The organism is Enterobacter sp. IF2SW-B1, assembly GCF_001743375.1.
Taxonomy (GTDB): Bacteria; Pseudomonadota; Gammaproteobacteria; order Enterobacterales; family Enterobacteriaceae; genus Enterobacter; species Enterobacter bugandensis.
This window is the reverse complement of sequence record NZ_MJAA01000007.1, coordinates 1-57671: the sequence shown is the minus strand read 5'-3', so window position 1 is coordinate 57671 and position 57671 is coordinate 1. Positions and strand designations below refer to the sequence as shown.

The 57671-nt window shown below is 55.7% G+C and carries 50 protein-coding genes, 5 tRNA genes and 1 pseudogene (1 of these 56 running past the window's edge); 28 read left to right on the top strand and 28 right to left on the bottom strand.

The window, feature by feature from the left end; translation table 11 throughout:
* A protein-coding gene (locus tag A6013_RS14940) for an MFS transporter (protein WP_069733338.1) crosses the window boundary here: on the bottom strand, nucleotides 1–774 show its 5' portion. 627 nt of this gene lie to the left of the window's left edge; only the first 774 of its 1401 coding nucleotides appear in the window; it begins with the start codon at nucleotides 772–774; its stop codon lies beyond the left edge, outside the window.
* 225 nt (nucleotides 775–999) lie between these two features.
* Between A6013_RS14940 and A6013_RS14935 the strand changes: the two genes are divergently transcribed.
* Entirely contained in the window at nucleotides 1000–1818 is an 819-nt protein-coding gene (locus A6013_RS14935) for an AraC family transcriptional regulator (protein ID WP_045260037.1), read from the top strand.
* Here A6013_RS14935 and araD read toward each other — a convergent pair whose 3' ends face one another.
* From araD to yiaK, 8 genes are all read right to left on the bottom strand, one after another.
* Complete coding sequence (araD, locus tag A6013_RS14930; RefSeq protein WP_041911632.1) at nucleotides 1819–2514, bottom strand: L-ribulose-5-phosphate 4-epimerase; 696 nt, start codon at nucleotides 2512–2514, stop codon at nucleotides 1819–1821.
* Nucleotides 2508–3368: an L-ribulose-5-phosphate 3-epimerase gene (locus A6013_RS14925; protein ID WP_045260035.1), complete on the bottom strand. Its 861-nt coding sequence runs from the start codon at nucleotides 3366–3368 to the stop codon at nucleotides 2508–2510. The genes araD and A6013_RS14925 overlap by 7 nt, the downstream gene beginning before the upstream one ends.
* A gap of 2 nt (nucleotides 3369–3370) precedes the next feature.
* Entirely contained in the window at nucleotides 3371–4024 is a 654-nt protein-coding gene (gene ulaD / locus A6013_RS14920; protein WP_069733337.1) for a 3-keto-L-gulonate-6-phosphate decarboxylase UlaD, read from the bottom strand.
* Nucleotides 4021–5526: an FGGY-family carbohydrate kinase gene (locus A6013_RS14915; RefSeq protein ID WP_069733412.1), complete on the bottom strand. Its 1506-nt coding sequence runs from the start codon at nucleotides 5524–5526 to the stop codon at nucleotides 4021–4023. The genes ulaD and A6013_RS14915 overlap by 4 nt, the downstream gene beginning before the upstream one ends.
* Nucleotides 5527–5602: 76 nt before the next feature.
* Nucleotides 5603–6922 carry an MFS transporter gene (locus tag A6013_RS14910; RefSeq protein WP_041911629.1) on the bottom strand — a complete coding sequence of 440 codons (1320 nt, stop codon included), beginning with the start codon at nucleotides 6920–6922 and terminating at the stop codon, nucleotides 5603–5605.
* 42 nt (nucleotides 6923–6964) lie between these two features.
* A complete protein-coding gene (locus A6013_RS14905) occupies nucleotides 6965–7891 on the bottom strand; it encodes a DUF4862 family protein (RefSeq protein ID WP_069733336.1) in 927 nt (308 codons plus the stop codon).
* A gap of 26 nt (nucleotides 7892–7917) precedes the next feature.
* Nucleotides 7918–8385, bottom strand: a complete 468-nt coding sequence (locus A6013_RS14900; RefSeq protein WP_045630272.1) for a YhcH/YjgK/YiaL family protein — start codon at nucleotides 8383–8385, stop codon at nucleotides 7918–7920.
* 10 nt (nucleotides 8386–8395) lie between these two features.
* Complete coding sequence (gene yiaK, locus A6013_RS14895; RefSeq protein ID WP_041911626.1) at nucleotides 8396–9394, bottom strand: 3-dehydro-L-gulonate 2-dehydrogenase; 999 nt, start codon at nucleotides 9392–9394, stop codon at nucleotides 8396–8398.
* 224 nt (nucleotides 9395–9618) lie between these two features.
* On the opposite strand from yiaK, the gene yiaJ reads away from it, so the two are divergent.
* Nucleotides 9619–10437 carry an IclR family transcriptional regulator YiaJ gene (yiaJ, locus tag A6013_RS14890; RefSeq protein WP_041911625.1) on the top strand — a complete coding sequence of 273 codons (819 nt, stop codon included), beginning with the start codon at nucleotides 9619–9621 and terminating at the stop codon, nucleotides 10435–10437.
* Between the two features lie 4 nt (nucleotides 10438–10441).
* Here the strand turns inward: yiaJ and avtA are convergent, their stop codons facing one another.
* Nucleotides 10442–11698 (bottom strand): valine--pyruvate transaminase, encoded by a 1257-nt coding sequence (avtA, locus tag A6013_RS14885; RefSeq protein WP_045260029.1) that lies wholly within the window; start codon nucleotides 11696–11698, stop codon nucleotides 10442–10444.
* A gap of 199 nt (nucleotides 11699–11897) precedes the next feature.
* Entirely contained in the window at nucleotides 11898–13928 is a 2031-nt protein-coding gene (locus A6013_RS14880) for an alpha-amylase (RefSeq protein WP_069733335.1), read from the bottom strand.
* Between the two features lie 314 nt (nucleotides 13929–14242).
* On the opposite strand from A6013_RS14880, the gene A6013_RS14875 reads away from it, so the two are divergent.
* The gene (locus A6013_RS14875; protein ID WP_045630274.1) at nucleotides 14243–15067 is read left to right on the top strand and encodes a protein bax; all 825 of its coding nucleotides are present in this window, start codon (nucleotides 14243–14245) and stop codon (nucleotides 15065–15067) included.
* A 38-nt stretch (nucleotides 15068–15105) separates the two neighbouring features.
* On the opposite strand, the gene xylR is transcribed toward A6013_RS14875, so the two are convergent.
* The 4 genes from xylR to xylF form a co-directional block, all read right to left on the bottom strand.
* Nucleotides 15106–16284: a D-xylose utilization transcriptional activator XylR gene (xylR, locus tag A6013_RS14870; protein ID WP_069733334.1), complete on the bottom strand. Its 1179-nt coding sequence runs from the start codon at nucleotides 16282–16284 to the stop codon at nucleotides 15106–15108.
* A 33-nt stretch (nucleotides 16285–16317) separates the two neighbouring features.
* A complete protein-coding gene (gene xylH / locus A6013_RS14865; RefSeq protein ID WP_041911621.1) occupies nucleotides 16318–17499 on the bottom strand; it encodes a xylose ABC transporter permease XylH in 1182 nt (393 codons plus the stop codon).
* The gene (locus A6013_RS14860; RefSeq protein WP_041911620.1) at nucleotides 17477–19018 is read right to left on the bottom strand and encodes a xylose ABC transporter ATP-binding protein; all 1542 of its coding nucleotides are present in this window, start codon (nucleotides 19016–19018) and stop codon (nucleotides 17477–17479) included. The genes xylH and A6013_RS14860 overlap by 23 nt, the downstream gene beginning before the upstream one ends.
* Nucleotides 19019–19090: 72 nt before the next feature.
* Nucleotides 19091–20083 (bottom strand): D-xylose ABC transporter substrate-binding protein, encoded by a 993-nt coding sequence (xylF, locus tag A6013_RS14855; protein ID WP_041911619.1) that lies wholly within the window; start codon nucleotides 20081–20083, stop codon nucleotides 19091–19093.
* 371 nt (nucleotides 20084–20454) lie between these two features.
* Between xylF and xylA the strand changes: the two genes are divergently transcribed.
* The 4 genes from xylA (at nucleotide 20455) to A6013_RS14835 (ending at nucleotide 24856) form a co-directional block, all read left to right on the top strand.
* On the top strand, nucleotides 20455–21777 hold the full coding sequence (gene xylA, locus A6013_RS14850) for a xylose isomerase (protein ID WP_102863636.1): 1323 nt from the start codon (nucleotides 20455–20457) through the stop codon (nucleotides 21775–21777).
* A 61-nt stretch (nucleotides 21778–21838) separates the two neighbouring features.
* Nucleotides 21839–23293: a xylulokinase gene (gene xylB / locus A6013_RS14845; RefSeq protein ID WP_069733332.1), complete on the top strand. Its 1455-nt coding sequence runs from the start codon at nucleotides 21839–21841 to the stop codon at nucleotides 23291–23293.
* A gap of 103 nt (nucleotides 23294–23396) precedes the next feature.
* Nucleotides 23397–23936, top strand: coding sequence for an isochorismatase family protein (locus A6013_RS14840; RefSeq protein WP_069733331.1), 540 nt, complete (start codon nucleotides 23397–23399; stop codon nucleotides 23934–23936).
* Nucleotides 23936–24856, top strand: a complete 921-nt coding sequence (locus A6013_RS14835; protein WP_069733330.1) for a GlxA family transcriptional regulator — start codon at nucleotides 23936–23938, stop codon at nucleotides 24854–24856. The genes A6013_RS14840 and A6013_RS14835 overlap by 1 nt, the downstream gene beginning before the upstream one ends.
* Here A6013_RS14835 and A6013_RS14830 read toward each other — a convergent pair.
* On the bottom strand, nucleotides 24849–25844 hold the full coding sequence (locus A6013_RS14830) for an acyltransferase (protein WP_069733329.1): 996 nt from the start codon (nucleotides 25842–25844) through the stop codon (nucleotides 24849–24851). The genes A6013_RS14835 and A6013_RS14830 overlap by 8 nt on opposite strands.
* A gap of 182 nt (nucleotides 25845–26026) precedes the next feature.
* Between A6013_RS14830 and A6013_RS14825 the strand changes: the two genes are divergently transcribed.
* From A6013_RS14825 to glyS, 3 genes are all read left to right on the top strand, one after another.
* Entirely contained in the window at nucleotides 26027–26332 is a 306-nt protein-coding gene (locus tag A6013_RS14825) for a YsaB family lipoprotein (protein ID WP_028015074.1), read from the top strand.
* Between the two features lie 160 nt (nucleotides 26333–26492).
* A complete protein-coding gene (glyQ, locus tag A6013_RS14820; protein ID WP_069733328.1) occupies nucleotides 26493–27404 on the top strand; it encodes a glycine--tRNA ligase subunit alpha in 912 nt (303 codons plus the stop codon).
* Nucleotides 27405–27413: 9 nt separating this feature from the next.
* The gene (gene glyS, locus A6013_RS14815) at nucleotides 27414–29483 is read left to right on the top strand and encodes a glycine--tRNA ligase subunit beta (RefSeq protein ID WP_028015075.1); all 2070 of its coding nucleotides are present in this window, start codon (nucleotides 27414–27416) and stop codon (nucleotides 29481–29483) included.
* A 93-nt stretch (nucleotides 29484–29576) separates the two neighbouring features.
* Here the strand turns inward: glyS and A6013_RS14810 are convergent, their stop codons facing one another.
* Both A6013_RS14810 and A6013_RS27780 read right to left on the bottom strand, forming a co-directional pair.
* Entirely contained in the window at nucleotides 29577–29954 is a 378-nt protein-coding gene (locus A6013_RS14810) for a hypothetical protein (RefSeq protein WP_302622502.1), read from the bottom strand.
* Nucleotides 29915–30094 (bottom strand): annotated as a pseudogene (locus tag A6013_RS27780) (hypothetical protein); the annotation flags it as partial. The gene A6013_RS14810 and the pseudogene A6013_RS27780, both read right to left, overlap by 40 nt.
* An 840-nt stretch (nucleotides 30095–30934) precedes the next feature.
* Between A6013_RS27780 and A6013_RS14805 the strand changes: the two are divergent.
* Nucleotides 30935–32554, top strand: coding sequence for an ABC-F family ATP-binding cassette domain-containing protein (locus tag A6013_RS14805; protein ID WP_069733326.1), 1620 nt, complete (start codon nucleotides 30935–30937; stop codon nucleotides 32552–32554).
* A gap of 38 nt (nucleotides 32555–32592) precedes the next feature.
* Here the strand turns inward: A6013_RS14805 and A6013_RS14800 are convergent, their stop codons facing one another.
* Nucleotides 32593–32880 (bottom strand): HTH-type transcriptional regulator, encoded by a 288-nt coding sequence (locus A6013_RS14800; RefSeq protein ID WP_028015078.1) that lies wholly within the window; start codon nucleotides 32878–32880, stop codon nucleotides 32593–32595.
* 331 nt (nucleotides 32881–33211) lie between these two features.
* Here A6013_RS14800 and A6013_RS14795 point away from each other — a divergent pair, with 331 nt between their 5' ends.
* Nucleotides 33212–33922 carry a DUF3053 domain-containing protein gene (locus A6013_RS14795; protein WP_028015079.1) on the top strand — a complete coding sequence of 237 codons (711 nt, stop codon included), beginning with the start codon at nucleotides 33212–33214 and terminating at the stop codon, nucleotides 33920–33922.
* A 246-nt stretch (nucleotides 33923–34168) separates the two neighbouring features.
* Nucleotides 34169–34381: an RNA chaperone/antiterminator CspA gene (gene cspA / locus A6013_RS14790; protein ID WP_003860775.1), complete on the top strand. Its 213-nt coding sequence runs from the start codon at nucleotides 34169–34171 to the stop codon at nucleotides 34379–34381.
* A 58-nt stretch (nucleotides 34382–34439) separates the two neighbouring features.
* Here cspA and ghrB read toward each other — a convergent pair whose 3' ends face one another.
* The 6 genes from ghrB to A6013_RS14760 all read right to left on the bottom strand — a co-directional run bounded on the left by ghrB (nucleotide 34440) and on the right by A6013_RS14760 (nucleotide 40427).
* Complete coding sequence (gene ghrB / locus A6013_RS14785) at nucleotides 34440–35414, bottom strand: glyoxylate/hydroxypyruvate reductase GhrB (RefSeq protein ID WP_063155179.1); 975 nt, start codon at nucleotides 35412–35414, stop codon at nucleotides 34440–34442.
* A gap of 26 nt (nucleotides 35415–35440) precedes the next feature.
* Entirely contained in the window at nucleotides 35441–36721 is a 1281-nt protein-coding gene (locus tag A6013_RS14780; protein ID WP_028015081.1) for an MFS transporter, read from the bottom strand.
* 117 nt (nucleotides 36722–36838) lie between these two features.
* Nucleotides 36839–37777, bottom strand: a complete 939-nt coding sequence (locus A6013_RS14775) for a sugar kinase (protein WP_028015082.1) — start codon at nucleotides 37775–37777, stop codon at nucleotides 36839–36841.
* A 3-nt stretch (nucleotides 37778–37780) separates the two neighbouring features.
* Nucleotides 37781–38530 carry a sugar phosphate isomerase/epimerase gene (locus A6013_RS14770; RefSeq protein ID WP_063943234.1) on the bottom strand — a complete coding sequence of 250 codons (750 nt, stop codon included), beginning with the start codon at nucleotides 38528–38530 and terminating at the stop codon, nucleotides 37781–37783.
* A 103-nt stretch (nucleotides 38531–38633) separates the two neighbouring features.
* A complete protein-coding gene (locus tag A6013_RS14765; RefSeq protein ID WP_028015084.1) occupies nucleotides 38634–39650 on the bottom strand; it encodes a LacI family DNA-binding transcriptional regulator in 1017 nt (338 codons plus the stop codon).
* A 114-nt stretch (nucleotides 39651–39764) separates the two neighbouring features.
* On the bottom strand, nucleotides 39765–40427 hold the full coding sequence (locus A6013_RS14760) for an OmpA family lipoprotein (protein WP_008502762.1): 663 nt from the start codon (nucleotides 40425–40427) through the stop codon (nucleotides 39765–39767).
* Between the two features lie 211 nt (nucleotides 40428–40638).
* Here A6013_RS14760 and A6013_RS14755 point away from each other — a divergent pair, with 211 nt between their 5' ends.
* Nucleotides 40639–42918 (top strand): molybdopterin guanine dinucleotide-containing S/N-oxide reductase, encoded by a 2280-nt coding sequence (locus tag A6013_RS14755; protein ID WP_069733411.1) that lies wholly within the window; start codon nucleotides 40639–40641, stop codon nucleotides 42916–42918.
* Here A6013_RS14755 and A6013_RS14750 read toward each other — a convergent pair.
* Entirely contained in the window at nucleotides 42881–43327 is a 447-nt protein-coding gene (locus A6013_RS14750; RefSeq protein ID WP_028015086.1) for an N-acetyltransferase, read from the bottom strand. The two genes, A6013_RS14755 and A6013_RS14750, sit on opposite strands and share 38 nt — an antisense overlap.
* Nucleotides 43305–43886, bottom strand: a complete 582-nt coding sequence (tag, locus tag A6013_RS14745) for a DNA-3-methyladenine glycosylase I (RefSeq protein WP_028015087.1) — start codon at nucleotides 43884–43886, stop codon at nucleotides 43305–43307. The genes A6013_RS14750 and tag overlap by 23 nt, the downstream gene beginning before the upstream one ends.
* A 160-nt stretch (nucleotides 43887–44046) precedes the next feature.
* Here tag and A6013_RS14740 point away from each other — a divergent pair, with 160 nt between their 5' ends.
* The 9 genes from A6013_RS14740 to dppF all read left to right on the top strand — a co-directional run bounded on the left by A6013_RS14740 (nucleotide 44047) and on the right by dppF (nucleotide 54470).
* The gene (locus A6013_RS14740; protein WP_069733325.1) at nucleotides 44047–44589 is read left to right on the top strand and encodes a lipase; all 543 of its coding nucleotides are present in this window, start codon (nucleotides 44047–44049) and stop codon (nucleotides 44587–44589) included.
* Between the two features lie 236 nt (nucleotides 44590–44825).
* Nucleotides 44826–46028, top strand: coding sequence for an MFS transporter (locus A6013_RS14735; RefSeq protein ID WP_041911599.1), 1203 nt, complete (start codon nucleotides 44826–44828; stop codon nucleotides 46026–46028).
* A gap of 238 nt (nucleotides 46029–46266) precedes the next feature.
* Nucleotides 46267–47961: a kdo(2)-lipid A phosphoethanolamine 7''-transferase gene (gene eptB / locus A6013_RS14730; RefSeq protein ID WP_028015090.1), complete on the top strand. Its 1695-nt coding sequence runs from the start codon at nucleotides 46267–46269 to the stop codon at nucleotides 47959–47961.
* A gap of 91 nt (nucleotides 47962–48052) precedes the next feature.
* Nucleotides 48053–48129 (top strand) — tRNA-Pro (locus tag A6013_RS14725).
* 620 nt (nucleotides 48130–48749) lie between these two features.
* Nucleotides 48750–50357, top strand: coding sequence for a dipeptide ABC transporter periplasmic-binding protein DppA (gene dppA / locus A6013_RS14720; RefSeq protein WP_028015091.1), 1608 nt, complete (start codon nucleotides 48750–48752; stop codon nucleotides 50355–50357).
* Nucleotides 50358–50534: 177 nt separating this feature from the next.
* Nucleotides 50535–51554: a dipeptide ABC transporter permease DppB gene (gene dppB, locus A6013_RS14715; protein ID WP_028015092.1), complete on the top strand. Its 1020-nt coding sequence runs from the start codon at nucleotides 50535–50537 to the stop codon at nucleotides 51552–51554.
* Between the two features lie 9 nt (nucleotides 51555–51563).
* Nucleotides 51564–52466: a dipeptide ABC transporter permease DppC gene (gene dppC / locus A6013_RS14710; RefSeq protein ID WP_028015093.1), complete on the top strand. Its 903-nt coding sequence runs from the start codon at nucleotides 51564–51566 to the stop codon at nucleotides 52464–52466.
* 10 nt (nucleotides 52467–52476) lie between these two features.
* Nucleotides 52477–53460: a dipeptide ABC transporter ATP-binding protein gene (dppD, locus tag A6013_RS14705; RefSeq protein ID WP_069733324.1), complete on the top strand. Its 984-nt coding sequence runs from the start codon at nucleotides 52477–52479 to the stop codon at nucleotides 53458–53460.
* A complete protein-coding gene (dppF, locus tag A6013_RS14700) occupies nucleotides 53457–54470 on the top strand; it encodes a dipeptide ABC transporter ATP-binding subunit DppF (protein ID WP_028015094.1) in 1014 nt (337 codons plus the stop codon). The genes dppD and dppF overlap by 4 nt, the downstream gene beginning before the upstream one ends.
* 44 nt (nucleotides 54471–54514) lie before the next feature.
* Here the strand turns inward: dppF and coaA are convergent, their stop codons facing one another.
* Complete coding sequence (gene coaA, locus A6013_RS14695; protein WP_032644951.1) at nucleotides 54515–55465, bottom strand: type I pantothenate kinase; 951 nt, start codon at nucleotides 55463–55465, stop codon at nucleotides 54515–54517.
* A 317-nt stretch (nucleotides 55466–55782) separates the two neighbouring features.
* Between coaA and A6013_RS14690 the strand changes: the two genes are divergently transcribed.
* The 5 genes from A6013_RS14690 to tuf all read left to right on the top strand — a co-directional run.
* Nucleotides 55783–55858: transfer RNA gene (locus A6013_RS14690), tRNA-Thr, on the top strand.
* A gap of 8 nt (nucleotides 55859–55866) precedes the next feature.
* Nucleotides 55867–55951, top strand: a tRNA-Tyr gene (locus tag A6013_RS14685).
* 117 nt (nucleotides 55952–56068) lie between these two features.
* A tRNA-Gly gene (locus A6013_RS14680) sits at nucleotides 56069–56143 on the top strand.
* 6 nt (nucleotides 56144–56149) lie between these two features.
* Nucleotides 56150–56225, top strand: a tRNA-Thr gene (locus A6013_RS14675).
* Between the two features lie 118 nt (nucleotides 56226–56343).
* Nucleotides 56344–57671: elongation factor Tu (tuf, locus tag A6013_RS14670; RefSeq protein WP_083275084.1), on the top strand; the 1328-nt coding region annotated here is incomplete at its 3' end.

The following is a 57671-nucleotide window of genomic DNA, read 5'->3' as shown; positions in this document are numbered from 1 at the left end:
GACGTTGATCAGCAGAAACGACATCAACAACATCAGCAGCAACTGATCGTTTTTACGCAGGCCCGCCAGGTGCTCGCGCAGGGTGAATTTGCCCATCAGCGCCAGCGGAACGCGTTCGCGAACCCAGAAGAAGCAGCACAAGAACATCACCACGGCGATAGCGCACAGCACGCCAACGCCCAGTTGATAACCCTTCGCGGTATCGCCCTGACCCAGCTCCGCTACCAGCCACGGCAGGCCAACGGAGACCAGAAAGCCCGCCACGCCGCACAGCACAAAGCGCCAGGACTGGCAGGCGATCACCTCGTTGTGGCGGGTGGTCATGGTGTTAATCAGCGCGCAGTAGGGCACGTTGATGGCGGTATAGCCCACGGATAACAGCAAATAGGTGCCGAACGCCCAGGCGATTTTCACGCCCATGCTGGCTTCCGGAACGGTGAAGGTCATTACGCCGATAATGCCTATCGGGACGGCGACCCACAGCTGCCAGGGACGAAATCGGCCCCAGCGGCTCTGCGTGCGGTCAGCAATGACGCCCATCACCGGATCGGAAATGGCGTCAAACACGCGAAGGGCAATAAACAGCGTGCCCACCAGCGCAGGGGTGAGACCAAATACATCGGTATAGAAAAAGGTCAGAAAGTTCATGATCAGGCAGGTAATCACCGTGCCGCCCGCATCGCCCAGGCCGTAGCCCATTTTCTCGCGGACGGACAGCCGGTCATCGACTTTCTGTTTTGCAGCGTCTGCGTCTGTAATCGGTGTGGAAGTCATGAAGTAACTCCTCGGAGATCGAATTTATTATCGTATTTATGCTGGGTACCTCTTTATTCTGCATCGAACGGAAAGGCCAACAAGGGAAGGGAAAAGTATAAAAAGGTGACGATTCCGACCTGATGATAAAAATGTGATTCCGATCGGACAGATATTTTAATATTGATTAATAATCAACAGGTAAGTCGAATATTAACGACAATAAAAGCGGAATGGTGAATATCCATGCTCGAATTATCCATAGCGCTTCCGGTTAAGGTTCAAAATGGCGGGCTATTTATCTCCCGCGGAGTGGGCCGCCACCCTGCGCGAAAATTAACATCGTGGGAGATTATTTTTGTCGAAAAAGGGACTTTAACGATCCAGGAAGAAAATCATGTTTTTGATGTTAATGCGGGAGAGAGTTTATTGCTCTGGCCGCAGCGTCGGCATGTGGGCGTGGAGGATTTCCCGGCGGACCTGCGCTTTTACTGGCTGCATTTTGAGGTGGAGCCGCAAGATCCAACGTTACCCAACGCTGCTCCTCTGGCAATAGAACAACACTGCCGCGTAAGGGATGCGGAATATGTGATTGCGCTCTTTCGTCAATTTCTCAGCGAGCAGGAGAAATTACGGCGAAGCCTGGCGCTGGAGATGATTTTATTATTGATTTTACAGCAGGTGTCAAACTCTTCAGGATATGAAGACAGCGCAGATCAGGCCGGCGCGGCGATGGCATGGAAGGCAAAACAGCTTATTCGCACGCAGTTTCATTTACCGATATCCACCTCGCAGCTGGCAAAAGCGTTGCACTGTAATGCAGATTATCTCGGGCGCGTCTTTCGCCGGACTTTCCATTTAACCCTGACGGAGGCGATACATCGCCAGCGCGTCAGGGCGGCGGAAAAACTCCTGCTCAACGACGCTGCGTCATTAACCGAGGTCGCAGCGCGCTGCGGCTTTAACGACGTGGGATATTTTCGACAGATATTTTCGAAGCATACCGGGTTAACCCCCGCCGTCTGGAAACGGCGGTACTGTAAGGAGCATATTAATTCCGGTTGATTACTGCCCGTAATAGGCGTTCGCCCCGTGCTTGCGCAGATAATGCTTGTCCAGCAGCGCCTGCTGCATAGCCGGTAATTGTGGTGCGAGCTGGCGTGAGAACAGGCCCATATAGGCGCACTCTTCCAGCACGACGGCATTGTGGACCGCATCGGCAGCGTCTTTGCCCCAGGCGAACGGGCCGTGGGAGTGAACCAGTACCGCCGGGACCTGCATTGGGCTGAGATCGCGCTCCTCGAAGGTTTTAATGATCACTTCGCCCGTCTGGTATTCGTATTCCCCGGCAATTTCTGCCGTGGTCATCAGCCGCGTGCAGGGGATCGCTCCGTAGAAATAGTCTGCGTGTGTCGTGCCCCAGGCGGGTAAATCCTGTCCCGCCTGCGACCAGATGGTGGCGTGGCGGGAATGGGTATGTACGATGCCGCCAATCTCCGGATAACGGCGATACAGTGCCAGATGGGTTGGTGTGTCAGAGGAGGGTTTTTTACTGCCTTCGACCACCAGGCCGGTGGCAATGTTCACCACCACCATATCCTCCGCCGTCATCACGTCGTACTCCACGCCGGACGGCTTGATCACCATCATGCCGCTTTCGCGATCTATTGCGCTGACGTTGCCCCAGGTAAAGGTCACCAGCTGGTGGGCTGGCAGCGCCAGGTTTGCCGCCAGTACCTCGGTTTTCAGTTGTTCTAACATGTCATGCCTCCTTCCTGCATACGGGCTTCAATCCAGCGGCGTGCCTGGATAATCTCCAGCACCGGCTCTTTGGCTTTTTCGGTCCACATTTCAATCAGAAACGCGCCACGATAGTTCAGCTTATTCAGCGTGTTAAACACGCCGACAAAATCGACGCAGCCATCGCCAAACGGTACATCGCGGAACTGTCCGGGGCTTTGCGCGGTAACGGGTTGGGTATCTTTCAGGTGAATAGCCGCAATGCGGTCAATGCCCAGCGTCAGCTCGGCAGTAACGTCGTTACCCCACGCGCTCAGGTTGCCAACGTCCGGGTAAACGCTGAACCACGGCGAGGCAAGCATGCTGTCCCACTTTTTCCACTTGCTGATGGAATTCATAAATGCGGTATCCATGATCTCGACCGCCAGCATCACCTGTGCGGCGGCGGCCTGCTCAACGGCCCATGCCAGTCCTTCGGCAAAACGTTGTTGAGTACCTTCATCGTGCTCTTCGTAATAGACGTCATAACCCGCAAGCTGAATGGTGCGAATACCTAAGTCGCGTGCCAGCCTGATGGCTTTGGTCATGATCTCACGGGCGCGCTGGCGCACCGTTTCGTCGCGGCTGCCGAACGGGAAGCGACGGTGGGCAGACAAGCACATAGAAGGGATAGAGACCCCGGTTTCCAGCATCGCTTCAACCAGAGAGGCGCGCTGCGTGGTACTCCACTCAAGGCGAGATAAACGCTCGTCGGTTTCATCAACCGACATCTCAACGAAATCGAATCCGCAGCTCTTCGCCAGGACCAGGCGTTCCGGCCAGGAGAGATCTTTCGGCAGCGCTTTTTCATAAATACCTAACGGATGCTGACGCATGGTTACGCTCCCCAGATATCGCGGATTTGCGAATGGAATGCCTGTGCCACCTGTGGCGGGTTATCCGCGCCCGCCAGCGCGCGCCCGGCGATAAACGCTTTGACGTTGATTCGCTTAAACAGGGGGAGATCGGCAGGCGTGATGCCGCCGGTAATCGAAAGCTGTAAACCGATATCTGAGAGGGCTTTCATTCTGGCGAGATCCGTCTCACCCCACTGCTGACCGCTGGCCTGCGCGTCTCTTCCCCGGTGGTATATCGCCTGTTTTACGCCGATACGTTGCCATGCGCGCGCGTCGTCCAGCGTCCAGTTACCAAAGAGCTCTATCTGGATTTCTCCTCCGCAGCGCAGTGCCACCTCGTGGCCTCGCTCAACGGTCGCCAGCGGAGCGGCGCAGATAATGGTCATCCAGTTCGCGCCCGCGCCAAACGCCTGTTCTGCCAGCGTCTCGCCGGCATCGGCCACTTTCCAGTCCGCCACAATAATTTTCTCCGGGCACTGTTTGCGCAGCGCGCGGACGGCGCTTAGTCCTTCGGTCAGACATAAAAGGGTACCGGCTTCGACGATATCGACGTGATCCACAAGCAGGGCAACATCGCGCTGCGCGGCCTGAAGTGAGGTGTGATCGAGCGCCAGCTGCAGTAATGGTCGGCTCATAGGTCGTGCTCCTTAACCTGGGCGTGATAGCCCTGTAATGCTGAAATCAGTAACTGATAGCGGTGATATTTGCGTTGATAGGCCGCATGGGCGTTCATGTCGGGTTCAATCACCCGGATGTCATGTTTAAGGGCGCGTTGCGCCGTGTGGAAATCGGGATAGATGCCTGTACCGACCAGTGCGGCCAGCGCGGCACCGGAACAGCCAGTCTCTTCTACTTGGGGTAATTGAATTGTCAGACCGCTGACGTCCGCAAGCATCTGCATCCACACGTCCGAATGGGCCGGGCCACCCGTGACGCGCAGTGCCTGCACCTCGGTAAAGCGCTCAAGCATGCGGTTAAGATGGGTCATGTGGCTGAATACCACGCCTTCGTAAACCGCCTGCAGCAGGTGCGCGCGGGTGTGTAGCGTCTGCATGCCGTAGAAACCGCTGGTCATCTCCAGACCCGCGTTGCTGCCGTAGAGGAATGGCAGGAAAATCAGATCGCTTCCGGCTTTTGGCAGACCGGCGACGGCATGGTTGATTTCATCGAATGACATATCGCCCCACTGCGCGGTGAGCCACTCAAGATTGCCGGAGGAAGTCGGGCTGGCTTCGTGAACGATGTACTGCTGCGGATGAACGTAGCGGCCATAGACGTAGGGGAACGGCTCGCTGTCGCGGATGCCATGCGCAATCCCGCTGGTGACGGCCCAGGTGCCCATTACGGCATTCAACGCGTGTTCGTCGTGTAGCCCGGCACAGATCGCGGTGGAAACCACGTCAAACAGTCCACCAACGACGGGCGTACCCGCCGCGAGACCGGTCAGTGCGGCTGCCTGAGCGGTGATTTCCCCGCAAATTTCTGCTGAACCGACAATCGGCGGCAGGGCGCCGTCAATTTCGCTGATACCGAGCCAGCGTGTGAGCTGTGGGTCGTACTGGCCGGTATTCATATTGTAGAGATTGGACTCCGAAATGTTGCTCTCTTCGCAGGCTTTGGTGCCGGTGAGGCACCAGCGAAGATAATCGTGCGCCATCATCACGCAGCCAATTTTCTCGAAGCGCTGAGGCTCATTCTCTTTTACCCAGCGCAGAAGCGAGGCCGGATGCCCGGTCCACAGCGTCTGGCGCGTATGCGGATAGAGTTTTTCTGGAATGCCGTCCTGCTGCCAGCGTTGCACAATCTCCAGCGCCCGGCGGTCAGAAGAGAGCATGGCGTTGCCCAGGGGCCGATCCTGTTTATCGAGTAGAAACAGTCCTTTGCCCTGAGCAGAAATGCCGACGCCTTTGATCTGCTCTCCGTCTATGCCTGAACGTTTGAGCAGCGTGGCGACGGTAGCGTGGCAGTGCTGCCAGAGCTGGTGCATATCCCGCTCCGCATAGCCTGCGCGTGGGCTGAGCGTGGCCACTGAGCGACGTTCGATACACATTTCCTTTCCCTGGCGGTTGTATAACCCGGCTTTCAGATAAGTACCGCCACAATCGATACCCAGCCAGAAGGGCTCTTTTTCACTCATCTTCATCTCACTTATTCGCCGGGTGGCGCTTCGCTTACCCGGCCTACGGTTCGGTTTAGTGGGTTGGGTGAGGGCATCAGGCCGCACGCTTATGCGGATTCACCGTGGGATTGGGTTCTGCTCCGGCATCACATTTCGCTGGTAACAGCAGTGCCAGCAGCGCAGCCAGTGCCAGAGAAATCGCCAGGCAGTAAACTCCCGCATCTTTGCTGTACAGCGTTATCAGTACGCCTACCGCATAAGGGCCGCAGAATCCGCCTAGGTTACCAAGCGCATTGATCACACCGCGCGCACCGCCTGCCATTTCGGCGCTAAACAGACGTGCAGGAATCGTCCAGAACACCCCAGCGGCGGACTGCAGGAAGAATCCGCAGCCGACCAACGCGGCATAGGCCAGCCAGGTGTTTGCCTTCAGCGCCACGGAGAGGAACATGCAAAGTGCGAAGCCAATCAGCGGCAGGGAGACAAACAGCTTGCGCTTGCCGGTGCGGTCAGAAAGCGTAGAGAACAGGAACATCCCCGCAATGGCACCGATGTAAGGCAGAATGGCGAGCACCCCGACCTGGCCGATGCTGGTGTGCGTCAGCTCTTTCAGGATGGTGGGCAGCCAAAGGGTATAACCGTAAATCCCGGTCTGGTAGAAGAAGTTCAGGGCGATTAATTGCCACATGGTTTTATCGGAAAGCACGGCGCTCAATGAGGCATTTTTCACCTCTTTTCCGGCGATGGCCTGCTGTTCAGCGGCCAGCGTTTGTACCAGATAGTTTTTCTCGGCCTCTGAGATCCAGCGTGCTTCCTGCGGACGGTCGTAAACGGTGAACGCCCACAGCACCAGCACCACTATGGACATCAAACCTTCAATGATAAAAAGCCAGCGCCAGTCGAGCGCGGTAATAATCCAGCCAGAAAGTGGCGCGGTGATGATCCCGGCAATCGGCACGAACATGATCACAATCGCGTTGGCGCGGCCACGTTCGGCATCCGGAAACCAGTTGCTTATCATCGTTAACACAACGGGCAGCATCCCGCCTTCCGCCACGCCGAGTAAGAAGCGCAGCACCAGCAACTGATACTGGTTGGTGACAATGCCGGTCAGGACTGAGATGACTGCCCAGGCGACCAGGGACCAACCGATAAACTTCTTGCCGCTACCATGAACAGCAATCTTGCCGCCCGGAACCTGCAGGAACAGATAGCCGATAAAGAAGATCCCGCCTGCCAGACCTGCCATGGTGGCGGAAATACCCAGTTCTTCATCCATACCTCCGGGCATCGCAAAGGCGATATTTACGCGGTCCATGTAAGAAATAATGCAGGCGATAAGAATAGGTGGAATAATTCTTAGCCAGCGCTGGCGCGGAATATCCGCATGTAGAGCATTCGTTGAAATATTCATAGTTAATGTCTCTGTGAATGTAATCGGAATATGTTTTTATTTTTATTGTGTCGCTTTATTCATAGCGCTAATGCCGTCACGCAAAATGGCGATGCGATGGCTGACATCAGCATTAGCATTTATTTCCAGTAATTTAATACCGGAGAATTTCAATGTTGCGGCGCTCGCCGCAGTAAAGAGTGATGTAGCCTGTTCAGTCGTCATTAAACTGTCGGCACAGAACGAAGAAAACGGCGCGTGCAGATCCTGCCACTCGCCATATTCGCCGCGTGTGGTGGTGCCAGAGAACATCAGCGCGCCCAATTTTCCGGCTTTACATGCGGCCTGAACGTGTTCAAGCGGAACGGTGGAATTACGGCCTTCAATGGCCGACCGTGCCCAGTTGATGCAGACGCTGATGTCGGTTCCGTTTACCACCTCCAGCACCTGTTCTAAGGGTAAAAAACCTTTACGCGGTGCAGGTCCGGTCATGGCATCGCAGTGTTCCAGCACCAGATCGCAGGACCAGTTCCAGCTCACAATTTCGCAGATTGAGCGGGAGAATGCCTCGGTGGCCTGTTCGACGGATGCGTTCCCGGCCTGCGGCGCCGCCTGCATCTCCAGGGCTATGACTTTTCCCGGAAAACGCACATTTACAGCGTCAATTTTCTGGTGCAGATGCCGGTAAAATTCAACGCATGCTTTACGTTGTTCTTCGTCTGCTGATGCCAGACCAAATGCGCCGTTCGTGCCACGACGGCGCATGGTTTCCATCACCGCCGTGACCACGATTTGCCACTCGTCCGGCGTATGACGGAACAGCCACTCGTCACCGAAAGGATGAAGGTTTTCCAGGCAAGGTTGTTCCAGCCCGCGTATGTACGGTGTGTCGGAAAGTTCCCGCCAGAAGGATTGTTCTTCTTGTTCCCCTTTCTGGTGAAACGAGGGTGCGCAGGGGTACGCACCAATAATAAAACCGGTGTTGGTCATTTCGCGTTCCTGTATTCGTCAGAAAATTACAATAATTCGCTGATTGCCACTTTCACCACAATTTTACGAATTACCGTTTCCTTGTTTTTAATACAGGCAGGACGATGAACATCCTGCGGGAAAAATATGGCATAACTGCCAGGTACCATTTCTATAAACGACTCATTTTCGCTGTCGTGATAAAAAATAATATCTCGCTGTTCCAGTAATGATTCACTTATTTTGTTATTGCCAGTATCAATAGCGATACCGATTTTCTCTTCACCCCAGGCCAGAAACTGAATATCCAGATAGCGGCGGTGCACTTCAGGACGGTTTTCGTGTTGTTCCTTTGTGGTGAGGTCGAGCACCTGGGCAAAAATAGTGCGGCCTTCAATTTCCACCACGCCTGGCTCCAGGGTGGTGAAATCCGTGGTGCGCAGAAAATGAAGCGCTTTTTCAATCGCCAGCGGCAGGCGACACGGATTGGGCTGCGAAATATGTCCGAATATCATCATCCCCTCCTTACAGAGACTGGATTTTCGCCCATACGCTGTCGTCAATGGTTATGCCGTTGCGACGGTTCTCTTCTTGCAGACGCGTGAATTCATGTCCCGGCAAACGAACGGCAACATTTTCATCAGCGCGTTCGGCGGTAGTGATGAAGTCCATGATGCGTTGCAGTTTGGCATCGCGGGTTGGCCCGTCGATCAGGCGATCCACTTCAATAGCGATAAAGATCTGCGATACGCCATATTCGTCGCTGTTGTCCTGGGTCACTTCTGCGACGGAAGAGCCGTTAGAGAGCAGGGTAGCGATCATGTCGAGCACGATGGATAAGCCTGAACCTTTCCAGTAGCCCATCGGCAGAATACGGCGGTTTTTCTCAATCACGCCAGGCTCTCGGGTGAGATTGCCCTCGTCGTCAAAGCCGCCATCTACAGGCAACTCGCGCCCGGCCAGGCGGTTCACTTCCAGCATGCCGTAGGAGAACATCGACATCGACATGTCGACCATGGTGATGGGATTCGACGGGATAGCGACGATCAGCGGGTTTGTGCCGATGCAGCATTCTTTTGATCCCCACGCAGGCATTACTGCAATGGAGTTGGTCCAGCAAATTCCAATGTAACCTTTCTCAGCCGCCTGCCAGCCGTAACTGCCGCCGCGCATCCAGTGGTTGGCGTTACGCAGCGCCACCAGGCCGATACCGTGGTCGGATGCCAGTTCGGTGGCGCGATCCATCATCTTTTTCGCTGTCAGGTTGCCGATGGAGCGTCGGGCATCCCACTGTTCGATGGCACCCAATGAGGTCACCCGTTGTGGCTGGGCGTCAGGGATGATGTCGCCCGCATCCAGTTGCTGAATAAAACGCGGGAAGCGGTTTACGCCATGCGAGTAGACACCGGACTCGGTGGTGCGGGCAAACATCTCTGCGCAGGCATCGGCAGTCTCCACTTTTATGCCGCGATCGAGCAGAACCCGATTGAACGCCGCTTTCAACTCTTCGAAGGTCACTTTCATCCCTGTTCTCCTGTTTTTTAGGGGCAAGTGCGAACGCTTTTTTATCGTTAAATTTCACTATGCGAAATCTGATTTCAAATATAGCGATCAATTTTTGTCAGATCAACGACATTCACGTTTTTCAAAAATCATTAAAATCAACTGGTTGTGTTTTTTCTGTTGAGATCGTGAACTAAACCACACTTTGCGCTACCATCAGGAGCGCGATAAAAAGGAGCGATTTGATGAGCATGAAAGAGAGCGAAATAACGCAGGAAAAAGAGAGGCCAGCGGGCAGCCAGAGCCTGTTTCGCGGCCTGATGCTGATTGAGATCCTCAGCAACTACCCGAACGGGTGTCCGCTTGCGCATTTATCGGAACTGGCTGGTTTGAATAAGAGCACCGTCCACCGGTTACTCCAGGGACTGCAGTCGTGCGGGTACGTTACCCCGGCGCCAGCGGCGGGCAGCTATCGTTTGACCACGAAATTCATTGCTGTCGGGCAAAAGGCGCTGTCATCGCTCAACATTATTCACGTGGCGGCCCCGCATCTTGAGGCGCTGAACATTGCCACTGGCGAAACGGTGAACTTTTCCAGTCGGGAAGATGACCACGCGATCCTAATTTATAAGCTCGAGCCGACAACCGGCATGCTGCGTACGCGTGCTTACATCGGCCAGCATATGCCGCTCTATTGTTCTGCAATGGGCAAGATCTATATGGCCTTTGGTCATCAGGATTACGTGGCCAGTTACTGGCAAAGCCATCAGGAACAGATTCAACCGCTGACGCGCAATACCATCACTGAACTGAGTGCTATGTACGATGAGCTGGCGGAAATTCGCGATCGCAGCATGGCAATGGATAAAGAAGAGAACGAGCTGGGTGTCTCCTGTATCGCCGTGCCGGTGTTTGATATTCATGGTCGCGTGCCGTATGCGATCTCCATTTCGCTGTCGACGTCCCGCATGAAGCAGGTTGGCGAGAAAAACCTGCTCAAGCCTCTGCGCGAAACGGCAGAGGCGATATCAAAAGAGCTGGGTTTTAACGTGCGTGAGGGGTAGCGTGTTACTGGCTGCCTTCATGCCACGCTTTTTCAATTTCTTCGGCGAGAATTTTGACGCCCGCTTCGATTTTTGCCGGATCGGGCACGTAGTTCATGCGCATGCACTGGTGCGTGTGCGGCCATGGCTTATCCAGACCCGGGAAGAAGTAATCGCCCGGCACCATCAGCACGCCACGCTTTTTCAGTCGCTGATAGAGCAGTTCTGTAGTGATCGGCAAATCCTTAAACCACAGCCACAGGAAAATCGCTCCTTCGGGTTTGTGGATCAGGCAGCGTTCTTCCGGTAAGTAGCGGCGAAGCGTCGCAATCGTCTCCTGAACGCGCTGGTAATAGAACGGTTTGATGACTTCATTAGACAGACGCAGCAGGTCGTTGCGCTTGATCATTTCGCACATCATCGCCGGGCCGATACCGCCCGGTGAAAGGCTGATAATGCCGTTCATATTGGTAATGGCGGTGATGATTTTCTCGTTGGCGATGATGATGCCGCAGCGGCTGCCCGGCAGACCCAGCTTGGAGAGGCTCATGCACAGGACAATGTTCGGATTCCACAGCGGACGAGCTTCGCTGAAGATAATGCCCGGGAACGGCACGCCGTAGGCATTGTCGATCACCAGCGGGATGCCGTGCTGGTTCGCCAGGACATCCAGCTTCATCAGTTCGTCGTCGGTAATCACGTTGCCCGTTGGGTTCGTCGGGCGCGATACGCAGATCATCCCCGTCTCTTCACCAATATGCAGGTGTTCAAAATCGACGTGATATTTGAACTGGCCTTCCGGCAGCAGCTCGATGTTCGGGCGCGCGGAGACGAACAGATCCTCTTCCAGGCCGGAATCAGCATAGCCGATATACTCCGGTGCCAGCGGGAACAGCACCTTTTTGGTGGTGCCGTCGGCACGACGCCCTGCGAAGAGGTTAAACAAGTAGAAAAACGCGCTCTGGCTGCCGTTTGTTAGTGCAATATTCTGTGGTTCGATATCCCAGCCCAGCTCTTCACGCAGCATTTTGGCAAGGAGAGTCAGTAGCTCGGTTTTACCCTGCGGACCGTCGTAATTGCAGAGCGCATCGGTCGCTTTGCCGTTTTCCAGCATCTGCGCGAGCAGCGTCTGGAAATAGGTTGTCATCTCCGGAATTTGCGCCGGGTTTCCGCCGCCGAGCATGATGGCGCCCGGTGTGCGCAGCCCGTCGTTGAGGTCCTCCATCAGGCGAGTAATGCCTGAATGGCGGGTGAATTTGTCGCCAAAAAGTGAAAACGTCATAGCAGGTGTTCTATCGAGCTTATTTTGAAAGTGGGTAACCATAACGCTAGCACTGTGCTGGTGCAAATCGGGAGATGTGGTCGGATTTGTTGTTTTGTAGGGCGGAGTGGGATTTTTGTAGTGAATAGTTCTGGTGGGTTTCACCCCTCACCCCGGCTCACTCCCCATGCGGGGAGAGGGCCAGGGTGAGGGGGGATAATTATTGATTACCCGCCCATACCACCATCACCTTATCGCCCTTGTGCTCGCGCACGAAGCCGTACCCCTCTTTCAGCGACAGCGTGGTTTGCTTGCCTTCACCGATCGCCGGATGGCGGGCACGGAACTGGCCCAGCGTTTGCCAGTGGGCGACGGTTAAGGCCTGCTTGCCCGTCACGTCCTGCCAGTTCATATCCGAGCGGGTACCCTGCAGCGGGTCAGACCCCGTCGGGCCAAACGGACGCTCGGATTCATCACCGTAATAGATTTGTACGCTGCCCGGTGCCAGCAGGAGCAGTTCCGCAGCGCGCTGGCCTCCTTCGCGGAACAGGCGTGTGTCATGGGAGGAGAGATAGCTCAGCACGTTGAAGCTTTGCAGCTTTTCCGCCATCTGCTGCCAGGTGAGATCCATATCGGCCAGGCAATCCACCGCTTTTGCCGCCTGCTCCTGATAATCAAAGTTGATCATCGCGTCGAAACCGTGGCGGTAATAGTCGCTTTGCATCACTCCGTGACCCCAGGACTCGCCGGTCATCCAGAACGGTGCGTTATCCAGCTTTTTGTCCGGGTTGGCCCCTTTCCACGCGGCCAGCGCCTGACTAGCCTGGTCCTTTAACTGTTGCCAGGCCGCAAGCTCGACGTGCTTCGCGGTATCCACCCGGAAACCGTCAATGCCGTAGTCGCGCACCCACTGGCTGAGCCAGTGGGTGAGATAGTCGCGCGGGGTATATCCCGGGATGGCTTTCGCGTGGGTATCGGGCTTGTGCTGATAAAAGTTGGGTAATCCGGAAGGGGCGGTGGATTCCGTTTTCAGATCCGGTAGGAACGCCAGCGACATGGTTAAATCGTCGAAGCCGGGGTTGTCGTAATCACCAATGTCGGTGCGGATCCATTTCTTGCCCCACCATTTTTCCCATGCGGCTTTGTCGCTAAAGTTGATGTAATCGTTGAAGCTATGCCAGCTTTGGCCCGCGCCCGGCTTCCAGTCCGTCCAGCGGTCGCCCAGGGTCTTTTTCAGCTCATCACCCTGCAGATACAGCGCGCCAAACTGGTACTCCTGCATGTCCGCAAGCGTCGCGTAGCCCGCGTGGTTCATGACGATATCGAACAGGATGCGAATGCCGCGCCTGTGCGCTTCATCAACAAGATGGCGCAGATCATCCTCGGTGCCCATGTTGGCATCGAGCTTCGTCCAGTCCTGGGTGTAGTAGCCGTGATAGGCATAGTGTGGGAAGTCCCCTTTGGTGCCACCGCCTACCCAGCCGTGGATCTGCTCAAGCGGGGAACTTATCCAGAGCGCGTTCACCCCCAGCTGCTGTAAATAGTCGAGCCTGCTGGCGAGCCCTTTGAGATCGCCACCGTGGAAGGTGCCAATCTCCTGCATGCCGTCTTTGTGACGACCGTAGCTGTTGTCGTTGCTCGGGTCGCCATTCACAAAGCGGTCGGTTAGCACAAAATAGACGGTGGCGTTCTGCCAGCTAAACGGCGCTGGTTTGTCGGTTTCGGCGCGCTCAAGCAGCAGCAGGCCACCACTGCTGGCGGCTGGCTGCAGGGTTATGTTTCCGTTCTGCACCGTCGCGGTCTGTTTGCTGTAGAAATCACGCACCACGGTGCCTTCCGGGAAGGTATGGCTGACGTCCAGCGTCAGCGGTTTACCGTCCCACTTCGGGCACTGGCGGATAACGCTTGCAACCGGCTGTTCTGCGGTGCTCTGAATTGTCAGCAGCAGAGTTGGCGTGCCGGATCGGGTATCAATCCGCATCTGGTATTCACCGTCGCGGAAAAGGCGCCACTGCGGCGGAGACCCGTCGCAGGGCTTGAGCGACAGCATCTCATTGAGTTTTATCGCCTCCGAAGGCTGCCAGCACGTCTTGTCAAAACTCAGCGTCAGAGGACGCGTACCCTTCGTAAGCTTTGCCTGGCTGGTGAAAACCCCGGTGCCTTCGGCGCGGAATGCGTTAAACCCCGGCGATGACCAGTCGGCATGTGCCAGAGCGGGTAACATCAGAAAAGCTAATGCGGTGCGTTTCATTCCATTTTCCTGTCGCGGCATTTTTGATCAGTGTGCCATCAGGTTGTGGTTAAAAACTCATCCCCCATCGCTTTCTGTCGGGAGGATCTGTGAGGATGAGTGATCCCGCGCGAAATGAGACAGTTATCTGCGATATCGCACACATTTTTTCAGGAATGATGTTTTTATGAGCAAGTTTCAGGTGACATAGTTTCGGATTTGGACTATTTCTATACGTGCTCTTGAAGTCTATTTTTGATATGATTTGAGATTCCGCTCTCAAATTTGTGAAAAAAATAAGGTGTTGGGATGATTACATCCGACCAGGAGACCTAATGATATCGACTCCCATTCGACGATATGGGGCCGCGATACTCATGTTACTCACCACGACATTTTCGGGTGGGGTGCTTGCGAAGACGCACACGGATACAACGAGTAAGAAAGCCCACGTAATAAAGACGACAAGTAGTAAGGTTAGCAGTAAACAAGAGTATTCTCGCAATAGTGCAAAGAGTAGTTCACTTCCTGATTTGCGAAAATACCCTTCCGGAACACCAAGAAAAAAAGCGTTTCTCCGGACGGTAATGCCTTACATAACAAGTCAAAATGCCGCGATTACGGCGGATCGTAACTGGTTAATTTCAAAACAGTACGATAGCCGCTGGTCGCCGTCTGAACGCGCGCGTCTGAAAGACATCACGAAGCGCTACAAACTGAGCTGGAACGGTAACACGCGTCGCGTACCGTGGAATGCTCTCCTTGAGCGTGTGGACATTATCCCAGGCAGCATGGTAGCGACCATGGCAGCAGCCGAAAGCGGCTGGGGAACGTCTAAGCTGGCGCGTAATAACAATAACCTGTTCGGCATGAAATGTGCGAAAGGGCGTTGTAATAATGCGCCCGGCAAAGTGAAGGGCTATTCTCAGTTTGAATCAGTAAAAGATTCCGTGAATGCTTACGCGGTGAATCTTAATACGCACCCGGCCTACTCATCGTTCCGTAAATCACGCGCTCAGTTGCGTAAAGCGGATCAGGAAGTAACGGCCAGCGCAATGATTCACAAGCTAAAAGGTTATTCGACGAAGGGAAATAGCTATAACAACTATCTGTTCGCTATGTACCAGGATAACCAGCGCTTAATTGCCGCCCATATGTAATCTCAAAAAACGCCTTCCAGTGGAAGGCGTTTCCTTTTCTATATCAGCACCTCGCTGTGGCGATCCCGGTACTCTTTCGGCGTGGTGTCATACTCTTTGCGAAACACCGAATAGAAATACTGCAGCGACGGATAGCCGCACATCTGCGAGATTTCGTTGATCGACAGTGACGTGGAGACAAGCAGGCTGCGGGCCTTCTCCAGCTTCTCCGCATGAATGACGGCATGAATGGTTTCGCCCACCTCTTCTTTGAATCGCTTCTCCAGATTCGAGCGGGAAATGCCCACCGAGTCCAGGACCTGATCGACCTTAATCCCTTTGCAGGCGTGGTTGCGGATATAGTGCATGGCCTGAATGACGGCCGGGTCGCTTAGGGAACGATAATCGGTTGAGCGACGCTCAACGACGCGGACGGGGGGAACCAGCAGGCGCTGAAGCGGCAGAGCCTCTTTATCCAGCAGACGGTGCAACAGCTTTGCCGCCTGATAGCCCATCTGACGTGTGCCCTGTGCTACGGAGGAGAGCGCCACGCGGGACAGGTAGCGGGTCAGTTCTTCGTTATCAATGCCAATCACGCACAGTTTTTCGGGCACCGGGATATGCAAATGTTCGCAGACCTGCAGCACGTGTCGGGCGCGGGCGTCCGTCACGGCAATAATGCCGGTTTGCGGTGGCAGCGTTTGCAGCCAGTCCGCCAGGCGGTTTTGCGCGTGCTGCCAGTTTTCCGGTGCGGTTTCCAGCCCCTGATAGACCACGCCGCGGTACTTCTCCTGCGCGACCAGCTGGCAAAACGCATGTTCACGCTCCACGGCCCAGCGCTTGCCGCTGGTGGCGGGTAAACCATAAAACGCGAAGCGATGGACGCCTTTCTCCTTTAAATGGAGAAAGGCGGCCTCGACCAGGGCATGGTTATCGGTGGCGATGTAGTGGACCGGCGGGTAGTGTTCGGGTGAATGATACGAGCCGCCGACCCCCACAATCGGCACGTTGACGTCGGTTAGCAGCTGCTCGATGATGGGATCGTCATAGTCGGCGATAACGCCATCACCCAGCCAGTCTTTGATGTTCTCCAGACGGGTGCGGAAATCTTCTTCAATAAAAATATCCCATTCGGATTGCGACGCCTGCAAATATTCACCCACGCCTTCTACCACCTGACGGTCGTAGGCTTTGTTGGCATTGAATAACAACGTAATGCGGTGACGCTTTTCAAACATGGCTCGCTTCCCAGTTAAGTCACAATGCGGTTATCAGGCTCGTCGCTTGGTGGCAGAGTCCATCCAGACTGCCAGTAAAAGAATGGCCCCCTTGACGATATACTGCCAAAACGTCGGGACGTCCATCATACTCATCCCGTTATCCAACGACGCCATGATAAATGCCCCCATGACCGCGCCCGCCACGCTACCGATACCGCCTGCGAGGCTGGTGCCACCGATGACGCAGGCAGCGATAGCATCCAGCTCGGCGATGTTACCGGCGGAAGGAGAGCCTGCCCCCAGACGCGAGCTGAGGATCAACCCGGCGATAGCGACCATCAGGCCGTTAATGGCGAAAACCGCCAGCTTGGTACGTTCGACGTTAATACCCGACAGTCGAGCAGCTTCAAGGTTGCCGCCGATGGCATAAATACGACGTCCAAACGCGGTGCGCGTCGCCATAAACATGCCGCCGAGCAGTAACAGCGCCAGCAGCAGTACCGGCGTCGGAACGCCGCGATAGTCGTTAAGAAGCCAGATGGCGCCCAGCACAATGACCGCCGTCAGCGCCTGACGTCCTACCACGGACGTTGACGCTGGCGACGCAAGACCCAGCGCCTGACGGCGCATACGTCCACGCCATTGCCACGCGACAAACGCCAGCAGTCCCACCACGCCGATCGTAAAGCCTATGCTGTCCGAGAGGTAACTCTGGCCAATTTGCGACATCGCCGCGCTGGTCGGGGAGACGGTCGTGCCGTTAGTGATACCGATCAGGATCCCGCGGAAGGCCAGCATTCCCGCCAGGGTGACGATAAACGATGGCACCTTCCGATAGGCAACCCACCAGCCGTTCCAGGCCCCTAAAACCAGCCCCAGTACCAGCGTAACCGCGACGGTTAGCGGCAGCGGCCAGCCGAGCCAGACGTCAAAAATGGCCGCCACGCCGCCGAGAAGACCCATCATCGACCCGACCGACAGGTCGATTTCCGCAGAGATGATCACGAACACCATGCCCACGGCCAGGATGCCGGTGATGGCGGTCTGGCGGAGCAGGTTTGAGACGTTACGCGCGCTTAAGTACGAGCCATCCGTCATCCACGTGAAGAACAGCATGATGACGATAATCGCCGCGATCATCACGAAAACCTGCAGGTTCAGCGCTTTTAGCCCCGCGAACGCTCCGGGCGTCGGAACAGCGACTTTGATATCAGACGGATTGCTTTTCGACATGACGTTCGCTCCTTAAAGCGGCTTCCATCACCTGCTCTTGCGTCAGGTTCTGGTTAATCAGGTTGGCTTTCAGTTTCCCCTCGTGCATGACCAGCACGCGGTCGCTCAGGCCGAGCACTTCGGGTAACTCAGACGAGATGACAATGACGGCAATCCCTTGCTGTACAAGCTGATTAATCAGTTTGTAGATTTCGTATTTGGCACCGATATCGATCCCGCGCGTCGGCTCATCAAGGATTAATATGCGTGGATTGAGGAGCAGACAGCGCGCCAGAATCGCCTTCTGTTGGTTACCACCGCTCAGTCGGCCAATCGCCAGTTCCGGCGAGGAGGTTTTGACCTTCAGCCGGGCAAGTGACTGAAGGATGCACTGTTGCTCGGCGGCATCATCCAGGCTGCTCAGCGCGCCGGAGAACCGATCGAGTGCCGCAAGGGTGATGTTTTTACCCACCGCCATGACCGGTACGATGCCGTCTTTTTTGCGGTCTTCCGGCACCATGGCAATGCCGCGGGCAATCGCCTGCTGGCAGTTGTCGATTCTCACGGGCTGGCCGTCTATATATATCGTGCCCTCCCAGCGCCCTGGCCACACGCCAAACAGGCACTGCACGGCTTCGGTGCGCCCGGCACCGACGAGCCCAGCAATCCCAAGAATTTCGCCGCTGTGAAGGGAAAACGAAACGTTATTGACCCGCTTAATGTGGCGGTTAACGGGGTGCCACGCGGTCAGGTTTTCCACGCGCAGCACTTCATCGCCCTGACTGTGGGGCTCATTCGGGTAGAGCGCGGTCAGCTCGCGGCCCACCATCATGGTGATGATGTCATCTTCACTCATGCCCGCAGCTTCACGCGTGCCGATGTGTTGCCCGTCGCGGATCACGCAGATGGTGTCCGAAATGGCTTTTACCTCGTTCAGCTTGTGCGAAATGTAGATGCAGGCGATACCGTGGTTTTGCAGATCGCGGATGATATTGAGCAGAACCGCAGTTTCCTGTTCGGTGAGTGACGCCGTTGGCTCATCGAGGATCAGCAGCCTGACCTGTTTATTCAGCGCCTTCGCAATTTCGACCAGCTGCTGTTGCCCCAGCCCCAGATCGCCCACGCGTGTATCCGGTGAAATGTTGAGGCTCACCTGCGCCAGCAGCTTTTCACAGCGGAGCGTCATGGTGTCGTAATCCAGCACGCCGTGGCGGGAAATCTCGGCTCCGAGGAAGATGTTCTCCAGCACGGTGAGATGTTTCACCAGCGCCAGCTCCTGGTGGATGATGGCGATGCCTTTACGTTCGGTGTCGCGAATGTGCGTCGCCTGGATGACTTCACCGGCAAAGACAATTTCGCCTTCGTAACTGCCGTGCGGGTAGATCCCACACAGGACTTTCATCAGCGTTGATTTGCCCGAACCGTTCTCGCCACACAGCGAAACCACTTCGCCAGGGTTCAACCGGAGACTGACGTTGTCGACGGCTTTCACCGCGCCGAAGCGCTTGGTGATGCTTTTCATTTCAAGTAAATAAGGCATAACTGCTCCACATAACCCGAGGGAAGAACAGTACAACGTCATGCGCCCCCGCAGAGCAGGGGCAGCGCCGGATTACAGTTCGCTCTTCTTGTGGAAACCGTCTTTAATAACGGTGGCGTCAATGTTCTCTTTATTGACTTCAATTGGCGTGAGCAGGCGAGCCGGAACGTCTTTCAGGCCGTTATTGAGCGTTGCATCTGCTTTAGGTTGCTTACCGTTGCCCAGCTCAACGGCAATTTCCGCCGCCGTATTGGCAAGCTCAGTAATCGGTTTGTAGACCGTCATGGTCTGAGTTCCAGCAATAATGCGTTTTACGCCCGCCAGGTCGGCATCCTGACCAGAAATCGCGACTTTACCGGCCAGTCCCTGGGCACTCAGAGCCTGAATAGCCCCGCCTGCTGTGGCATCGTTGGAGGCCACGACAGCATCAATTTTGTTGTTATTAGCCGTCAGCGCATTTTCCATAATCTTCAGGGCATTTTCTGGTAACCATCCGTCGGCCCACTGATCGCCGACCACCTTAATTTTGCCGCTGTCGATGTACGGCTTAAGGACCTTCATTTGCCCTTCGCGGAACAGTTTGGCGTTGTTATCCACCGGCGAACCGCCCATCAGGAAATAATTGCCTTGAGGCACTTTGTCGATCAGGCTTTGCGCCTGTAATTCGCCCACTTTTTCATTGTCGAAGGAAATATAATAATCAATATCGGCGTTATTAATCATGCGGTCATAAGCGAGAACTTTTATGCCTTCCTGCTTCGCTTCTTTCACCACGTTACTTAATACCTGGCCGTTATAAGGGATAATGACCAGAACATCGACTCCCCGGTTGATCATATTCTCGATCTGCGACATTTGCGTTTCTTCATTGCCGTTAGCCGACTGAACAAACACATTCGCACCGAGTGATTCCGCTTTTTTCACAAAAATATCGCGATCTTTTTGCCAGCGCTCCAGACGCAGGTCATCAATCGCCATGCCAATTTTGACCTCCTTGGCATGTCCTGCAAAGCTTACAAGGAGGAGCGTAGTGCAGAGCGTTAGGGTCAGGTTCTTTATCTTCATAATTATTAGGCCTTTTTGTAGGGGTATGTGTTGCTGAGATAAAAGAAACATTCACTGCTGGGTCGCAGCAAATTTTTAACGCGGAAAGGCGGGCTGGCAATTACAGATTTTTATCTTCTCATTACGATATTTGGTTTATTTCTGAATTTATGACCGCGATCGGATTTTAAAATTCGTAACGCCTTAATTACATTTGATTCTGGAATGCGCGCCGAAAAATAGTTTGTCTGCGCATTATTTTGCGAGCCAGCGCACAGTTGTGCATTCTCTCAATAGCAGTGTGAAATAACGTAATTGAGCAACCCAAAATGTCTATTCACTATTACTCCTGAATCAACGACTCGCCGCATACCCTGATTATGGAGCTCAATATGCAAGCTTATTTCGACCAACTCGATCGCGTTCGTTACGAAGGCCCAAAAACGACCAATCCTTTAGCATTTCGTCACTACAATCCGGATGAGCTGGTGCTGGGTAAGCGCATGGAAGATCATCTGCGCTTTGCCGCCTGTTACTGGCATACCTTCTGCTGGAACGGCGCCGATATGTTCGGCGTGGGTTCCTTTGACCGTCCGTGGCAACAGCCGGGTGAGGCCATCGAGCTGGCGAAACGCAAAGCCGACGTGGCGTTTGAGTTCTTCCACAAGCTGAACGTGCCGTACTACTGCTTCCATGATGTTGACGTATCGCCGGAAGGGGTGTCGCTGAAAGAGTACCTGAACAATTTTGCGCAGATGGTGGACGTGCTGGCAGAAAAACAGCAGCAAAGCGGCGTGAAGCTGCTCTGGGGTACGGCAAACTGCTTCACCAACCCACGCTACGGTGCGGGTGCGGCCACCAACCCGGATCCGGAAGTGTTTAGCTGGGCGGCTACGCAGGTGGTGACGGCAATGAACGCTACGCATCAGCTGGGCGGCGAAAACTATGTCCTGTGGGGCGGCCGTGAAGGCTATGAAACCCTGCTCAATACCGACCTGCGCCAGGAGCGCGAGCAGATTGGCCGCTTTATGCAGATGGTTGTCGACCATAAGCACAAAATCGGCTTCCGCGGCACGCTGTTGATCGAGCCTAAACCGCAGGAACCAACCAAGCATCAGTACGACTATGATGTCGCCACCGTGTATGGCTTCCTGAAGCAGTTTGGTCTGGAAAAAGAGATCAAAGTGAATATTGAGGCTAACCACGCTACCCTGGCGGGCCACTCATTCCACCACGAAATTGCCTCTGCGATTGCGCTGGGCATCTTCGGATCGGTAGATGCGAACCGCGGCGATCCGCAGCTGGGCTGGGATACCGATCAGTTCCCGAACAGCGTGGAAGAGAATGCGCTGGTGATGTACGAGATCGTCAAAGCGGGCGGTTTCACCACCGGCGGCCTTAACTTTGACGCCAAGGTGCGTCGCCAGAGCACCGACAAATACGATCTGTTCTACGGCCACATTGGCGCGATGGACACCATGGCGCTGGCGCTGAAAGTGGCGGCGCGTATGATTGAAGACGGCGAGCTGGATAAGCGCGTGGCGAAGCGCTACAGCGGCTGGAACAGTGAGCTGGGCCAGCAAATTTTGAAGGGTCAGTTATCGCTTGCGGACATCGCGAAGTACGCTGAACAACAGCAGCTGGCGCCGCAGCACCAGAGCGGGCATCAGGAATTGCTGGAAAACCTGGTTAATCAATATCTGTTCGATAAATAACAGCATGCAGGCCCGGTAAGCGGAAGCGCCACCGGGCATTTCTGTCAAAGGAGTCACCACAATGTATATCGGGATCGATCTTGGCACATCGGGTGTGAAAGCCATCCTGTTAAGCGAGCAGGGCGACGTGTTAGCAACGCAGACTGAAAAGCTGCAGGTTTCACGCCCGCATCCGCTGTGGTCGGAGCAGGACCCGGAGCAGTGGTGGCAGGCGACGGATCGCGCGATGAAAGCCTTAGGCGAGCAGCACAGCCTGCGCGACGTGAAAGCGCTGGGCATTGCCGGACAAATGCATGGTGCAACGTTGCTGGATAACCAGCATCGCGTTCTGCGCCCGGCTATTCTCTGGAACGATGGCCGCTGTGCGGAAGAGTGCGCAATCCTTGAAGCGCGTGTGCCCACGTCCCGCGAGATTACGGGCAACCTGATGATGCCGGGCTTCACCGCACCAAAACTTTTGTGGGTACAGCGCCACGAGCCGGAGATTTTCCGTCAGGTGGCGAAAGTCCTGCTGCCGAAAGACTATCTGCGTTTTCGCATGACAGGCGATTTCGCCAGCGACATGTCCGATGCCGCCGGCACGATGTGGCTCGACGTGGCGAAACGCGACTGGAGCGAGGCGATGCTGGATGCCTGCCATCTGACCCGGGAACATATGCCCGCGCTGTTCGAAGGCTGTGAGGTGACGGGTACGCTGCTGCCAGACGTTGCGGAACGCTGGAATATGCCTGCCGTACCGGTGGTGGCCGGGGGCGGCGATAACGCGGCGGGTGCCGTGGGTGTCGGGATGGTTGAGGCGGGGCAGGCGATGCTGTCGCTGGGAACCTCTGGGGTCTATTTTGCCGTCAGCGACGGCTATCGCAGCAATCCCGAAAGCGCTGTGCACAGTTTCTGTCATGCGCTTCCGGGAAAATGGCATTTGATGTCGGTGATGCTGAGCGCGGCATCCTGCCTGGACTGGGCGGCGAAGCTTACCGGCATGGCGGACGTTCCGGCACTCATTGCGGCAGCGCAGCAGGCGGATGACGCGGCGAGTACCGTCTGGTTTTTACCCTATCTTTCTGGCGAGCGTACGCCGCACAACAACCCGGAAGCGAAAGGGGTATTCTTTGGCCTAACCCATCAGCACGGCCCGGCAGAGCTGGCGCGTGCGGTTCTGGAAGGTGTGGGGTATGCGCTGGCCGACGGAATGGATGTGGTGCACGACTGCGGCCTGAAACCGGCGAGCGTCACCCTGATTGGCGGCGGCGCGCGAAGCCCTTACTGGCGACAGATGCTGGCGGATATCAGCGGGTTGCAGCTGGATTTCCGCACGGGAGGGGATGTTGGCCCCGCGCTCGGTGCCGCGCGTCTGGCGCAGATCGCTATGAACCCGGACAAGCCGCTTTCGCAACTGCTGCCGCAGCTTACGCTTGAACAGGCGCATGTGCCTGACGCGGCAGGACATGCCCGTTATGCAGAAAGGCGCGAGGTGTTCCGCAAAATCTATCAGCAGCTGCTGCCGCTGATGTCATAAACTCGCTTGTCCGACAGAGGCACGAGGTTGTCCTTTTTTGGTCTGTGCGTGCCTCTCTTTCCTTGCCAGTATGGTGACACACCCACTGGCGAGGAGATTTATCATGTCACGCATTGCACTCATCAATATTGATACTCAGCAGTCCTTCCATCATCGCCCTTACTGGCAGGAGGACGACATTCCTGTCTTTCAGCAGGCGATGCTGGGGCTGATTGAAGGCTGCCAGGCGCGCGGTATTCCAGTTGTTGATATTTTTCATGTGGATGAAGACGGCCCCTTCACGCTGCAAAGCGGCTATGTCAAACCAATGGCCTTTTTGCGTCATCAGCCGGATGTGGTTTTCCAGAAACACGTCCATAATGCCTTCACGGATACCGGGCTTGATCGCTGGCTGCGCGAGCGTGATATCAACCAGCTGATTATCTGCGGCATTCGCACGGAACAATGCTGTGAAACCACCGCTCGGGTAGCATCCGATCTGGGTTATGCTGTGACGTTTGTGAGCGAGGCAACGCTGACGTTTCCCATGATGTACAAGGGCATTACCCTGAGCGCAGCGGAAATTTGCCATCGTACCGAGACGGTACTGGCCGGGCGTTTTGCCGAAATTAAAACGGTAGCGGAGACGCTGGAGTCACTGTAATGCGCATCGACGTCTGGTTCGTGATGTTACCCGGGGTACTGGCACTGGATATGTCAGGCCCGGCGGAGACCTTTGTGCTGGCTGGCGACGCGTTTCGTCTGCATTACATTGGGCCGCAACCGGACGTGCCGACGTCGATAGGCCTGACGATGGGCGGCATCCAGCCGTTGCCGGAAAGTCTGCCTCCAGGGAGTCTGCTGGTCCTGCCGGGGGTGAGCGACTCCCGCGTTCAGTTCTCAACGCCGCAGGCGCAGCAGATCCAGCACTGGCTAATGCGCCTGCAGCCGGTCATTCAGCGCCGGGATATCACGGTGATGTGCGTCTGTTCTGGTGCGCTGCTGGCGGCGAAATCGGGCCTGCTGAATAACAAACAGTGCACAACCCACCATGACGTTATCAACCGTTTACGCACTGTGGCTCCCACGGCGACGATTAAAGAAAACCGCATTTTTGTGCAGGACGAGAATATCTGGACCAGCGCGGGGATCACGTCGGGCATCGATCTGGCGCTGCATATGATTAACCGCCTGTGCGGTCCCGAAAAGGCGCTGGCCGTGGCGCGCGAGATGGTGGTCTGGTTCCGCCGTTCCGGTGACGATCCCCAGCTTTCACCGTGGCTGCGCTACCGCAACCATCTTCATCCGGCGATCCATCGGGCGCAGGATGCGCTCACCGCCGAGCCGCAAAAAACGTGGAGCTTGCCCGATATCGCCGCACTGGCGCACGTCAGCCCGCGCCATCTCACCCGGCTTTTCCAGACGCATTTAGGGATTAGCGTCCGCGATTATCTGGAGCAGCTGCGTCTGGCGGTGGCGGAGCAGTGGCTGATGCAGGGGCGCGGCGTGGAACAGGCCTCGCTGGCGGCAGGCTTCTCCTCCCCGCGCCAGTACCACCGCGCCCGGCAGCGCAGCGTTAGCTGACGAAGCGGCGCGTGTCGATTTTTTGCAGCAGCATCGACAGCAGCAGGCTGATAACCAGCGTAGCGGCAAAAATCCAGACGATATCCAGCACCGGCCAGCTTTTGAGCTCAACGCCCCTCGTTCGCAGGGCGTGGATCACCAGCGCGTGAAAACCGTAAATTCCCAGCGAGTGCCGCGAGATAAAGCCCAGCACGGGAAGGGGACGCGCATTCAGGGTGTTTTTAACGAGCGTGAGCAGCGATACGGCACAGATAAAGACCATCGGCCCGCAATACAGATACCAGGTATCGGCAAAATTGCCGCGCCACTGAAGCTCATGCAGCGTCCCGCGTGAAATCACCGCCACGCCGGCAATAAACAGCGCTCCGCAGAGCCAGTTCAGACCGCGCTTTTGCGTGTCCATCATCCCGATGGCGCGCCCCAGCATGCCGTAAAGCACGTAGTAGAAGGTGTCGCCGTTGATATAGAGGTTTACCGGCAACCATTCGAAACCGTCGATTTTCTGCGAGACCGTGTTCGGGTTGGCGACGATGCCAATCACCACCATCAGGGCCAGAAGCATTTTCCCGCTGACGTTTTTCACCTGAATGAGCGGAGAGACCAGATAGATAACGATGATGGCGAAGAAGAACCACAGGTGGTAGAAAACCGGTTTTTGCAGCAAATATTTGAGGGATAACCCGGCGTTAATGGAGGTAAACAGGGTGATATAGAGCAGGGCAACGGCGCTGTAGAACCCCAGGCAGGCCACGATGCGGACGAAGTGCCTCGGCTGCGCGCTACGCTCGCCAAAAAAGAGAAAGCCGGAAATCATAAAAAACAGCGGCACGCTGACGCGCGACGCGGAGTTGAGGATATTGGCAATATCCCAGTTAACGGGGCTGATGCTGTGGGCATTCGTGACATACCAGGTCGTCGTGTGGATCATGACCACCATCAGACACGCTATTCCTCGCAGGTTATCAATCCAGTTAATTTTTGACGGCATCAGTTCCTCGTATTCCCTGTAAAGTGAGTGGGACTCCCATTGTCCAAAAGTCTTCGTTTGGAAAATTCTGAGTTTTATGCGCAGGCTTGCCGGGAGACCGCGAGATTCGCAGAATGGCAGACCTTAATCTATAAAAGTGTTGATATTAAAAATAACAGCCGCTGACCAGGACGGTAATAAAAATGATGATGAAGCGTGTGGCATCACTCTTTCTGCTGTTGATGCTGGCAGGATGCAGTGCGCCACAGGAAGTCCCCGTGCAAAAAGCGCAGCAGGGAAAAATAAGCCCGGAGCGTTCGCTGAATATGGAAGCGCTCTGTAAAGAGCGGGCCGCTCGGCGCTATAACTCGGACGTTCAGAAAATTAACGTCATCGGATTCGAGCGCTTTCAGGGCAGCTATGAGCTTAGAGGGTATACTGCGCGTAAAGAGGGCTTTGTCTGCTCGTTTGATGCGGACGGTCAGTTTTTACATCTCTCCATGCGCTAGCCTGCTCGCATAATCAACAACCAGACGCCGCCAGCGTTCTGGCCGGAAGGCTTATTTCCCAATTTTCCCTAAACAACCCCGTTTCGTACTGTATATCTTGCAGCCAGCGGGTATACTGGTCCCTTCCATTTAAAACCACACGTATCCAGCACGAAATACTATGCAAAAGTTTGATACCAAGACCTTCCAGGGCCTGATCCTGACCTTACAGGATTACTGGGCTCGTCAGGGCTGTACCATTGTTCAACCTTTGGACATGGAAGTCGGCGCCGGCACTTCACACCCGATGACCAGCCTGCGCGCGTTGGGCCCAGAGCCAATGGCGACCGCGTATGTGCAGCCTTCCCGTCGTCCGACCGATGGTCGTTACGGTGAAAACCCGAACCGTCTGCAGCATTACTATCAGTTCCAGGTGGTGATTAAGCCATCACCCGACAACATTCAGGAACTGTATCTCGGGTCGCTGAAAGAGCTGGGTATGGATCCAACCGTCCACGACATCCGTTTCGTGGAAGACAACTGGGAAAACCCAACGCTGGGTGCCTGGGGTCTCGGTTGGGAAGTGTGGCTGAACGGCATGGAAGTGACCCAGTTCACCTACTTCCAGCAGGTTGGCGGTCTGGAATGTAAGCCAATCACCGGTGAAATCACCTACGGTCTGGAACGTCTGGCCATGTACATTCAGGGCGTAGACAGCGTTTACGACCTGGTCTGGAGCGACGGCCCGCTGGGTAAAACCACCTACGGCGACGTGTTCCATCAGAACGAAGTGGAGCAATCCACCTATAACTTCGAATACGCGGACGTGGACTTCCTGTTCACCTGCTTCGAGCAGTACGAGAAAGAGGCACAGCAGCTGCTGGCGCTGGAAACTCCGCTGCCGCTGCCTGCCTACGAGCGTATTCTGAAGGCCGCCCACAGCTTCAACCTGCTGGACGCCCGCAAAGCGATCTCCGTGACTGAACGTCAGCGCTACATTCTGCGTATTCGCACCCTGACCAAAGCCGTTGCAGAAGCTTACTACGCGTCCCGTGAAGCCCTTGGCTTCCCGATGTGCAACCGAAACAAATAAGAGGCGGCCATGTCTGAGAAAACTTTCCTGGTGGAAATCGGCACCGAAGAGCTGCCACCAAAAGCCCTGCGCAGCCTGGCTGAATCTTTTGCTGCGAACGTGACCGCCGAGCTGGATAACGCTGGCCTGGCGCACGGTAAAATTGAGTGGTTTGCTGCACCGCGTCGTCTGGCGCTGAAAGTGGCAAATCTGGCGGCGTCTCAGCCGGATCGCGAAGTCGAAAAACGTGGCCCGGCGATTGCCCAGGCGTTTGACGCGGAAGGCAAGCCAAGCAAGGCTGCCGAAGGCTGGGCGCGCGGCTGCGGCATCACCGTCGATCAGGCCGAGCGTCTGACCACCGATAAAGGCGAATGGCTGCTGTATCGTGCCCACGTGAAAGGCGAAAGCGCGGAAGCGCTGCTGCCAAACATGATCGCCACTTCTCTGGCGAAGCTGCCGATTCCTAAGCTGATGCGCTGGGGCGCGTCTGACGTACACTTCGTGCGTCCGGTACACACCGTGACCCTGCTGCTGGGCGACACCGTTATCCCGGCGACCATTCTGGGCGTGGCGTCCGATCGCGTGATCCGCGGCCACCGCTTTATGGGCGAGCCAGAGTTCACCATCGACAATGCCGACCAGTATCCGCAGATCCTGCTGGAACGCGGTAAAGTGATTGCCGACTACGAACAGCGTAAAGCCAAAATTAAAGCGGACGCGGAAGAAGCGGCGCGTAAGATTGGCGGTAATGCCGACCTGAGCGACAGCCTGCTGGAAGAGGTCACTTCTCTGGTGGAATGGCCGGTTGTGCTGACCGCAAAATTCGAAGAGAAATTCCTGGCCGTTCCGGCAGAAGCGCTGGTGTACACCATGAAGGGTGACCAGAAGTACTTCCCGGTTTACGCCAACGACGGCAAGCTGCTGCCAAACTTCATCTTCGTGGCGAACATCGAATCGAAAGATCCGAGCCAGATTATCTCTGGTAACGAGAAAGTGGTGCGCCCGCGTCTGGCGGATGCCGAGTTCTTCTTCAATACCGACCGTAAAAAGCGTCTGGAAGATAACCTGCCGCGCCTGCAGACCGTGCTGTTCCAGCAGCAACTGGGTACGCTGCGCGACAAAACCGACCGTATCGCGGAGCTGTCCGGCTGGATCGCCCGTGAAATCGGTGCCGACGTTAACCACGCGACCCGCGCGGGCCTGCTCTCCAAATGCGACCTGATGACCAACATGGTGTTCGAATTCACCGACACCCAGGGCGTAATGGGCATGCACTACGCGCGTCACGATGGCGAAGCGGAAGACGTGGCCGTAGCTCTGAATGAGCAGTATCAGCCGCGCTTTGCGGGCGACGATCTGCCGTCCAACCCGGTTGCCTGCGCTGTAGCGATTGCCGATAAGATGGACACCCTGGCGGGTATCTTCGGTATCGGCCAGCATCCGAAAGGCGATAAAGACCCGTTTGCGCTGCGTCGTGCCGCGCTGGGCGTGCTGCGCATCATCGTTGAGAAGAACCTGAACCTTGATCTGCAGACCCTGACCGAAGAAGCGGTGCGTCTGTACGGCGACAAGCTGACCAACGCGAACGTTGTGGATGACGTGATCGACTTTATGCTTGGCCGTTTCCGCGCGTGGTATCAGGATGAAGGTTACACCGTCGACACCATTCAGGCGGTGCTGGCGCGTCGTCCAACCCGTCCGGCTGATTTCGATGCGCGTATGAAGGCGGTTTCCCACTTCCGTACCCTGGAAGCGGCATCTGCCCTGGCGGCGGCCAACAAGCGTGTATCCAACATCCTGGCGAAATCCGACGAGACGCTGAACGAGCGCGTAAACGCCGCGACGCTGAAAGAGCCGGAAGAGATCGCCCTGGCGATGCAGGTTGTGGTGCTGCGCGACAAGCTCGAGCCGTACTTCGCGGAAGGTCGTTACCAGGAAGCGCTGGTGGAGCTGGCGGAGCTGCGTGACGTGATCGACGCCTTCTTCGAGAAAGTGATGGTGAACGTAGAAGATAAAGAACTGCGTATTAACCGTCTCTCCATGCTCGAAAAACTGCGCGAGCTGTTCCTGCGCGTGGCGGATATTTCGCTGCTGCAGTAATGTGCCCGTTGTAACAAATGCTAAAAACCCGCTTCGGCGGGTTTTTTTATGGGTCTTTTGTAGACCGGATAAGCGCAGCGCCATCCGGCAGGTTTAGCCGATCGCGATTGTGCCTTCGTCTGTCTGCAGCCAGCGCGGTGCCTTCAGCGTATCAGCAAAGTAGCTGACCAGCTCGCACAGCAAATCTTCCATCACGATTTGAGATTGTCGCGACAGTGAGCCGTTCATCAGCATCTGCGTAAGCTCCTGACAGTAGCGCCCCAGCTGATCGCATTCGGGTTCGAAAGCCGGAACGCGTGACGGGAGTTCCTTCACGGTCAGGCTGGCTTTTAAAGCGTCCGGAACAGGTTCCAGAAGCGTGGGTTGCAGAAGATTCAGACAGGCATAAAGTCTGCCGTAAAGCGCCATTTTTGGGGCGGGTTCTTCGCAATCTACCAGTGCGTCGGTAAAACGTTCGCAGTTATCCGCCAGTTCGGTGAAGTCGGTGGCGTGGTTGAAGGGCAGGGTGAATAAAGAATGAGCTTGGGTTGGGGTAGTAGCCATATTGGCAGCCTCCGATAAGTGATAAAGCTTCCACCACCGGAAATGCTAACTTCGCTGGTGGTGGACTGAACAGAGTTAGCATTACCGGCCTTATCGGATACCGGCGCATCTTTCGATGCCCCTGCTCAGCCCACCATTGAGATGTAGCAAAGCATGCTGCACATAATGTGCCGCCGATAAGATAAGCCAGGATGCTAAACCCGGCACCTGATTTTGCAGGTGCAAAGAGAACTTACTGCTCATCAAAACAGGCGGCAATAGATTTGAGCTATGCCACTGAGGATATTACCATTTCTGGAAAGAGACTCGCAAAATTACCGCAATGAAAAGCATACTGCGGGCAGAGGTCTTACAGCGACGCTATGGTCCGGCTGTAAATCGCTGAGGCGTTTCCTGCAGGCCGGGGCGAGGCGCATGGATGCGCCGAGAGGGCGGGCTTTACAGGGATGTTACCTCCGCCCGTCCCCGATAAGCCGGAAGGAATAAGCCGAAGGTACCGCGTAGCGGCGATTTACCGCCGGGAGCCCGGGTAGCCAGGGTGGTGGCGACTGAGCCACCCTGGCACGTTCACGGGTATTGTCGTTACAGAGTAGCAAGGAACATAAAGTGAACGGAATGACCACCAGAGTCGTATGCTTCCCCTCACCCCAGCCCTCTCCCTCAAGGGAGAGGGGGCCGTCTGTGCAAGCAATATTTGGTGGGGATCCCTCAGCCCAAAGCGAGAGGGAGTACAAATCGTCCAAAATTTAACCTTGAAATGGTCAACCCATTACCGCTATCCTTATCTCCGTTAAATTTCTCGCTCTGGAGCGCCCCCCAAAAATGAACAAACACGACTGATGAATTTCGATCCTTGCTAAACGCCACCGCGTGGGCAGGGGATGTTTTGATTTCATTCAGGAGTGCTTATGGCTCATTTTGCGCAGTCCCCTTCTTTTATTTTGCATCAGGTCACCTGTCAGTTTGCGACGGGCGATACCCTTTTTGGTCCGCTGAGTTTTTCTCTGGAGCCGTCTCTGTGCGCTCTGGTTGGCCGTAACGGCAGCGGGAAAACGCGTCTGCTGCGTCTGCTGGCGGGGCTTGATGAGCCTGCAAGCGGGCATATTGAACGTACCGGAACACATGTCTATGTGGCTCAGCAGCAGGACATTTTGCCGCACACGACGCTGGCTGAGTTGCTCGGGTACGAGTCCATCTTCGCGGCGCGAGCGCGTATCGACAGCGGCGATTACCAGCCTGACGATCTGGAAATGCTTGATGGATTCTGGGATTTAGCTGAACGTCTGGGCGAGGCGTTTGCCCGGGCGAAACTTCCGCCGTTTGATCCAGATAAGCCAGCCGGTGAGCTCAGCGGCGGCGAGCGTATTCGCGCGCTGCTGTGCGGGGCGTTTACGGCTGAAGCGGATTTCCTGCTGCTGGACGAACCGACTAACCATCTGGATCGACAAGGACGGGCGTGGTTCTACGACCAGCTTGCCCGTTATCAGGGCGGCGTGCTCGTCGCCTCCCATGACCGTGAGCTGCTGGCGCAGGTGCCGCGTATTCTTGAGCTAAGCAGCGGTGGGCTGCGCAGCTACGGTGGGAATTATGCGGATTATCAAACCCAGCGCGATGCCGAACAGCAGGCGGCCCGCGCGGCGCTGGAACATGCGGCCACGGAGCGCAAACGCACCCGCGCGCGCATGCAAAAAGAGCATGACGACAGCCAGCGGCGCTCGGCAAAAACATTACGCACCGTCGATACCCTGAATATCGCGTCGTTTGAACGCGTCAAATACAAAGGCGCGGCAAAGGAACGTATTGGCTCCTGGAAAAAACAGCACAGCGAGCAAAATGAAGTCCTGAATGCCGCGGTAAACAAGGCGCGTGAGCGGGTTGAAGAAGATAACCCGGTGATGTTTACCCTGCCGGGGAGTCAGATCCCGGAAGGTAAACAGGTGCTGGTGCTGGAAGATCTGGTGCTGCCGCATGTGCCTGTTCCTCCGCTTAGCTGGCGGATGGACGGGCCAATGCGGGTGGCGCTAAAAGGTCCGAACGGCTGCGGGAAATCGACGCTGTTGAAAGCCATCCTCGGCGACATTAGTCCACGCTCAGGAACCTGTAAGGTGTCGGTCAGCTGTGCTTATCTCGATCAGCATCTTTCCCGGCTCGATCTGTCGCAGTCGGTCATGACGCACCTCAACCTGGGCAATACGCCCCTGGAAGAGGGTATGTTACGCACCCGTTTAGCCCAGCTTCAACTGGGGGCCGACAAAGTCTCGCTCCCGCTGGCGGAACTGAGCGGCGGTGAGCGTCTGAAGGCTGCGCTGGCCTGCGTGCTTTGGCGCGGGGAGGCCACGCAGCTCCTGTTGCTGGATGAACCGACCAACCATCTGGATCTGGCTTCAGTGCAGGCTATTGAAGCGGCGCTGGCTGGTTTCCCCGGCGCGCTGCTGGTGGTGTCACACGATGATGCGTTTTTAAAAGGGTTAACGTTGACGCACGAGATGGTGTGGGAAGAGACGGGCTGGCGTTTCGAGAGCCTTTAAACACAAGCCCCCGCAGAGGCGGGGGCGTTCAAACTTTACTACGCTATCTGTTTGCTGAGTGCAGGGTTGGCCTGAATCAGGCGCATCAGCTTTAACTCGGTTGGGGTGGGTTTCTCTCGTTTTGACTCCCACTCCAGCACCATAGCCACGCTGACACCCATCGCTCTGGCGAATTCTTCAGTTTTCAGTCCTGTCCCTTTGCGCAATTGCTCATATTCTGTAAAGGGATTGGATTTTTGTTGCAGGGTAATGGCCTGCGGTACATCTTTAAAAACGATCTGTTCCAGACTGCTCAGCAGCTCAAACTCAGGATCTTTATATTCCATTGAGAACTCCTCTTAAATCTCACATCGTGATCAAGAACATCAGAGAGCCAATTAAGAATAGTCCCTAATACAAACCAAGGATCGTCACGGCTGTGATTAATCGTGCGGTAACGATCGCTTTACGCGATTCAGCTATCTGGATAGTTATGCTAATTCCCTGATTAACCATATGTCGGCTTCGCCAGGTATTTTTTTGTAAATAGTAAGAAATAAATCGGCAATAGTCGTTTTACATGAAAAGAGTATCTTGCAAGGCTGACCTGGACTATCCTTGTCAGCGTCGGGCACGCGTGTGCCGGTGTGCGCTTTTTTGGGTGAAAGGAGTAATAAAATGGCGACAGGAAAGTCCTGCTCTCGCTGGTTTGCGCCTATTGCGGCGTTGTTGATGGTTGTTAGCCTGAGTGGGTGTTTTGATAAAGAAGGCGATCAGCGCAAAGCGTTTATCGATTTTCTGCAGAATACAGTGATGCGCAGCGGCGAGCGGTTGCCGACGCTGACTGCGGATCAGAAAAAACAGTTTGGCCCCTTTGTGTCCGATTACGCCATTCTTTATGGGTATTCACAGCAGGTGAGCCAGGCGATGGACTCCGGTATCCGCCCGGTAGTGGATAGCGTGAACGCCATCCGTGTTCCCCAGGATTATATGACTCAGCGCGAGCCGCTGCGCCAGTCCAACGGTGCGCTCGGCGTGCTGAGCCAGCAGCTGCAAAATGCGAAAATGCAGGCTGACGCGTCACGTTCTGCGCTGAAGCAGGGCGATGATCTCAAACCGGTCTTCGATAAAGTGTATGAGAAAGTAGTGACGAAACCGTCTGAAGCGATACAACCGCTGATTCCGGCCGCGCAGGTCTTCACTCAGCAGCTGGTTCAGGTCGGGGATTTCATCTCGCAGCAGGGGACACAGGTGAGCTTTGTTGCCAACGGCATTCAGTTCCCAACCTCGCAGCAGGCAAGTCAGTACAATACGCTGATTGGGCCGCTGGCCGCCCAGCACCAGGCCTTTAGCCAGGCGTGGGGCGCAGCAGTCGCTGCTACAGAATAAACCGAAAAACCCCGCCTCAGGCGGGGTTTTTTTCGGCATTCAGAAAATAACGCTTGTCATTCCTCTACCACATCGGTATAACTGTTCGCGTCGGTTTGTTACACAGACCTAAAGCAGTTTAGTAAAGCAGTCCAGATTGTTATCCATAGATACCCTTCGTAGTGACCCTTCCTTCATCGCTTAAAAATCTGTAACGCAATCCATCAAGCCGGAAGGCACAATATATTTGTTAATAAGGTAATTTCTATGTCTGCTAAAATGACTGGTCTGGTTAAATGGTTCAACGCTGATAAAGGTTTCGGCTTCATCACTCCTGACGATGGCTCTAAAGACGTGTTCGTACACTTCTCTGCTATCCAGAACGATGGCTACAAATCTCTGGACGAAGGTCAGAAAGTTTCCTTCACCATCGAAAGCGGCGCTAAAGGCCCAGCAGCTGGTAACGTTGTAAGCCTGTAAGCTTCCAACCCAGTAGCACAAAATTCAAAAACCCGCCTTCTGGCGGGTTTTTTCGTTTCTACTGTTGGATCTGCGGGTTAACGCAGTTCCTGTCTACTTTTCCAGCAAGCGCGGCTATCAGGTTATCTACCGCCGTCGCCGCCATATTGTAGCGCGTCTCGTGGGTAGCAGAGCCGATGTGTGGCAGGGCGACGACGTTTGGCATGCTCAGCAGCGGGGAATCCACCGGAAGCGGCTCCTGCTCAAACACGTCCAGACCCGCGGCGTGGATCTCGCCGTTTTGCAGCGCTTCAATCAGCGCTTGTTCATCCACCACCGGGCCGCGACCCGCGTTGATGAAGATGGCGGACTTCTTCATTTTTTCAAACGCGGATTTGCCAATCAGATGGCGCGTTTCATCCGTCAGCGGCAGGATCAGGCAAACAAAATCGGCTTCCTGCAGCAGCGTATCCAGCTCGCAGTAACGCGCGTTGAAGCGTTCTTCTGCTTCACTGTGATGACGGCGCGCGTTATACAGAATCGGCATGTTGAAGCCGAAATGCGCGCGCTGCGCCAGCGCCAGCCCGATACGCCCCATACCCACGATGCCCAGCGTTTTGCCATGCACATCCACGCCGAACCAGTCCGGCCCAATGCTTTTCGTCCATTCGCCGGCTTTCACACGCTCGGCCACTTCCACTACGCGACGGGCCGTGCTGAGCACCAGCGCCATCAGCGTATCTGCCACGGTTTCCGTCAGGGCATGCGGCGTGTGCATCAGCAGGATTTTACGGGCGTTCAGGGCATCCACGTCGAAATTGTCATAACCCACGGAAACGGTTGAGGTAGCACGAAGCTTCGGCATTTTCTCCAGCAGGGCGACATCCACTTTTTCGCTTGAACCCAGCAGGCCTTCGGCGTTGGCGAACGCATCGGCATGCTGCGCCACGGTCTCCGGGCTCAGGTTCTTCACCTGCGTAACGGTGAAGTGTTCTTCCAGGCGTTTCTGCAGATCTTCCGGCAGAGCTTTATACAAAATGACGGACGGCTTCATGCTAATCTCCGTTGATTTTTAAGGATTCAGGCGTGGCGTGCGCCGACGAGGTGCTGTTGATTATTAGCAGGCTTAACAATCAAAGTAAGCCACACGGAGGCGAAAAGCGCTACCCCCATAAAGATGTACGACGCGGATGGGCTGCCGGTCACACCGTTCAGGTAGCCGACGAACCAGGATCCGCAGAACGACCCCAGCGCGCCCATACTGTTAATCAATGCCATTGCACCGCCCGCGACGTTACGCGGCAGCATTTCCGGGATGATGGCAAAAAACGGACCGTACGGGGCGTACATGGCGGCACCGGCAATCACCAGCAGGGTATAAGAGGCCCAGAAGTGATTCGCGCCCACCGCCCACGAGCCGATGAAGGCGAAAGCGGCAATCAGCAGCAGCGGCCAGACAAACAGCTTGCGGTTTTGCAGCTTGTCCGACGCCCAGGAGACAACGATCATCGCGATGGTCGCGGCGAGATACGGTACGGAAGAGAGCCAGCCCACTTCCACCATGCCGAGGTTCTCGCCGCCGCTGCGGATAATCGACGGCAGCCACAGCACAAAGCCGTACACGCCGATACTCCAGGTAAAGTACTGCGCGCAGAGCAGGATAACGTTGCGGGAGCGGAACGCTTCGCCGTAGTTGCGTACCGCCTTCAGCCCCTGCTGCTCTTTATCCAGTTGCGCCTGCAGCGCGGCTTTTTCATCTTCGGAAAGCCACTTCGCCTGGGCAGGCTTATCTTTTACCAGCACCCACCAGCAGAATGCCCAGATAATTGCGGGTACCCCTTCGATGATAAACATCTCGCGCCAGCCGAAGGACTGGATCAGGTAGCCGGAGACCACCGACATCCACAGTACGGTGACCGGGTTACCGAGGATCAGGAAGGTGTTCGCGCGTGAACGTTCAGATTTGGTAAACCAGTTGCTGATGTAAATCAGCATCGCCGGCATTACCGCTGCCTCAACGACGCCGAGAATAAAGCGAATGGCGGCCAGGGCAGGAATATTGTTCACCACGCCGGTCAGTGACGCGCAGGCGCCCCACAGAATCAGACAGATGAAGATCAGCTTACGCACGCTGCGGCGTTCCGCGTAAATCGCGCCGGGGATCTGGAAGAAGAAGTAGCCCAGGAAGAAAAGGGCACCCAGCAGGGAAGAAATACCTTTGGTGATGCCGAGGTCTTCGGTGATTCCCGCCGCGGACGCGAAGCTGAAGTTGGCACGATCGAGGTACGCCAGGCTGTACGTGATAAACACGATTGGCATGATGTACCACCAGCGTTTTACTGCATTGGTCGAACTGTTCATAGGCTTGCCTCTGTTGTTGAGGTTGTTACCGCCGTTGTCTGTAGGGTACACGGTGGCTTAATTATTTGGTGTGGCATGCTGCCCTCACCCTGGCCCTCTCCCACAGGGAGAGGGAATTTAAACGCCGAGCTCTGCTCGCGTTGGCAATCCTTCGCTGTCGCCCTGCACCTGAATCGCCAGCGAGCCAATCTTATTGCCCCGCGCGACGGCCTGCTGCAGCGGTTTGCCTTCCAGCAGGGCGCTAATGACGCCTACGGCAAAGCCATCGCCCGCGCCGACGGTGTCGACAACGTTCTCAACCTTCACCGCCGCGACCGCGCCCTGTTCGCCGTCTGCCGTTTTGAACCATGCACCATCGGCACCGGTCTTCAGCACCACCGCTTTTACCCCTTGATTCAGATAGAAATCAGCAATGCCTTCCGGCGTATTTTCACCCGTCAGAATCATCCCCTCCTTCAGGCCCGGCAGAACCCAGTCCGCCTGGAACGCAAGGCGGTTCAGCTTCTCGACCATTTCCGCTTCACTTTTCCACAGCACCGGGCGCAAATTCGGATCGAAAGAGATCGTTTTGCCCAGCGACTTCATGGTCGTTGCCGCATGGTCCAGCAGTTCATAGGAACTGTCAGAGAGCGCCGCCGCCACGCCGCTCAGGTGCAGATGGCGCGCGGAGGCAAAATAGCCAGCGTGGTAATCTTCCGTTGAGAGATGGCTTGCCGCCGAACCTTTGCGGAAATACTCCACAATGGGATCGGTTCCATTCTCGACTTTAGATTTAAGCTGAAAGCCGGTAGGAAAGCGTCCGTCCAGGGTGACGCCTGCGGCATCAATATTCTCTTTTTTCAGCGAGTCGAGAACGAAATGGCCAAAGCTGTCATCCCCCACGCGGCTGACCCAGCCGACGTTCAGACCGAGACGCGCCAGGCCGGTCGCGACGTTCAGCTCTGCGCCCGCTACGCGTTTGATAAAGTGCTCTACCGCGCTCAGTTCGCCCGTTTCGGTCGCGACAAACATCGCCATAGCCTCGCCGATCGTGATGGCATCCAGCGTTTTGTGCATGATTTACTCCTCGCGCAGCAGGTTGACGTAATGACGGGTAACGGCGGTTAAATCCGCCCCTTCCAGCGGGAACTCAATACCGCGCGGAGCATCTACAGGCAGCTGGCCGAGCAGATCCAGCCAGCGCGCGTCTGCGCGGTCCGGCGCCACGGCGCGGAAGTTATCTTTATGCGGCACGGCGGCTTTAACGTGGATATAGCTCACCGCAGGGGCCAGGTGACGTGCGGCTTCTTCGGGGGAGTCGCCGACCCACAGCCAGTTGCCCATGTCGAAGGTCAGCGTGACGGGCAACGCCATTTCCCGACAGACGGCCTGGAAGCGCCGCATGGGCGCGAGCTGCCCGCAGTCGGTCTGATCGTTCTCCACGACAAGCGCCATACCGCTGGCATTCAGCAGGGCGCGCAGGGCGTCGAGAGGCTGTGTGTCGCTGAAATGGCCGAGAGAAACCTTCAGCCACAGGGCGTTAAGGGTGTTGGCCTCAGAGAGATAGCGGGGCAGGTCCGGGTTAAGGGTGCCGTCGGGCATAAACAGGGCGGCGGGCGCGGAGTAGCACGCCAGCAGACCCATTAGCTCAATGGATTCGCTCAGTGCAGGCAGCGCCAGCAGCTCTTCACTGTTAAACAGTTCGCGGCGGATCTCCACGCCGTCTGCACCTGCGCCTGCAATAACGGGGAGCATCGCCCGCTGACCGCCTGCCTGTCGCACCTGTTCCGCGCCATACGCGGCGGTGACCACCATGATTTTCCTGCCCATCTTCGGACTCCATCGCAACATATCAATACTATTACGCTAGATGGAACCGGTTCCAAAGAAAAGATCAGGATGTCGAATTTATGATCGCTATCACAAGGGGGAATTAACGGGCGGTGGAGCCGCGAACGATCAGCTCGCCGGAGAAGACCTGCTCGCGTACGGCATCGCGGGTGCCTTCAATACGACGAATCACTTGTTCTACAGCGGCATAGCCAATCTGCCAGGTGGGTTGTTTAAGGGTCGTAATACCCACGCCAGCGAGCTCCGCCCACTCCAGCTCATCAAAGCCCAGCAGACCGATATCGCTGCCCCAGTGCAGGCCAATGCGCTTGAGCGAGCGGGCGACCTGAAGCGTCAGCGCCCCGTTGGCGGAGATAACGGCTTTGCGCATCCCGCGATGGCGGGTATGGAACTGGCGCAGGGTGTTGTCGATCTGGTCGGCTTCGTGAAGCGGCGTTTCGGCATTTTCGGCGATCGCACCGGGATAACGCGCAAGCGTGGCGCGAAATGCCGCCAGGCGGTCGCGTCGGGTATTTACCATGCCCAGCGGTTCGCTCAGGAAAAGAATCGCTTCGAAGCCCTGTTCGATCAGGTGCTCGGTCGCGGTTGTGGCTGCCTGGGTGTTATCCAGCCCGACGACATCGCAGGCGAATTCCGGGATTTTACGGTCGATGAGGACCATGGGCAGGGAGGACTGCTGCAGGCGGTTCAGGCCCTCTTCACGCATGCCTACTGCGTTAACCACAATCCCTTCCACCTGGTAGCTGCGCAGCAGATCGAGATAGTGCAGCTCCTGGTCGACTTCGTTGTTGGTATTACAGACCAGCGGCGTGAAGCCCTTCTCGCGGCAGGCGGCCTCGATACCGCTGAGGACGTTGACGGAGTAGGGGTTGGTGATATCGGCGATAATAAGGCCGATCAAACGGGTGCGACCGCGTTTGAGCCCGCGCGCCATCAGGCTGGGACGATAGTCGAGATCGGCAATGGCCTGTTCAATACGCGCCAGCAATGCGTCGGACAGCAGATGTTTCTCGCCGTTGAGGTAGCGCGAAATGCTGGTTTTACCGGTTTTGGCGGCTTTCGCCACGTCGCTGATGGTGGCCCGGGCTGGTTTGCTCATCGCTGATTTCCCTGAATTTAGTGAGAATACCTTAGCGGGAAAATCAACGATGGCAAGTGGTTCATGCCGGGGTGTGCGGTCTGTTGCCCTCACCCCGGCCCTCTCCCTCGGGGATTACTGAATCGGGCTCAACGTAATCTCTACGCGACGGTTTTGCGCTTTACCTTCCGCCGTGCTGTTGCTGGCGATAGGATTGGCAGGGCCCATGCCGCTGGTGCGGATGCGGTTTGCTTCAACGCCCTGGGTTATCAGGGAGCTGGCCACGGAATCGGCACGCTGCTGAGACAGACGCATGTTCAGATCCTGGCTGCCGGTGCTGTCGGTGTAGCCAATCACGTTCACGGCGGTCTTGTTGTACTCTTTCAGCACCATCGCCACGCCGGTCAGGGTGTTCGCGCCCGCAGGTTTCAGCGTGGCGCTGCTGCTGTCAAAGGTCACGTTGTTCGGCATGTTCAGGATGATGTTATCGCCGCTGCGGGTGACGCTCACGCCGGTTCCCTTCATTTTGTCGCGCAGTTTCGCTTCCTGCACGTCCATGTAATAACCGACGCCGCCGCCCAGCGCCGCACCTGCCGCTGCGCCAATCAGCGCACCTTTGCCGCGGTCTTTCTTGGAGGAGGAGAGTGCCCCAACGCCTGCGCCGACCAGCGAGCCGATACCTGCGCCAATGCCGGATTTACCCGCTTCGCGCTCACCGGTGTAAGGGTTGGTTGTGCAGCCAGAAACAGCCAGTGCACCGCTCACCAGAGCGGCAATAACGAGTACGCGTTTTTTCATCTTCTTTCCTTAATCCTTTTTATTCTTTGCCACGGCGAGCGTGGCAGTTGATTATGACGTCCAGATACGGAGAAAATTCCGGGTATAACTCTGAAATTTGTGACAAACCATAAACGACCTCAACGAGAAGGCCGTAAACCTGCACGCAACCAGGAGCGCACGCTTGAGCACCTCAACAAAAACCATTCTGACCGCCGCCCACTGGGGGCCGATGCTGGTCGAAACCGATGGCGAAAATGTTCTGTCGTCCCGTGGGGCACTGCCAACACAACATCCCAATTCGTTACAGACCGTCGTACGCGATCAGGTGCACAGCAAAACGCGCGTGCGATGGCCGATGGTGCGCAAAGGTTTTCTGGCCTCGCCGGATAAACCGCAGGGGATCCGTGGTCAGGATGAGTTTGTTCGCGTGAGTTGGGACGATGCGCTGGCGCTGATCCATACGCAGCATAAGCGCATTCGCGACAGCTATGGCCCATCGTCCATTTTTGCCGGCTCCTATGGCTGGCGCTCGAACGGCGTGCTGCACAAGGCCTCGACCCTGCTGCAGCGCTACATGAGCCTGGCCGGGGGCTATACCGGTCATCTGGGAGACTATTCGACCGGCGCGGCGCAGGCGATCATGCCGTACGTCGTGGGCGGGAACGAAGTGTACCAGCAGCAGACCAGCTGGCCGCTGGTGCTGGAGCATACCGACGTGGTGGTGCTGTGGAGCGCCAACCCGCTGAACACGCTGAAAATTGCCTGGAATGCCAGCGACGAGCAGGGGATTGGGTATTTCGACGCGCTGCGCAAAAGCGGCAAACGCATCATCTGCATTGATCCGATGCGTTCTGAAACCATGGATTTCTTCGGCGACAGCGCCGAGTGGATTGCTCCTCATATGGGCACCGACGTGGCGATGATGCTGGGTATCGCCCATACGCTGGTGGAGAACGGCTGGCACGACCGCGATTTCCTCGCCCGGTGTACATCCGGCTTCGACAAATTCGCCGACTACCTGACGGGCGAATCTGATGGGGTAGTGAAAACGGCAGAGTGGGCCGCGGAAATTTGTGGCGTTCCAGCCGCTAAAATCCGCGAACTGGCGGCACTGTTCCATAAAAATACCACGATGTTAATGTCCGGCTGGGGGATGCAGCGCCAGCAGTTCGGCGAGCAGAAACACTGGATGCTGGTGACGCTTGCCGCGATGCTAGGACAGATTGGTACGCCGGGCGGCGGTTTTGGTCTCTCCTATCACTTTGCGAACGGCGGCAACCCAACGCGTAAAGCTGCAGTGCTGGCGTCCCTGCAAGGCTCGGTGCAGGGCGGCGTGGATGCCGTGGATAAAATCCCGGTGGCGCGAATCGTTGAAGCCCTGGAAAACCCGGGCGGTTTTTATCAGCATAACGGTCTGGACCGCCACTTCCCGGACATTAAGTTTGTCTGGTGGGCGGGCGGGGCAAACTTCACGCACCATCAGGATACCAATCGCCTGATCCGCGCCTGGCAAAAGCCGGAGCTGGTGGTGATTTCCGAGTGCTTCTGGACCGCCTCGGCCAAACATGCCGATATCGTGCTGCCGGCGACCACGTCGTTTGAGCGTAACGATCTCACCATGACCGGCGATTACAGCAACCAGCATATGGTGCCGATGAAGCGCGTGGTGGCCCCGCGTGATGAAGCGCGTGATGATTTTGACGTGTTTGCTGAACTGAGCGAGCTCTGGGAAGCGGGCGGTCGCGAACGCTTTACCGAAGGGAAAAATGACCTGCAGTGGCTGGAGAGTTTCTACCAGATCGCCGGACAGCGCGGTGCGGCGCAGGGCGTGACGCTTCCGCCATTTGCTGAATTCTGGGAGGCGAACCAGATTGTCGAAATGCCGGAAAGCGAACAGAACGCCCGATTTGTCCGTTTCGCCGATTTCCGTCGCGACCCGGAAAACCATCCGCTGAAAACCGAGAGCGGCAAGATTGTGATCTACAGCGAGCGCATCGCCAGCTTTGGATATGCCGATTGTCCGCCACACCCTTCGTGGCTGGAGCCGGACGAGTGGCACGGCAACGCTCAGCCGGCGCAGCTGCAGGTGCTGTCTGCCCATCCGGCGCATCGTCTGCACAGTCAGCTTAATTACACCTCTCTGCGCGAGCAGTATGCGGTCGCCGGGCGGGAGCCAATTACGCTCAATACTTTAGACGCCAAAGCGCGTGGGATTGCGGACGGTGACGTGGTGCGCGTCTGGAACCAGCGTGGACAGGTGCTGGCAGGGGCGGTGGTCAGCGACGGGATTAAGCCAGGCGTGATCTGTATTCATCAGGGAGCCTGGCCCGACCTTGAGCCCACCGAGGGTGGGATCTGTAAAAACGGGGCGGTTAACGTGCTGACCAAAGATCTCCCCAGCTCGAAGCTGGGGAATGGTTGCGCAGGGAACACGGCGCTGGCCTGGGTCGAGAAATATGAGGGGCCCGAGCTTACCTTAACGGCGTTTGATCCGCCTGCCAGCTCATGATCCACGTCGGGTGTTGGGTGTCATCCTGCCAGGCGCTGTCTTCAATGCGAAAGCCCTGAGCATGATAGAAATTCACCGCCCGGACGTTTTTCTGATACACCTCCAGGGTTAAGTGCGGGAAGCGCTGTTGAACATGGTTCAGCAGCGCGCGCCCGATGCCTTTTCCGATATACGCTGGCGTAACGAACAGCGCCCCCACAAACTGCGACTGTATGACGCTGATAAAACCGCGCGGCGTACCGTTCTCCTCCCAGACCCAGGTTTCGGCGGCGGGAAGGTATTCATCCCGCACCAGCGCTTCGTTCGCTTTCCAGTAGTCGGCGTCGATAAACGGATGCGCCTCGGTGGTGCTCTCAAGCCACAGTCTCAGGAGCTGAGCGGTATTCTCACTGTGCCATTTGCGGATCATGGTTGCCCTCCGGGTGGCAGATGCAGCCCGTAATATGGTCATTGACCAGCCCGCAGGCTTGCATAAAGGAGTAACAGATGGTGGTGCCCACAAACTTGAAGCCGCGTTTTTTCAGCGCTTTCGACAGGGCATCCGAGGCAGGGGTCGAGGTTGGGATCTCTGCAAGCGTGGCGGCCCGCGTCACCTTCGGCTCGTTATCCACAAACGACCAGACAAATGCTGAGAAGGGTTCGCCGTTTTGCTCCATCGCCAGATAAGCCCGCGCGTTACCGATAATGGCCTGAATTTTACCGCGATGGCGGATGATACCGGGATTCAGAACCAGTCTTTCCACGTCGTCGTCGGTCATGGCGGCCACCGCAGCCGGATTGAACCGGTGGAAGGCATTGCGGTAGTTCTCACGCTTTTTCAGAACGGTGATCCACGACAGACCGGCCTGCTGGCCTTCAAGGCAAATCATTTCAAACAGTTTTTCACCGTCGGTTTCCGGTACGCCCCATTCCTTGTCGTGATAATCGATATAAAGCTGATCCTGGCTTACCCAACCGCAACGTTGCATAGGTCATCTCCCTTCCTGATACGATAAACGCAAAAATTTCAATCTGCCCGGCTTGACGTGTCTGCTAAAGAGACAATAGTTAATACAGGGCTATATGCCCCAATACCTCTTCGAACAATGACATATATCGCCGAACTCGGCTCTTTCTGGAGTCGCTTTGATGATGATAAAAAAAATCAGTGGTCGCCATGCTGCTTCTGGCCTGGTGGGCGTTTCAGCTTGCCTGCTTATATGTAACACCGCTTTTGCATGGCAACAGGAATATATCGTTTCAGATGCACAAAGTAATACGACAGAACGCTATACATGGGACGCCGATCACCAACCTCGTTATGAAGATATTCTCGCGGAGCGTATTAACCATTCGCAGAATGCTGCGGGCTTTGCGCTGAACGACCCATCCGGTTCGGATGCGGAAACCGTTCTGAGCGTTGGCTGGAATTTTCCCGTGGCGGGGCATATCACAACCGGGCCGGTCATGGCGTGGCGCACAGATGGCACTCCACCCTCAACGGTAAATACGTTTAGTGATTCAACCACCGCGCAGTCGCTTACCGAACCCCTCTGGCATGCCAGCGTGAACTCGCTGGGGTGGCGTGTTGATACCCAGTACGGCGATTTACACCCCTGGGCGAAGATCAGCTACAACCAGCAGTCGGAAGAAGAATATTTGTATACCCTGGGCTTAAGCGCCAAATTTTAGGGTTGTTACTTTTTTAAACGCTGCGGTAACATATTTAATACAATAACGGCGAGGGGTGTGGTGATAGTGGTCACTCACCTTTAAACGTTTTCTTCTCCGGCAAGGTCGTTCATTCCCGCTTCCAGGCATTTCATTCCGTTTCTCCTGCATTTCATGCCGTTTTACCCCTGGCGTTTTGGGGTTTTGTTTATCGTGTCCTCAGCGAATTTCCTTAATTTCTCTTGCAGGATACTGCCATGAACACCTCAACCTATAACCGCACGCGCTGGCTGACGCTATTCGGCACCATCATTACTCAGTTCGCACTGGGTTCGGTCTATACCTGGAGTCTGTTTAACAGCGCCTTGTCTGATAAGCTCGGCGCGCCGATAAGCCAGGTGGCATTCTCCTTCGGCTTACTGAGTCTTGGATTAGCGATTTCCTCTTCCGTGGCGGGCAAACTTCAGGAACGCTTCGGCGTGAAGCGCGTGACCATGGCCTCCGGCATTCTGCTGGGCCTGGGCTTTTTCCTGACGGCGCATTCCAGCAACCTGATGATGCTGTGGCTGAGCGCCGGCGTGCTGGTGGGGCTGGCGGACGGCGCAGGTTACCTGCTGACGCTGTCGAACTGCGTGAAGTGGTTCCCGGAGCGTAAAGGCTTGATCTCCGCGTTTGCTATCGGCTCCTATGGCCTGGGCAGCCTTGGCTTTAAATTTATCGACTCTCAACTGCTGGCGTCCGTTGGCCTCGAAAAAACGTTCATGATCTGGGGGGCTATTGTCCTGGTGATGATTCTGTTTGGTGCCACGCTGATGAAAGATGCCCCGCAGCAGGAAGTGAAAACCGTAAACGGCGTGGTGGAGAATGATTTCACCCTCGCACAGTCCATGCGTAAGCCGCAGTACTGGATGCTGGCGGTGATGTTCCTGACGGCCTGCATGAGCGGTCTGTATGTTATTGGCGTGGCGAAAGATATCGCGCAGGGGATGGTAAAACTGGATGCCGCGACGGCGGCGAATGCGGTGACGGTCATCTCCATTGCTAACCTCTCGGGTCGTCTGGTGCTCGGTATCCTGTCTGACAAAATCGCCCGCATCCGCGTGATTACGCTGGGGCAGGTCATCTCTCTGGTAGGCATGGCGGCGCTGCTGTTTGCACCGCTGAACGAGGCGACCTTCTTTGCGGCGATTGCCTGCGTCGCCTTTAACTTCGGCGGCACCATTACCGTTTTCCCGTCGCTGGTGAGCGAGTTCTTTGGCCTCAACAATCTGGCGAAAAACTACGGCGTCATTTATCTCGGCTTCGGTATCGGCAGTATCTGCGGGTCGCTGATTGCCTCGCTGTTCGGTGGCTTCTACGTAACCTTCTGCGTGATATTTGCCTTGCTGATTATCTCGCTGGCGCTGTCCACAACGATTCGTCAGCCGCAGCGCGAGGTGTATAAAGAAGCGCATGCATGATTCGGTGAAAAGGGGCCTCAGGGCCTCTTTTTTTTATCTCAACATCACTTTCGGACTTGTTATTTTGTAAAAAATTTCCTCGATCACACTCTCTGCTGCCACTTTTCTTTCCCGCTGTGGTCTACTTATCGCGCTTGTAGACGTTTCTGATAACGGTTTCGCTCGCATCTACTTACTCTGTCAGCTTTCTCACTGAGATTCGGCGGGTCTTTATACCCCTTCCCCCAGGGTTGTTTGCATGAAATATATTAGGTCTCTTACCCAGCAAAGATTGTGTCTGATGCTGGCTGTCTATATCGGTTTGTTTCTGAATGGCGCGGTACTGTTCAGACGTGTGGAAGGTTATTTCGAACACCTCAGCGTAAGAAATGGAATTTTTGCCGTCATCGAAGTGTTTGGCTCTATCCTGGCAACCTTCTTCCTGTTACGCCTGCTCTCACTTTTTGGCCGACGTACATGGCAAATTCTGGCCTCGCTGGTGGTGATTATCTCTGCCGCCGCAAGCTATTACATGACATTCATGAACGTGGTCATTGGCTACGGTATTGTCGCCTCGGTGATGACCACGGACATCGACCTCTCGAAAGAGGTGGTGGGTCAAGGGTTCATCATATGGACGATTTTGACCTGCCTGATCCCGCTCTTCTTTATCTGGAGTAATACCTGCCGTTATACCCTGTTACGCCAGCTGCGTACCCGGGGACAGCGCATCCGCAACGTCGCCGTCGTTCTGCTGGCGGGCCTGCTGGTGTGGGCGCCGATTCGCCTGATGGAAAAACAGCAAAAACGGATCGAAAAAGCGACGGGCGTGGATATGCCGAGCTATGGCGGCGTAGTGGCTAACTCGTATCTGCCGTCCAACTGGCTGTCCGCGTTAGGTCTTTACGCCTGGGCACAGGCGGACGAATCCAGCGATGTGAAATCGCTGATTAACCCGACCAAAAAGTTCACCTACCAGGCGCCGGCTGACGGGCTGGATGATACTTACGTAGTCTTTGTCATCGGTGAAACGACGCGCTGGGATCATATGGGTATCCTCGGTTATGACCGCGATACCACGCCGAAACTGGCGCAGGAGAAGAATCTGGTGGCTTACCGCGGCTATTCCTGCGATACCGCCACGAAGCTCTCGTTGCGCTGTATGTTTGTGCGTGAAGGCGGGGCGAGCGATAACCCGCAGCGTACGCTGAAAGAACAAAACGTCTTTGCCGTGCTGAAGCAGCTTGGATTTAGCTCCGATCTGTTCGCCATGCAAAGTGAGATGTGGTTCTACACCAACACGCTGGCAGATAACATCGCGTATCGTGAGCAGATTGGTGCCGAGCCTCGCAACCGCGGGAAAAACGTTGACGACATGCTGCTGCTTGAGGAGATGTCCCAGTCTCTGAAGAATCACCCGCAGGGCAAACATCTCGTCATTCTGCATACCAAAGGGTCGCATTACAGTTATTACCAGCGTTACACGCGCGATTTCGCGAAATGGCAGCCTGAGTGCGTAGGCATTAATAAAGACTGCAGCAAGCAGGAACTGATCAACGCCTACGATAACTCGGTACTGTATGTGGATACCTTCCTGAGCCGGGTGATTGACCAGCTGCGTGATAAAAAAGCGATTGTTATCTACGCCGCAGACCACGGTGAGTCCATTAATGAGAAAGAGCACCTGCACGGTACGCCGCGCAAGCTGGCACCGCCGGAGCAGTTCCGCGTGCCGATGATCATGTGGATGTCGGATAAGTATCTTGAAAATCCGGAGAAAGCGAAGATGTTTGCTCAGCTTAAGAAAGAGGCGGAAATGAAGGTGCCGCGCCGTCACGTTGAGCTGTATGACACCATTATGGGTTGCCTCGGCTATACCTCACCGAACGGTGGGATTAACGAAAACAACAACTGGTGTAAACTCCCTGATAACACCGCAAAAGCCGCGCAGTAGCTGCTCTGGCTAGAATATCGCCAGTTGAATGGCTTTTTGAAAATAAGGGATTGACGGGGGCGCACCTCAGCAGTAAGATGCGCTCCGCATTCGGCGAGTAGCGCAGCTTGGTAGCGCAACTGGTTTGGGACCAGTGGGTCGGAGGTTCGAATCCTCTCTCGCCGACCACATTCTGAAAAGGGCTAACCGCAAGGTTAGCCCTTTTTGCATTAGCGGCTTACTCATCCTGATTCAGTAAAATGCCCCTTATCCCCGCTTCTTCCTGCCTGTTAACGATTTTGTGACATAATCCATTGTATTTTTTTATATATAGATTGATCTTTTTTCGCGTTGCTTATGGATAACCTCAGCATTTTTCGCTGTGCGTTTTAACGTTCGCGGTATTTAGTGCTCAGATAATCACCATTCTGCAAGAAAATTTACCCATTCTGAATAAAAGTTAATCACTGATTGTTGCGAAATATGAAGATATTTGTGCTGCAAGTTGGCGAGTAGCATAAATTTCCCTGCTGAAAACTGGCGTTCAGGGTTTTTTTAATCTTTGTTTGCGGTTTCTCACACTCGGCGCAAATCCCCGTCACCTGTATTGACGTTTTCACATTCTGTTGACAGATTGTAGGGCATGAGGGGCATTTCAGGGACGATCTGCGCTGCAACTCAAACGCTCTTCTGAAAGGATTCTCCATCCCTTTAACGCCTTCGGGCACCTCCGACCGGACCGGGTAAAAAATAAATAAAGGTCTGGCGGCGTAACACAACAAAGCAAAACATCACATTGGAGCAGAATAATGAGTATTTCCTTGAAGAAGTCAGGGATGCTGAAGCTTGGTCTGAGTCTGGTGGCTATGACCGTGGCAGCAAGCGTACAGGCAAAAACCCTGGTTTACTGTTCTGAAGGCTCGCCGGAAGGCTTTAACCCACAGCTCTTTACCTCTGGTACGACTTACGACGCAAGCTCTGTACCGATCTATAACCGTCTGGTTGAATTCAAAACCGGCACCACGGAAGTGATTCCGGGTCTGGCCGAGAAGTGGGACATCAGCGAAGACGGCAAAACCTATACCTTCCACCTGCGCCAGGGCGTGAAGTGGCAGGACAGCAAAGAATTCAAACCAACGCGCGACTTTAACGCCGACGACGTTGTGTTCTCCTTCGACCGTCAGAAAAACGCCCAGAACCCGTACCACAAAGTGTCTGGCGGCAGCTACGAATACTTCGAAGGGATGGGTCTGCCTGACCTGATCGCCGAAGTGAAAAAAGTAGACGATAAAACCGTTCAGTTCGTGCTGACACGTCCGGAAGCGCCATTCCTGGCTGACCTGGCCATGGACTTCGCCTCTATTCTCTCTAAAGAGTATGCGGACAACATGCTGAAAGCCGGCACGCCGGAAAAAGTGGACCTGAACCCAATCGGTACCGGCCCGTTCCAGCTGCTGCAGTACCAGAAAGACTCCCGTATTCTGTATAAAGCCTTCCCGGGCTACTGGGGCACCAAGCCGCAGATTGACCGTCTGGTCTTCTCCATCACGCCTGATGCGTCCGTACGTTACGCTAAACTGCAGAAAAACGAATGCCAGGTGATGCCGTACCCGAACCCGGCAGATATCGCGCGCATGAAGCAGGACAAGAACATCAACCTGATGGAGCAGGCGGGTCTGAACGTGGGCTATCTCTCCTTCAATACCGAGAAGAAACCGTTTGATGACGTGAAAGTACGTCAGGCGCTGACCTACGCGGTGAACAAAGAAGCGATCATCAAGGCCGTTTACCAGGGCGCGGGCGTTGCTGCCAAGAACCTGATCCCACCAACCATGTGGGGCTATAACGACGACGTTAAGGACTACAGTTACGATCCTGAGAAAGCGAAAGCGCTGCTGAAAGAAGCGGGCCAGGATAAAGGCTTTACCGTCGAGTTGTGGGCGATGCCGGTACAGCGTCCGTACAACCCGAACGCACGCCGTATGGCGGAAATGGTCCAGGCTGACTGGGCGAAAATTGGCGTTCAGGCCAAGATTGTGACCTACGAGTGGGGCGAGTATCTGAAGCGCGCCAAAGCGGGTGAGCACCAGGCGGTAATGATGGGCTGGACCGGTGACAACGGGGATCCGGACAACTTCTTCGCCACCCTGTTCAGCTGTGCGGCAGCGAAAGACGGCTCTAACTACTCTCGCTGGTGCTACAAGCCGTTTGAAGACCTGATCCAGCCGGCGCGTGCGACCGACGATCACAACAAACGTATTGAACTCTACAAGCAGGCTCAGGTTGTTATGCACGATCAGGCTCCGGCACTGATTGTTGCTCACTCCACCGTGTATGAGCCAGTGCGTAAAGAAGTGAAGGGCTACGTGGTTGATCCACTGGGCAAACACCACTTCGAAAACGTATCGGTTGAATAATTAAAAGCAACGCCAGGCGGCGCTGCGCTTGCACTGGCCTACGGTATGTAGGCCGGGTAAGCGTAGCGCCACCCGGCAGCAGTGCTTTATTGCCTCTCTGAAAGGGGAGGGAATAAGATTTGTGAGCAATACAGACGTCACGCCACTGGCCGTGCGTCATCAGAGAGAATCCGGGTTATGTTGCAGTTCATCCTCCGACGTCTGGGACTTGTTATCCCGACGTTTATCGGTATCACCCTTCTCACTTTTGCCTTCGTCCATATGATCCCCGGCGACCCGGTAATGATTATGGCGGGCGAGCGTGGTATCTCCCCTGAACGTCATGCGCAGCTGCTGGCTGAACTCGGCCTCGATAAGCCGATGTGGCAGCAGTACCTCCACTATATCTGGGGCGTGATGCACGGTGACTTAGGGATTTCGTTAAAAAGCCGTCTTCCGGTGTGGGACGAGTTCGTGCCGCGTTTTAAAGCGACGCTGGAGCTTGGCATCTGCGCCATGATTTTCGCCACTGCGGTGGGTATTCCTGTTGGGGTACTGGCTGCCGTTAAGCGTGGCTCTATTTTCGACCATACCGCCGTGGGTCTGGCGCTGACCGGTTACTCCATGCCTATCTTCTGGTGGGGCATGATGCTGATCATGCTGGTCTCGGTGCAATTGAACCTGACGCCGGTCTCCGGACGCGTCAGCGATATGGTCTTCCTTGATGATACCAATCCGTTAACCGGCTTTATGCTGATCGACACGGCCATCTGGGGCGAGGAGGGCAACTTCATTGATGCCGTTGCGCACATGATCCTGCCTGCCATGGTACTGGGCACCATTCCTCTGGCGGTGATCGTGCGTATGACCCGTTCCTCCATGCTGGAAGTGCTGGGTGAAGATTACATCCGTACCGCGCGCGCCAAAGGTTTAACCCGCATGCGCGTCATCATCGTCCACGCGCTGCGTAACGCCATGCTGCCGGTGGTGACCGTTATCGGCCTCCAGGTGGGTACGCTGCTGGCGGGGGCGATCCTGACGGAAACCATCTTCTCCTGGCCGGGCCTCGGACGCTGGCTGATTGATGCGCTGCAACGCCGTGACTATCCGGTGGTGCAGGGTGGGGTGCTGCTGGTCGCGACGATGATTATCCTCGTCAACCTGCTGGTCGATTTGCTGTACGGCGTGGTGAACCCGCGTATTCGTCATAAGAAGTAAGGGGCCATCATGTCACAGGTTTCTGAAAACAAAGCTGTTGCTGCACCGGTTCCAATGACGCCGCTGCAGGAGTTCTGGCACTACTTCAAGCGCAATAAAGGCGCGGTAGTCGGGCTGGTGTATGTCGCTATCATGATCCTGATTGCGGTGTTTGCGAACTTTCTGGCGCCATATAACCCGGCGGATCAGTTCCGCGATGCGCTGCTGGCACCTCCTGCCTGGCAGGACGGCGGTAGTCTGGCGCACCTGCTGGGTACCGATGATGTGGGCCGCGATGTGCTGTCGCGTCTGATGTACGGCGCGCGTTTGTCGCTGCTGGTTGGCTGTCTGGTGGTGGTGCTCTCCCTGATTATGGGGATCATCCTCGGCCTGGTTGCCGGTTACTTCGGCGGCATCGTTGATAACATCATTATGCGTATCGTCGACATCATGCTGGCACTGCCAAGCCTGCTGCTGGCTCTGGTGCTGGTGGCGATCTTCGGCCCGTCGATCGGTAACGCCGCCCTGGCGCTGACCTTCGTGGCGCTTCCTCACTACGTGCGATTAACACGCGCGGCGGTGCTGGTGGAAGTGAACCGCGACTACGTCACCGCCTCTCGCGTGGCGGGTGCCGGTGCGATGCGCCAGATGTTCGTTAATATCTTCCCTAACTGCCTTGCGCCGCTGATCGTTCAGGCGTCGCTCGGTTTCTCTAACGCCATTCTTGATATGGCCGCTCTTGGCTTCCTGGGCATGGGTGCGCAGCCGCCAACACCGGAGTGGGGCACCATGCTCTCCGACGTGTTGCAGTTCGCACAAAGCGCCTGGTGGGTTGTCACCTTCCCGGGTCTGGCAATCCTGCTGACGGTGCTGGCATTTAACCTGATGGGTGATGGCCTGCGTGATGCGCTTGATCCCAAACTGAAGCAGTAAGAGGCACGAGATGGCGTTATTAAATGTAGATAAATTATCGGTGCACTTCGGCGACGAAGGCACCCCGTTTCGCGCCGTGGACCGCATCAGCTACAGCGTCAATCAGGGCGAAGTGGTTGGTATCGTCGGGGAGTCCGGTTCCGGTAAGTCGGTGAGTTCACTGGCAATCATGGGGCTGATTGATTACCCGGGCCGCGTGATGGCGGAAAACCTGCAGTTCAACGGTCAGGACCTGAAGCGCATTTCTGAGAAACAGCGCCGCCAGCTGGTGGGCGCCGAAGTGGCGATGATCTTCCAGGACCCGATGACCAGCCTGAACCCGTGCTACACGGTCGGCTTCCAGATTATGGAAGCGATTAAGGTGCACCAGGGTGGTAACAAGAAAACCCGTCGCCAGCGCGCGATCGACCTGCTGAACCAGGTGGGTATTCCTGATCCGGCATCGCGGCTGGACGTATACCCGCACCAGCTTTCCGGTGGGATGAGCCAGCGCGTGATGATCGCCATGGCGATTGCCTGTCGACCAAAGCTGCTGATTGCGGATGAACCGACAACGGCGCTGGATGTGACCATTCAGGCGCAAATCATCGAGCTGCTGCTGGAGTTGCAACAGAAAGAGAACATGGCGCTGGTGCTGATTACGCACGATCTGGCGCTGGTGGCCGAAGCCGCACACAAGATCATCGTGATGTACGCGGGCCAGGTGGTTGAGACCGGAAATTCGCACGATATCTTCCGCGCGCCGCGTCACCCGTATACCCAGGCACTGCTGCGCGCGCTGCCGGAGTTTGCTCAGGACAAAGCGCGTCTGGCGTCGCTGCCGGGCGTGGTTCCGGGCAAATACGACCGTCCGCAGGGCTGTCTGCTTAATCCGCGCTGCCCGTATGCCACGGACAAATGCCGCGTTGAGGAGCCAGAGCTGAATCTGCTGGTCGACGGTCGACAGTCAAAATGCCACTACCCACTCGATGATGCCGGGAGGCCAACACTATGAGTACGCAACAGGCCACCACGCAACAACCGCTGTTGCAGGCCATCGACCTGAAAAAACACTACCCGGTGAAAAAGGGGATTTTTGCCCCTGAACGCCTGGTGAAAGCGCTGGACGGCGTGTCATTTACCCTCGAACGCGGTAAAACGCTGGCGGTGGTGGGGGAGTCAGGCTGCGGGAAATCGACGCTGGGCCGTCTGCTGACGATGATTGAAGTCCCGACCGGCGGTGAGCTTTATTATCAGGGCCAGGATCTGCTCAAGCACGATCCGCAGGCGCAGAAACTGCGCCGCCAGAAAATCCAGATTGTGTTCCAGAACCCGTACGGTTCTTTGAACCCGCGTAAAAAAGTGGGACAGATCCTGGAAGAGCCCCTGCTGATTAACAGCAATCTGAGCAAAGAGCAGCGCCGTGAAAAAGCGCTGGCAATGATGGCGAAGGTCGGCCTCAAAACCGAGCATTACGACCGCTACCCGCATATGTTCTCCGGCGGCCAGCGTCAGCGTATCGCCATCGCCCGCGGGCTGATGCTCGATCCGGATGTGGTGATTGCCGATGAGCCGGTTTCGGCGCTCGACGTGTCCGTGCGCGCGCAGGTGCTGAACCTGATGATGGATCTCCAGCAGGATCTGGGGCTGTCTTATGTGTTCATCTCTCACGACCTGTCGGTGGTGGAGCATATTGCCGATGAAGTGATGGTGATGTATCTGGGGCGCTGCGTGGAGAAGGGGACCAAAGAGCAGATCTTTAGTAATCCTCGTCATCCGTACACCCAGGCGCTGCTGTCTGCGACGCCGCGTCTGAACCCGGACGATCGTCGCGAGCGTATTAAGCTGACGGGTGAACTGCCAAGTCCGCTGAATCCGCCGCCGGGGTGTGCCTTCAACGCGCGCTGCAGCCGCCGCTTTGGCCCGTGCACCCAGCTTCAGCCGCAACTGAAGGATTATGGCGGTCAGCTGGTCGCCTGCTTTGCGGTCGATCAGGATGAAAATGGCGAGAAGCCGCACGCATAACGAAAAAAAACCGGCGCTAAGCCGGTTTTTTTATGTCTGCCTGACTATTTTCGCAGGCGAATCTGGTCGACGGCGTGCTTCTCGCTCTTGGTGAGGATCAGGCTCGCACGCTCGCGCGTCGGGAGGATGTTCTCTTTGAGGTTCACGTAGTTGATCTCATTCCACAGCCCCCTGGCCACATTAATCGCCTCTTCTTCAGAAAGCTGGGCGTAGTGGTGGAAATAGGAGTCCGGGTCGGTGAATGCCCCTTCGCGGAACTTCAGGAAGCGGTTGATATACCAGTTCTGTAGCAGATCTTCCGGCGCATCAACATAAATAGAGAAATCGACGAAATCCGAAACGAACACATGATGCGGGTCATGAGGATAGTCCATGCCGCTTTGCAGCACGTTCAAACCTTCAAGGATCAGGATATCCGGCTGGACTACCGTTTTATCCCCATCCGGGATGCGGTCGTAAATCAGGTGTGAATAGACCGGCGCCGTGACGTGCGGCACGCCAGATTTCAGGTCAGAGACAAATTTTACCAGACGGTGCATATCATAAGAGAGCGGGAAGCCCTTCTTCTTCATCAACCCGCGTTCTTTTAATACTTCATTTGGATGCAGGAAGCCGTCGGTGGTGATCAACTCAACGCTGCGGTGTTCCGGCCAGCGGCTCAGCAGCGCCTGCAGCACGCGTGCGGTAGTGCTTTTACCCACGGCCACGCTGCCCGCAATACTAATGATATAAGGAATGCGCTGACCATTGGTTCCGAGGAACTGCTCCAGCACCGCCTGACGGCGCAGGTTGGAGCTGATATAGAAGTTAAGCAAGCGAGAGAGGGGGAGATAAATTTCTGCCACCTCTTCCAGGGACAGATCTTCGTTTATCCCTTTTAACCGTGCGATTTCACCTTCCGTCAGCGTCATAGGGACGGAATCACGCAGGGCAGCCCACTGGCTGCGGTTAAAGTGAAGATAAGGCGTCATTAACGTTTGCTCTTTTTTGCTCATAAGCATGCTTCAGTGAGCCAGCGCTATGCTGCCGGGACGTGGCTCATCACACAGTTAATTTTGGACAATGGGCAGGAGGTTAACACCAGATGGCGGGAATAATAAGAAAAAAGATGGAAAGCGCTGCGTTACGCGGAAGCCGTCACGCTACGGTGTATGCGATGTAAATCATGCCTGTATGTTGATTATTTGACCCGGAATGGCTACTTTTACATCGCTTAGCGCTGCGTTCGCATAAAATGTGAGCGAAAGAACGTTTTATGCAAATTTTTAGTTGCATGACCGCGCAGGTATCCATAGAATGCGCGCTACTTGATGCCGACTTAGCTCAGTAGGTAGAGCAACTGACTTGTAATCAGTAGGTCACCAGTTCGATTCCGGTAGTCGGCACCATCAAGTCCGGTGGGGTTCCCGAGCGGCCAAAGGGAGCAGACTGTAAATCTGCCGTCACAGACTTCGAAGGTTCGAATCCTTCCCCCACCACCACTTTCTGGCAGCGTAAATGCCGCCGGAGCTGGTTGGAAAAATTAGCCAGCTCAAACTGAAAAAGAGAGAAATCTCTTTTTTTGTTACAGAAAGAACTGGGTAGCCGAGTTTCAGGATGCGGGCATCGTATAATGGCTATTACCTCAGCCTTCCAAGCTGATGATGCGGGTTCGATTCCCGCTGCCCGCTCCAATACGTGCTGATATGGCTCAGTTGGTAGAGCGCACCCTTGGTAAGGGTGAGGTCCCCAGTTCGACTCTGGGTATCAGCACCACTTCACTTCTCCTTCCCGTTTCTCTCTGTTTCAATTTTACTGTATTCAACAATTCAGGCATTTCGCCTGGTTGATGTGGTGATATCACCGATTTATCCGTGTCTTAGAGGGACAATCGATGTCTAAAGAAAAGTTTGAACGTACAAAACCGCACGTTAACGTCGGTACTATCGGCCACGTTGACCATGGTAAAACAACGCTGACCGCTGCAATCACTACCGTTCTGGCTAAAACCTACGGTGGTTCTGCTCGTGCATTCGACCAGATCGATAACGCACCAGAAGAAAAAGCTCGTGGTATCACCATCAACACCTCTCACGTTGAGTACGACACCCCGACTCGCCACTACGCACACGTAGACTGCCCAGGCCACGCCGACTATGTTAAAAACATGATCACCGGTGCTGCGCAGATGGACGGCGCGATCCTGGTTGTTGCTGCGACTGACGGCCCAATGCCTCAGACTCGTGAGCAATACGACACCCCGACTCGCCACTACGCACACGTAGACTGCCCAGGCCACGCCGACTATGTTAAAAACATGATCACCGGTGCTGCGCAGATGGACGGCGCGATCCTGGTTGTTGCTGCGACTGACGGCCCAATGCCTCAGACTCGTGAGCACATCCTGCTGGGTCGTCAGGTAGGCGTTCCTTTCATCATCGTGTTCCTGAACAAATGCGACATGGTTGATGACGAAGAGCTGCTGGAACTGGTAGAGATGGAAGTTCGTGAACTGCTGTCTCAGTACGATTTCCCGGGCGACGACACTCCAATCGTTCGYGGTTCCGCGCTGAAAGCGCTGGAAGGCGAMGCWGAGTGGGAAGCGAARATCATCGAACTGGCTGGCTTCCTGGATTCTTACATCCCAGAACCAGAGCGTGCGATTGACAAGCCATTCCTGCTGCCAATCGAAGACGTATTCTCCATCTCCGGTCGTGGTACCGTTGTTACCGGTCGTGTAGAGCGCGGTATCATCAAAGTTGGTGAAGAAGTTGAAATCGTTGGTATCAAAGAGACTGCGAAGTCTACCTGTACTGGCGTTGAAATGTTCCGCAAACTGCTGGACGAAGGCCGTGCTGGTGAGAACGTTGGTGTTCTGCTGCGTGGTATCAAACGTGAAGAAATCGAACGTGGTCAGGTTCTGGCGAAGCCAGGCTCAATCAAGCCACACACCAAGTTCGAATCTGAAGTGTACATCCTGTCCAAAGACGAAGGCGGCCGTCATACTCCGTTCTTCAAAGGCTACCGTCCACAGTTCTACTTCCGTACAACTGACGTGACCGGTACCATCGAACTGCCAGAAGGCGTAGAGATGGTAATGCCAGGCGACAACATCAAGATGGTTGTGACTCTGATCCACCCAATCGCGATGGACGACGGTCTGCGTTTCGCAATCCGTGAAGGCGGCCGTACCGTTGGCGCGGGCGTTGTTGCTAAAGTTCT

Coding starts and splice junctions, on each gene's coding strand:
- A6013_RS14935 (WP_045260037.1), top strand. CDS start 1,000: ATGCTCGAATTATCCATAGCGCTTCCGGTTAAGGTTCAAAATGGCGGG.
- araD (WP_041911632.1), bottom strand. CDS start 2,514: ATGTTAGAACAACTGAAAACCGAGGTACTGGCGGCAAACCTGGCGCTG.
- A6013_RS14925 (WP_045260035.1), bottom strand. CDS start 3,368: ATGCGTCAGCATCCGTTAGGTATTTATGAAAAAGCGCTGCCGAAAGAT.
- ulaD (WP_069733337.1), bottom strand. CDS start 4,024: ATGAGCCGACCATTACTGCAGCTGGCGCTCGATCACACCTCACTTCAG.
- A6013_RS14915 (WP_069733412.1), bottom strand. CDS start 5,526: ATGAGTGAAAAAGAGCCCTTCTGGCTGGGTATCGATTGTGGCGGTACT.
- A6013_RS14910 (WP_041911629.1), bottom strand. CDS start 6,922: ATGAATATTTCAACGAATGCTCTACATGCGGATATTCCGCGCCAGCGC.
- A6013_RS14905 (WP_069733336.1), bottom strand. CDS start 7,891: ATGACCAACACCGGTTTTATTATTGGTGCGTACCCCTGCGCACCCTCG.
- A6013_RS14900 (WP_045630272.1), bottom strand. CDS start 8,385: ATGATATTCGGACATATTTCGCAGCCCAATCCGTGTCGCCTGCCGCTG.
- yiaK (WP_041911626.1), bottom strand. CDS start 9,394: ATGAAAGTGACCTTCGAAGAGTTGAAAGCGGCGTTCAATCGGGTTCTG.
- yiaJ (WP_041911625.1), top strand. CDS start 9,619: ATGAGCATGAAAGAGAGCGAAATAACGCAGGAAAAAGAGAGGCCAGCG.
- avtA (WP_045260029.1), bottom strand. CDS start 11,698: ATGACGTTTTCACTTTTTGGCGACAAATTCACCCGCCATTCAGGCATT.
- A6013_RS14880 (WP_069733335.1), bottom strand. CDS start 13,928: ATGAAACGCACCGCATTAGCTTTTCTGATGTTACCCGCTCTGGCACAT.
- A6013_RS14875 (WP_045630274.1), top strand. CDS start 14,243: ATGATATCGACTCCCATTCGACGATATGGGGCCGCGATACTCATGTTA.
- xylR (WP_069733334.1), bottom strand. CDS start 16,284: ATGTTTGAAAAGCGTCACCGCATTACGTTGTTATTCAATGCCAACAAA.
- xylH (WP_041911621.1), bottom strand. CDS start 17,499: ATGTCGAAAAGCAATCCGTCTGATATCAAAGTCGCTGTTCCGACGCCC.
- A6013_RS14860 (WP_041911620.1), bottom strand. CDS start 19,018: ATGCCTTATTTACTTGAAATGAAAAGCATCACCAAGCGCTTCGGCGCG.
- xylF (WP_041911619.1), bottom strand. CDS start 20,083: ATGAAGATAAAGAACCTGACCCTAACGCTCTGCACTACGCTCCTCCTT.
- xylA (WP_102863636.1), top strand. CDS start 20,455: ATGCAAGCTTATTTCGACCAACTCGATCGCGTTCGTTACGAAGGCCCA.
- xylB (WP_069733332.1), top strand. CDS start 21,839: ATGTATATCGGGATCGATCTTGGCACATCGGGTGTGAAAGCCATCCTG.
- A6013_RS14840 (WP_069733331.1), top strand. CDS start 23,397: ATGTCACGCATTGCACTCATCAATATTGATACTCAGCAGTCCTTCCAT.
- A6013_RS14835 (WP_069733330.1), top strand. CDS start 23,936: ATGCGCATCGACGTCTGGTTCGTGATGTTACCCGGGGTACTGGCACTG.
- A6013_RS14830 (WP_069733329.1), bottom strand. CDS start 25,844: ATGCCGTCAAAAATTAACTGGATTGATAACCTGCGAGGAATAGCGTGT.
- A6013_RS14825 (WP_028015074.1), top strand. CDS start 26,027: ATGATGATGAAGCGTGTGGCATCACTCTTTCTGCTGTTGATGCTGGCA.
- glyQ (WP_069733328.1), top strand. CDS start 26,493: ATGCAAAAGTTTGATACCAAGACCTTCCAGGGCCTGATCCTGACCTTA.
- glyS (WP_028015075.1), top strand. CDS start 27,414: ATGTCTGAGAAAACTTTCCTGGTGGAAATCGGCACCGAAGAGCTGCCA.
- A6013_RS14805 (WP_069733326.1), top strand. CDS start 30,935: ATGGCTCATTTTGCGCAGTCCCCTTCTTTTATTTTGCATCAGGTCACC.
- A6013_RS14800 (WP_028015078.1), bottom strand. CDS start 32,880: ATGGAATATAAAGATCCTGAGTTTGAGCTGCTGAGCAGTCTGGAACAG.
- A6013_RS14795 (WP_028015079.1), top strand. CDS start 33,212: ATGGCGACAGGAAAGTCCTGCTCTCGCTGGTTTGCGCCTATTGCGGCG.
- cspA (WP_003860775.1), top strand. CDS start 34,169: ATGTCTGCTAAAATGACTGGTCTGGTTAAATGGTTCAACGCTGATAAA.
- ghrB (WP_063155179.1), bottom strand. CDS start 35,414: ATGAAGCCGTCCGTCATTTTGTATAAAGCTCTGCCGGAAGATCTGCAG.
- A6013_RS14780 (WP_028015081.1), bottom strand. CDS start 36,721: ATGAACAGTTCGACCAATGCAGTAAAACGCTGGTGGTACATCATGCCA.
- A6013_RS14775 (WP_028015082.1), bottom strand. CDS start 37,777: ATGCACAAAACGCTGGATGCCATCACGATCGGCGAGGCTATGGCGATG.
- A6013_RS14770 (WP_063943234.1), bottom strand. CDS start 38,530: ATGGGCAGGAAAATCATGGTGGTCACCGCCGCGTATGGCGCGGAACAG.
- A6013_RS14765 (WP_028015084.1), bottom strand. CDS start 39,650: ATGAGCAAACCAGCCCGGGCCACCATCAGCGACGTGGCGAAAGCCGCC.
- A6013_RS14760 (WP_008502762.1), bottom strand. CDS start 40,427: ATGAAAAAACGCGTACTCGTTATTGCCGCTCTGGTGAGCGGTGCACTG.
- A6013_RS14755 (WP_069733411.1), top strand. CDS start 40,639: ATGCTGGTCGAAACCGATGGCGAAAATGTTCTGTCGTCCCGTGGGGCA.
- A6013_RS14750 (WP_028015086.1), bottom strand. CDS start 43,327: ATGATCCGCAAATGGCACAGTGAGAATACCGCTCAGCTCCTGAGACTG.
- tag (WP_028015087.1), bottom strand. CDS start 43,886: ATGCAACGTTGCGGTTGGGTAAGCCAGGATCAGCTTTATATCGATTAT.
- A6013_RS14740 (WP_069733325.1), top strand. CDS start 44,047: ATGATGATAAAAAAAATCAGTGGTCGCCATGCTGCTTCTGGCCTGGTG.
- A6013_RS14735 (WP_041911599.1), top strand. CDS start 44,826: ATGAACACCTCAACCTATAACCGCACGCGCTGGCTGACGCTATTCGGC.
- eptB (WP_028015090.1), top strand. CDS start 46,267: ATGAAATATATTAGGTCTCTTACCCAGCAAAGATTGTGTCTGATGCTG.
- dppA (WP_028015091.1), top strand. CDS start 48,750: ATGAGTATTTCCTTGAAGAAGTCAGGGATGCTGAAGCTTGGTCTGAGT.
- dppB (WP_028015092.1), top strand. CDS start 50,535: ATGTTGCAGTTCATCCTCCGACGTCTGGGACTTGTTATCCCGACGTTT.
- dppC (WP_028015093.1), top strand. CDS start 51,564: ATGTCACAGGTTTCTGAAAACAAAGCTGTTGCTGCACCGGTTCCAATG.
- dppD (WP_069733324.1), top strand. CDS start 52,477: ATGGCGTTATTAAATGTAGATAAATTATCGGTGCACTTCGGCGACGAA.
- dppF (WP_028015094.1), top strand. CDS start 53,457: ATGAGTACGCAACAGGCCACCACGCAACAACCGCTGTTGCAGGCCATC.
- coaA (WP_032644951.1), bottom strand. CDS start 55,465: ATGAGCAAAAAAGAGCAAACGTTAATGACGCCTTATCTTCACTTTAAC.